Origin of the sequence: Aromatoleum sp., from assembly GCF_036675785.1 — a bacterium.
Taxonomy (GTDB): domain Bacteria; phylum Pseudomonadota; class Gammaproteobacteria; order Burkholderiales; family Rhodocyclaceae; genus Aromatoleum.
Map to the genome: position 1 here is coordinate 1 of NZ_JAKFEF010000052.1, position 41,415 is coordinate 41,415.

Here is a 41,415-nt window from a genome sequence, read left to right on the forward strand (position 1 = left end):
GCATTCGTAGCCGGACACCGCGCCTTGCGACGACAGCACGTCCATGCTCTGCGCGCGCGAGATCCGCGGCAGCAGTTCCATCGCGAACGCGGTGATGCGCTTGTCCATCAGCAGCTTCACGCGCTCGGCATCGGACCACGGCTGCAGCAGGCCGATCAGCACCGAGCCTTCGCGCATCGACGCAATCCGGTCGGCCGACGGCGGCTGCACGCACAGCACGACGTCCGACGAACTGAAGATCTCCGCGGCGCTCGCCGCGAACCTGACGTCGGCGAACGCTTCGTCCCCGTAGTGGGCCGGCGCGCCTGCGCCGGTCTGCAACTGCACTTTCGCGCCGAGCGCGGCGAATCGCTTCGCGACGTCCGGCACCAGCGCGAGCCGCCGCTCGCCTGGTGTCGTCTCGGCGGGTACTCCGATCAAGAGAGACATCCGCAGCTCCTTTCTTCATTCGTATGCGGACGCGACCCTCGAGAGGCGACAGCGTCCGGTCAAAAAAAACAGTTCGTCGGCGTCCGGCCGACGAACTGCGCAAGCCCTGCGGTCGCCGTTGAGGAGGGTGCGACCGTCGGGGCGGGGTGGAGGAGACAGGCGCCCCGCAGCGCCGTGGCCGACCGGAGGGGAGGAAGTCTCCGGGGCCGTGAATTCATCCTAACCCAGCCTTTTAGAAAAAACCAACAATTTTGTTTTTTTGATATAGTGGATTCACTCGCTGGCGTAATCGACGGTCGACGGCTCCTCGCCCGACTGCACGGCCGATCCGACAAACCGGCATTCCATCGCCCGCCCCGCGCGGCGCGAAGCTCGAAAACCAAAACTCGAAAGGGGACCACGATGACTCAACGCGAAGTACTGGTAGTGGGATGTGCACGCACGGCAATCGGCACGTACGGCGGCACGCTGAAGGATGTGCCCCTTTCCGACATCACGACGGTCGCGGTGCGCGCTGCGCTCGAACGCTCGGGCGTCGCACCGGCCGAAGTCGGGCAGGTCGTCATCGGCAACGTGATTCCGACCGAGCCGCGCGACGCGTATCTGAGCCGCGTCGCGTCGATCGACGCGGGCATCCCCAAGGAGACGCCGACCTTCAACGTCAACCGCCTGTGCGGCTCGGGCCTGCAGGCGATCGTCTGCGCGGCGCAGACGATCCTCCTCGGCGACACCGAGGTCGCGGTCGGCGGCGGCGGCGAGTCGATGAGCCGCGGCCCTTACGTGCTGCCGGCGCTGCGCTGGGGCGCGCGGATGGGCGACAACGGCGCGGTCGACTACATGAACGGCATCCTGCACGACCCGTGGAAGAAGATTCACATGGGCATCACGGCCGAGAACGTCGCCGAGCGCTATGGCATCACGCGCGCGATGCAGGACGAGCTCGCTCTGGAAAGCCAGCAGCGTGCCGCCCGCGCGATCGCCGAAGGCCGCTTCAAGGAGCAGATCGTCCCGGTCGAGATCAAGACGCGCAAGGGCACGACGCTGTTCGACACCGACGAGCACGTGCGCGGCGACGTCACTTTCGAGGCGCTGGCGCAGATGAAGCCCGTCTTCCGCAAGGACGGCGGCACCGTGACCGCCGGCAACGCCTCCGGCCTCAACGACGGCGCGGCCGCAGTCGTGCTGGCCGAAGCGAAGCGCGCCGCCGCGCTGGGCCTGAAGCCCCTCGCCCGCCTCGTCGGCTACGCGCACGCGGGCGTCGAGCCCGAATACATGGGCATCGGTCCGATCCCCGCAGTACGCGCCGTCCTCGAACGCACCGGCCTCAAGGCCGACCAGATCGACGTCATCGAAGCGAACGAGGCGTTCGCGGCGCAGGCGTGCGCGGTGACCCGTGAACTGGGGCTGGACCCGGCAAAGGTGAACCCGAACGGCTCGGGCATTTCGCTCGGCCATCCGGTCGGCGCGACCGGCGCGATCATCACGACGAAGGCGATCCACGAGCTGCACCGCACCGGCGGGCGCTACGCGCTGGTGACGATGTGCATCGGCGGCGGCCAGGGCATCGCGGCGATCTTCGAGCGCGTCTGAACACAAGCGACAACAACAGCGAGGAGGCAAGAAACATGGAAATCAGGACGGTCGGCGTCATCGGCGCCGGAACGATGGGCAACGGCATCGCGCAGGTCTGCGCGGTCGCCGGTTACGACGTGGTGATGGTCGATCTTTCGGCCGAAGCGGTCGACCGCGGCGTCAAGACGATTACCACGAGCCTCGACCGGCTCGTGAAGAAAGAAAAGCTCGCCGCGAGCGAGCGCGACACCGCCCTCGCCCGCGTCCGCGCGACGACGCAGCAGGCGGACCTCGCCCGCGTCGACCTCGTCATCGAGGCGGCGACCGAGAACGAAGGGCTTAAGCTCAAGATCCTCGCCGAGATCGACGCGCTGCTCAAACCCGAAGCGATCATCGCGACGAACACGTCGTCGCTGTCGATCACGAAGCTCGCCGCGGCGACAAAACGCCCCGAGCGCTTCATCGGCACGCATTTCTTCAACCCGGTCCCGGTCATGGCGATGCTCGAACTGATCCGCGGCCTGCAGACGACCGACGACACGCTCGCCGCGGTCGAGGCGTTCGCGGCGCGCATCGGCAAGACGACGATCGTCGCGAAGAACAGCCCCGGCTTCGCGGTGAACCGCATCCTGTGCCCAATGATCAACGAGGCGGTGTTCGCGCTGCAGGAAGGCCTCGCATCCGCGGCCGACATCGACGAAGGCATGAAGCTCGGCTGCAACCATCCGATCGGCCCGCTCGCGCTCGCCGACCTGATCGGGCTCGACACGATGCTCGCGGTCATGGAGATGTTCTACGCCGGCTTCAACGACCCGAAGTACCGCCCCGCACCGCTGCTGCGCGAGATGGTCGACGCCGGCTTCCTCGGTCGCAAGAGCGGCCGCGGCTTCTTCGACTACCGCTGAGGAGTTCGTCATGGATTTCTCCCTCTCCCCCCAGCTCGCCGCGCTGCGCGACCGCGTGCGCGCCTTCGTCGCCGACGAAATCATCCCGATGGAAAAGGACGCGCGCCAGACCGCGCACGGTCCGACCGAGGAACTGCGCCGCGAGCTGATCGCGAAGGCGAAGAAGGCCGAGCTGCTGTCCGCGCACGTGTCGCCCGAATACGGCGGGCTCGGCCTCGACCACCGCAGCAAGGCGGTGTTCTTCGAGGAAGCCGGCTATTCGATGCTGGGCCCGGTCGCGCTGAACATCTTCGCGCCCGACGAAGGGAACATGCACCTGATGGAAGTCGTCGCGACGCGCGAGCAGAAGGAGCGCTGGCTACGCCCGCTCGCGGCCGGCGAGACGCGCTCGTGCTTCTGCATGACCGAGCCCGACCCGGGCGCGGGATCCGACCCGTCGATGCTGCAGACGATTGCGGTGCGTGATGGCGACGACTTCGTCATCAATGGGCGCAAGTGGTTCATCACCGGGGCGGAAGGCGCCGCGTTCGCGATCATCATGGCGAAGCTCGAGGACGGCCGGGCGACGATGTTCCTGTCGGACATGGACCGCCCGGGCATCACCGTCGAACGCTCGATGGACACGCTCGACCACTGCTTCCCCGGCGGCCACGGCGTCGTGCGCTTCGACAACCTGCGCGTGCCGGCGACCGACATCCTCGGCGAGCTCGGCGAGGGCTTCAAGTACGCTCAGGTGCGGCTCTCCCCTGCCCGGCTCACGCACTGCATGCGCTGGCTCGGCGCCGCGCGGCGCGCGCACGACATCGCGACCGACTACGCCCGCCGCCGCCAGGCGTTCGGCAAGCCGCTCGGCAGCCACGAAGGCGTCGGCTTCATGCTCGCCGACAACGAGATGGACCTGCACGCGGCGCGGCTCGCGATCTGGCACACCGCGTGGGTGCTCGACCAGGGCGAGCTCGGCATCCACGAGTCCAGCATGGCGAAGGTCATCGCGTCGGAAGCCGCGTGGCGCGTCGTCGACCGCTGCGTGCAGATTCTCGGGGGCCAGGGCGTGACCGGCGAGACGGTCGTCGCGCGCATCTTCGCCGACATGCGCGCATTCCGCATCTACGACGGCCCGTCCGAAGTGCATCGCTGGAGCATCGCGAAGCGCGTGATGAAGGGCCTCGCCGGCCCGCAGGCGGCGAAATGACGCGCGCGCATCAACAAGGAGAACCGGTCATGAACGACACGATGCGTAGCGCGCTCGAACGCTTCGTCGCGACCGCTGCCCAGGCGGACGCGGTCGCGATCGCCGAGGCGACGCTGCTCTCCGGCGGGGCGATCCAGGAGAACTGGCTCGTCCGCGCCGAAATTTCCGGAGGCCGGCATGCCGGCGTGCTCGACGCGGTCGTGCGCACCGACTCGCCGTCCGGTGTCGCGGTGAGTCACGGGCGCGCGCAGGAGTTCGCGCTGCTGAAGGCGGCCTTCGGCGCCGGCGTCACGGTGCCCGAGCCGCTGTGGCTGTGCGAGGACCGCGAAGTTATCGGCCGGCCGTTCTTCGTGATGCGCCGCATCGCCGGCACTGCCGCGGGCCACATGCTCGTCAAGGACGAGCGCCTCGGCGGCGACCGCGTGAAGCTCGCCGAGCGCCTCGGCGCCGAGCTCGCGCGCATTCACTCGATCCGCCCTCCGCGCGCCGACCTCGGCTTTATGCCGACTTACGATGACGCGCCGGCGCTGCATTCGGTCGCGCGCTTTCGCGACTATCTCGACGCGCACCACACGCCGCATCCGGCGCTCGAATGGGGCTTGCGCTGGCTCGAGCGCCACGCCCCGGAGCGTGGGGACTATGCGCTCGTCCACGGCGACTTCCGCACCGGCAACTACATGGTCGACGAGCATGGCCTCACCGGAGTGCTCGACTGGGAGTTCGCACACTGGGGCGACCCGATGGAGGATATCGGCTGGTTCTGCGCGCGTTGCTGGCGCTTTGGCGCGATCGCGAGGGAAGCCGGCGGCATCGGGGCCCGCGAGGACTTCTACCGCGGCTACGAGAACGTCTCCGGCCGCCCGCTCGACCGCGCCCGCGTGCGTTACTGGGAAGTGATGGCGCACCTGAACTGGGCGATCATCGCGATCCAGCAGGCCGAGCGCCACGTCTCGGGCGAGGAGACGTCGCTGCTGCTCGCGCTGACCGGCCACATCGTGCCGGAGCTCGAATACGAAATTCTCACGATGACGGAGAACTGAGATGCGCGACCAACCCACCGGCGAAGGACTGCTCGAAACGGCGCGCGCGGTATTGCGCGACGACCTCATCCCGACCCTGCCATCCGACAAGCGTCACGCCGCGCTGATGATCGCGAACGCGCTGTCGATCGCGGCACGCCAGTTGAAGCACGGCGACGCTGGCGAGCGCGCCGAACTCGCGGCGCTCGAACGGCTGCTGTCCGAGCCGTTCCCCGCGCGGACCGACGATGCACCGGCGCTGCGCAATGCGCTCGTCGCGGCGAACCGCAGCCTTTCGCAATGGATTCGCGCCGGCCGGTCCGACGACGGAAACCTGCGCGACAGCGTCCGTGCCCACCTCGACGCCGTGATCCGGCGCAAGGTCGCCGAAAGCAATCCGAAATACCTCGGAGCGAAGGCATGACCGAAGGGATCACCTGTTCTCCGGGTCTGCCCGGCACCCGATGCCGCCGCCGCATCTACCTGATGCGCCATGCCGACGTCAGCTACTTCGACGCCGACGGCCGACCGCTCGACCCGCGAACGGTGCCGCTCACCGCCGAAGGCCGAAGCCAGGCGCACGCGGCCGGACGCATGCTGGCCGAGGTGCCGTTCGACCTCGCGATCTGCTCCGGCTTGACCCGCACCGTCGAAACCGCCTGCCTCGTGCTCGGCGAGCGCGACCTGCCGCTGCTCGAAGAGCGGCGGCTGCGCGAGGTGCGCGGCGGCCGGCTCGCGGAGGTGCCGACGGAAGCGCTCGAGCGGACGGTCGCGTTCGCCTACGACGGCGCGGCCGACCCCGACGGCGGCTTCATCGGCGGCGAACGCTGGACGGATTTCGACGCGCGGGTCAGCGACGCGTGGCGGGAGCTGGTCGCCCGCGACGACTGGCTGAACCTGCTCGTCGTCGCCCACGACGGCGTCAACCGTGTCCTGATGTCGCAGGTGGTCGGCATCGGTCTCGCCGGGCTCAAAGCGTTCGAGCAGGATCCGGCTTGCGTGAACATCATCGAACTCGACATCGGCCACGGTAAGATCGAGCGGGCATATCTGCGCGCGGTGAACATCGCCGCGTACGACCTCGTCCGCGACGGCAAGCATTTGATGGTGATGGAGAAGATTCATCGCAATTACGCGGCAGGCCGGACGGCGGCCGAGGCACGGACGATGCAGGACTCGGACGTGCGGGAGACTGTGCGGGGATGATGCACGACGCAGACTATTGAACCGGCAATCCGATCCAACCGTTCGGCGCAAGCCTGTCGAAGGGGGGTGGCAGGGCTTCGACAAGCTCAACCCGAATGGTATTCGGTTGCCGCGTTAATCAAGAACAACGATCAAGGAGACACCATGAACGGCCCCGAATCGAACACCCTCGACGCTCCCCTGCTCCACTGGCGGGACGGTGCGATCGCCCACCTCCGCTTCAACCGGCCGCAGTCACTGAACGCCGTCGACAGCGCCATGGCGTCCGCCTTCCTCGCCGCATGCAAGAGCATCGCCGCCGACCCGGGCGTCCGGGTCGTCGTGATCTCCGGGGAGGGCCGCGCGTTCATGGCGGGCGGCGATATCGCGCAGTTCCGCGACGACGCGGCGTCGATCCCGGAAACCCTGATCGGTCCGCTGCACCAGGCCGTCCGCATCCTGACGATGCTTCCCGTGCCGGTCGTCGCCAGCCTGCAAGGCGCCGTCGCCGGCGCGGGGATGAGCCTCGCGCTCGCGTGCGACCTCGCCGTCGCGGCCGACAACACGCGCTTCAACTTCGCGTATGTCAATCTCGGCACGAGCTGCGACCTCGGCGCATCGTGGTCGCTGCCGCGTCTCGTCGGCCTGCGCCGTGCGCTCGAGATCGCGCTGCTGTCCGATCCGATCGACGCCGCCGAGGCGCTGCATCTTGGACTCGTGAATCGCGTCGTCCCGGCCGAAGCGCTCGCGGATGAAACCCTCAAGCTTGCCCGCCGCCTCGCCGCCACGGCGCCCACCGGTCAGGCGATGCTGAAGCGGCTGATGCGCGATTCCTTCTCGCATGACCTGCCCGAGCAGCTCGTCGCCGAGCAGCTCGCGTTTGCCAAGTGTGCGGCGACGAAGGACTTCGGCGAGGCGGTGTCCGCGTTTCTCGAAAAGCGCCGGCCGGTCTTCACCGGCAAATGACCTGCGCTTTCGGCGGTTGCGCACCCGTCGTGCGCCCGCCACGAAAAAGAACCGAATCCCAATGGAGAGCAAAACCCCATGAACCCCGTGCTCCTCGTCGAGACCCGAGACAAAGTCGGTCTGATCCGTTTCAACCGTCCGGAAGTGCATAACGCGATCAACGAAGACGTGATGAACGCGCTGAGCGAGGCGCTCGACGCGTTCGAAGTCGACCCGAACGTCGCCTGCGTCGTGCTGACCGGCTCGGAGAAAGTTTTCGCCGCCGGCGCCGACATCGCCGCGATGCGGAACCTCGAATTCGTCGACGCCTACACCACGAACTTCGTCACCCGCAACTGGGACCGGCTGAAGACCTTCCGCAAGCCGGTGATCGCCGCGGTGAATGGCGTCGCGCTCGGTGGCGGCTGCGAGGTCGCGATGATGTGCGACATCATCTTCGCCGCCGACAACGCGCGCTTCGGCCAGCCCGAAGTCAAGCTCGCGACGATTCCCGGCGCCGGCGGCACCCAGCGCCTTCCGCGCGCGATCGGCCGGACGAAAGCGATGGACATGGTCCTGACCGGCCGCCTGATGGACGCGCAGGAAGCCGAACGCAGCGGTCTCGTCGCGCGCATCTTCCCGCCCGGGCAGGTGCTCGAAGAAGCCCTCGCGACCGCCGCGACGCTCGCCGAATACTCGCTGCCGGTGCTGCTGATGCTGAAGGAATCGGTGAATCGGGCCTACGAGGCGCCGCTGAACGAAGGCCTGCTGTTCGAACGCCGCATGCTGCACGCGACCTTCGCGCTCGAGGACCAGAAGGAAGGCATGGCCGCTTTCGTCGAGAAGCGCAAACCGGAATTCCGGCACCGTTAGGCGGCGAGCGGTTGCCTCAGCCGGCGAGGTACTCCTCGGTCGATTTGACGATCGCACAGGCGAATGCGAACGCCGCCACCCTCCTCTTCCGCCCCCCTGGCGTCTCCGGTCGTTTCCGTGGCGTCCATCACGGATTTCCCGGCTACCGCAAGACGCAAGTGGGCAATTTTGCTTACGGCTGCAGGTTTCATTCGCGCCCGTGTTCAACCATGATGAGTATCGCTGCGGACGCGTGATGCGGCCGGCTGCGATTCACCGCACCGCGCTCCCGGCTTGCAGCCGCAGAACCCCCCAACGGAAGAAGGAACGCATGCGATGAACACTCGGCTCCGTATCTCGACTTTCCTTGCCTCGGTCCTGCTTGCCGCCGCCGGTAGCGCCGTCGCTCAGAATCCCGCCGCGGAGGCGTCGCTCGCGCCGACGCAAGGGAACAAGGCCGCCGGAACAGTCCGCTTCACGCAAGCCGACGACGGCGTACGCGTCGAAGCGCGCCTCACCGGGCTCACCCCGGGCGGGCACGGCTTCCACCTGCACGAAAAAGGGGACTGTTCCGCTCCGGACGCGACGAGCGCCGGCGGGCACTTCAATCCGACGAAGAAAGCGCACGGCCATCCCGACGAGGGCGAACATCACCTGGGCGACCTGCCGATGCTCGATGCGGACGCCAAAGGGGAAGCCTCGGTGACGACGGTGGTGAAGGGTGTGTCGATCAGCGATGGCGACACCGGCATCGTGGGGCGGGCAATGATCGTGCACGCCGCCCCCGACGACTACAAGACGCAACCGACGGGCAACTCCGGCGCCCGCGTCGCGTGCGGCGTCATTCAGGCGAAATAGCACCCGGAATTCCGCGCCCGGCGCTCACTGCAAGTCCAGGACGCCCTCCTGAATTTTCGGCCCCCGCCTGCAAGCGGCGCGCCGGCTTCGCGGTCTGCCGCAGCGGCGATCGTTCAAGGCTTGCCGATGTCGCCGCAGAAGATGTCGAGGTTTCCGTCTGCCGGCCCCGTTCGAACCACGACTGCATGGGGGCGGGACTGGAGCGTCGCGAGCGGCACCGGGACCGTGTTCGACACTTTGAATGGCGGGCCGGCGCTCGCGGCCATCGAAAAAACGCTGAAGGATTCGGCAAGCACGCGGTCCGTCAGCGTGTAGGCCGGAGTCGGACTCAAGGCGCCGCAGGAGCCTTCGTGAATATAGGTGTAAAGGTGCACCGGACGGGTCGAATGGTCCGGGACACCGCTCACCTCCACCCGGACGTCGGTTTCGTCGCGTCGGGGAGTGAGCATCGCCCGGCCGATTTCGCCGGTATTCACCCGCGTCGCGGTCATCCGGACCGGTATGCTCTCGCCGCCGGCCCCGTCCGCGCCCTTCCAGTCAGCGCCGGCGCACCCCGCGAGCACGCCGACTATCGCCAAGGCCAGGATTCCCGAACTTCCCATCGCCGTTCTCCAACCACGCTCGCTGGAGATGAGACAGCGAGGCGGCGAATTCAGCACGAACGCCGCGCGAATTCGACCGCCTCACCGGGGAGACGCTACGCCTCGACCGGCTCGCGAATCAGGTGATCGAAGGCCGACAACGAAGCCTTCGCGCCTTCGCCCATCGCGATGACGATCTGCTTGTACGGCACCGTCGTGCAGTCGCCGGCCGCGAAGACGCCCGGCACCGACGTGCGGCCGTGCGCATCGACGACGATCTCGCCGAATTTCGTGCGCTCGACCGTGTCCTTCATGAAATCGGTGTTCGGCAGCAAACCGATCTGCACGAAGATGCCTTCGAGCTCCACACGGTACGACTCGCCCGACTTGCGGTCCTTGTAGATCAGCCCGTTCACCTTCACATCGCCGGTCACTTCCGTCGTCTGTGCATTCGTGACGACCGTGACGTTCGGCAGGCTCGAAAGCTTCTTCTGCAGCACCGCGTCCGCGCGCAGCGAATCGGCGAATTCGAGCAGCGTCACGTGCGCGACGACGCCGGCGAGGTCGATCGCCGCTTCGACGCCGGAGTTGCCACCGCCGATGACCGCGACGCGCTTGCCCTTGAAGAGCGGACCGTCGCAGTGCGGGCAGTACGCGACGCCCTTGCCGCGATATTCCTTCTCACCCGGGACGTTCATCTCGCGCCAGCGCGCGCCGGTCGCAATGATCACCGACCGGGCCTTCAGCGACGTCCCGTTTTCGAGCCTGACCTCGATCCGCTCGCCCGGGATCACGGCGGCAGCGCGCTGCAGGTTCATGATATCGACGCCGTACTCCCTGACGTGCTCCTCGAGCGCCATCGCGAGCTTCGGGCCGTCGGTCGCCTTCACCGAAATGAAGTTCTCGATCGCGAGCGTATCCATGACCTGCCCGCCGAAGCGCTCGGCGACGATGCCGGTGCGGATGCCCTTGCGCGCGGCATAGATCGCCGCCGCCGCGCCCGCCGGTCCGCCGCCGACGACGAGCACATCGAACTCGTCCTTCGCGGCGATCTTTTCGGCCGCGCGCGCGCCCGCCGCCGAGTCGATCTTCGCGACGATCTCGGCAAGCTCCATCCGCCCCTGGCCGAAGTGCTCGCCGTTGAGGAACACCGTCGGCACGGCCATCACCTGGCGCTCGTTCACCTCGTCCTGGAACAGCGCGCCGTCGATCATCGTGTGGCGGATGTTCGGATTGATGACCGACATCAGGTTCAAGGCCTGCACGACGTCCGGGCAGTTGTGGCACGACAGCGAAATGTAGGTCTCGAACTCGAACGTGCCTTCAATCGCGCGGATCTGCTCGATCAACTCCTGATCCACCTTCGGCGGATGGCCGCCGACCTGGAGCAGCGCGAGGATCAGCGACGGGAACTCGTGTCCCATCGGCAGGCCCGCGAAGCGGACGCGCGCGTCCTCACCCTTGCGCTTCAGCGCGAACGAGGGTTTGCGCACGGCTTCGCCGGAAGCGTCGGTGACGGTGATCAGGTTCGACTGCTCCGCGACGTCGCCAAGCAGCGCCTTCATTTCACGCGACTTTTCGCCGTCGTCGAGCGCGGCGACGATTTCGATCGGCTGCGTGATTCGTTCCAGGTAGGTTTTCAACTGGTTCTTGATGTTGGCGTCGAGCATGGCGATTCCTCCATAGAAAGGGGTCGAGGGTGGTGGATGGGTGGTCGCCCGGCGGCCGGAGATTCCCGGCCGCCGCTCAGGCGCGGCCCGGAAAACCCGGGCCGGAAGGACTTAGATCTTCCCGACGAGATCCAGCGACGGCGCGAGGGTCGCGTCGCCTTCCTTCCACTTCGCCGGGCAGACTTCGCCCGGGTGCGACGCGACGTACTGCGCGGCCTTCACCTTGCGCAGCAGCTCCGAAGCGTCACGGCCGACGCCCCCGGCATTGATCTCGATGATCTGGATGCGACCGTCGGGGTCGATGACGAAGGTGCCGCGGTCGGCCAGGCCCTCTTCTTCGATCAGCACGTCGAAGTTGCGCGAGATCGCCATCGTCGGGTCGCCGATCATCGGGTATTGGATCTTGCCGATCGTCTCCGAGCTGTCATGCCACGCCTTGTGCGTGAAGTGCGTGTCGGTCGACACGCTGTAAATCTCGACGCCCAGCTTCTGGAATTCCGCATAGTTGTCGGCGAGGTCGCCCAGCTCGGTCGGGCAGACGAAGGTGAAGTCCGCCGGGTAGAAGAACACGACCGACCATTTGCCCTTGAGCGTCTCGTCGGTGACGGGGACGAACTTTCCCTGATGGAACGCGGTCGCTTTGAAGGGCTTGATCTGGCTGTTGATCCGGGACATTGCTTGCTCCTTGTCGTGTTGGAAACGTGTGTGAGATCGCTCTCGACGCTTCTACTTTAACGGCCCGGTCGTAATAGCTCCAATTGAACGTTGAAATACGATTAATAGCTTTGTTCGATGGTGAGACAATGAAAGATTGGAGAGGCGTCGCTCTCGGCGCTGTGGAACCCATGTCCCTTCTCCCGAATTTCCGCGCGATCCTGCTCTTCGCGGCGTTGCTGCTGACGCTGTCGCCGGCCCACGCGACGGCCGCCGCGCAATGGCAGGGCGCGGCCTTCAAGGGCGATCGCGCGATGCTGGAAAAGCTCGCCGCGGCGGGCGCGAAAACGGTGCGCGTCTATGACGAGGACGACGCGTGGGTGCTCGACGAGGCCGCGCGGCTCGGCCTCAAGGTCGTCATGGGTCTGTGGATAGACCATCCACGGCACGGGCGGCTCGACTTCGAAGACGCCGCGGTGCGGCGCGCGCAGGAAGAATCGATCGTCGCATTCGTCCGGCGTTACAGCGACCACCCCGCGCTTCTCGCCTGGGGCGTCGGCAACGAGGTCGAAACCGCCCTCCCCGACCCGCTCCCGGTATGGCGGGAAATCGACCGGCTCGCCGCCGTCGTCAAGGCGATCGACCCCGCGCATCCGACGCTGATGGTCGTCGCGGACGCGGGTGTCGAACGCCTCGCGCCGCTCGCGACCTGCTGCGCGAACGTCGATATCCTCGGTATCAACGTCTACGCCGGCGCGGTGTTCGACCTGCCCCGGCGTCTCGCGGCGATGGGCATCACGAAGCCGGTCGTCGTCGCGGAACTCGGGCCGCTCGGACAGTGGCAGGCCGGACGCAAGCCGTGGGGCGCACCGGTGGAACTCACTAGCAGCGAGAAGGCGAAGTTCTACCGCGACGCGCTCGCGTTCCTGCGCGCGCAGCCGCAGATCGCCGGCGTGTTCCCGTTCCTGTGGGGTTCGAAGCAGGAGCAGACCGAGACTTGGCACGGCCTTCTTCTCGCCGACGGCAGTGCGACCGCGATGACGGACGCGGTGGCCGCGGCGTGGGGCGCGCCCGTCGCCGAGCCTGCGCCACTGATCCGCGGAATCGGCATCGCCGCCGACGTCTTCGCCCCGGGTCAGGAGATTTCGGCCGGCGTCGACGCCGCCGCGTTCGACGGCTCGCCGCTCGCGACCGAATGGAAAGTCGTCGCCGAAGCGACCGACCTGCGCCTGGGCGGCGACGCGGAAGCGGCACCGGCCCGAATCCCGGTGCATGTAAAGCACACCGACCCCGCGACCGTGCGTTTCATCGCACCAAACCGGCCGGGCGCGTACCGCCTCTTCATGACGATCCGCGACCGCAACGGCAAAGCGGCGACCGCGAACCTGCCGTTCCTGGTGCGCTGAGACCGGCACTCCCGCGACAGCGCGAAGACCGGTCCACGGCCGCGATCGGGATCGCTACGGCGCCTCCGTCCCCACCGTGCGACGCCGAATTTCGGTCGGCGGGACAGCCTGTATCGGTTCGCGCCCGGTGCCACTCCCTCTACTCCGCCGACTCCAGGTCGCCGATCACGGCCGACAAAAAGCGCGCCGCCTCGCCGCCGGTGACGACGCGGTGATCGAAGGTTAGGCTCAGCGGCAGGATCTTATGCACGGCCGGCGCGCCGCCGACCGCGACGACCTGCTCATGCACCCGCCCCGCGCCGAGGATCGCGACGGTCGGGGGCATCACGATCGGGCTCGCATATTTGCCGCCGATCATGCCGAAATTCGACAGCGTGATGGTGTTGCCGCGCAGCTCGTCCGCCGGAATCCTGCGCGCGACGACGTCGGCGCGCATGCGGTCGAGGCCTTGGCGCAGGTCCGCGGGTTCCCGGTTCGCCACGTCGCGCAGCACCGGCACGAAGAGCCCGTCGGGCAGGTCGACCGCGATGCCGACGTGGACCTTCTCGAGCACTCGGCGCCCCATCGTGTGACTTTCGTACCACGCATTGAGCCCGGGCGACGCGCGGCATCCGGCGACGAGCGCGCGGACCAGCCGGATCGTCACGTCGCTGTCCGTCGGCCACGCGTGGATGTCGGCGTCGTCGATGACCGTCGCGGCGGCCACTTCGCTCTGCGCGAGCGCCATGTTCTGCGCCATCGCGCGCCGGACGCCGCGAAGGATCTCGGGCGGGCCGACTTCGGCGAGGATCTTCGCGACCCGCTGCACGTCGGACCCGAGGATCACCCCATCCGGACCCGACGGCGTCACCATCTCGAGTTCGACGTTCAGCTGGCGGGCGAGCGCGCGGACCGCCGGCGTCGCCTTGATCGCCGCGCCGCCGTGTCCGACCGCCGCGGGCGGCTCCTGCTTCAGCTGGTTGCCAATCTGCATTTCCCCGACGACGGTGCCCGAGTCGCCTTCGTCCGCGGCGCCGACGAAACCGATCAGCGGTGCGCCGACCTGCACGATCTGGCCCGGCTCGCCGAAGAGCTTCTCGATGCGCCCGGCCTGTGGGGACGGGATCTCGACGATGGCTTTCGCGGTCTCGACCGACACGACGGGCTGGTCGGCCTGGACCTCGTCACCCGCTTTCACGTGCCACTCGACGATTTCCGCTTCCTGCAGGCCTTCGCCCAGGTCGGGCAGTTTGAATATTCTCATGCTCCCTCCAGCGTCTTGCGGACTGCCGCAACGATGCGCTGCACGCTGGGCAGGTACTGGTATTCGAGGCGGGACAGCGGCATCACCGTGTCGTATCCCGTCACTCGCTGCACCGGGGCGAGCAGCGAGTACAGCCCCTGCTCGGCGAGATTCGCCGCGATCTCCGCGCCGAAACCGCCCGTCCGTGCGGCCTCATGCACGATCACGCAGCGGCCCGTCCTCGTGACCGAGTCGAGGATCGTCGCCATGTCGAGCGGCTTCAGCGTCGCGACGTCGATGATCTCGGCCGCGACGCCTTCCTGCGCGAGCGCATCGGCCGCCGCCTGCGTCTCGTGCAGCGCCGCGCCCCAGCTGACGAGGGTCACGTCGGTGCCGCTGCGCAGCGTGAAGCACACGTCGAGCGGCAACGCCTCGCCGTCGTCGGCGACTTCCTGCTTGAAGAGGCGATACAGCCGTGTCGGTTCGAGAAAGACGACCGGATCCGGGTCCCGGATCGCGGCAAGCAGCAGGCCGTATGCGCGCGACGGCGATGACGGCACGACGACGCGCAGTCCCGGCATGTGCGCGAACATCGCTTCGGGGCTTTCCGAGTGATGCTCGGGCGCGTGGATGCCCCCGCCGGACGGCGACCGCAGCACCAGCGGGCACGACAGTCGGCCGCGCGTGCGATACCTCAGGCGAGACGCGTGGTTGATGATGTGGTCGATCGTCGGATAGATGAAGCCCGAGAACTGGATTTCCGCGACCGGCTTGAGTCCGGCCGCGGCCATGCCGACTGCGGTGCCGGCGATCGCGGTTTCGGCGAGCGGCGTGTCGATCACGCGCGCCGCCCCGAAGCGCTGCTGCAGGCCGACGGTCGCGCGGAATACGCCGCCATTGACGCCGATGTCCTCGCCGAGGAGCACGACCGACGGGTCCTGCGCCATCTCGTGCGCGAGCGCGCGATTGACCGCTTCGACGAGATTGAGCTCAGCCATGGCCGCCTCCGTCGGGCGCGAACGCGAGCGCGGTGTCGCGCTGCTCCTGCAGCGCGGCCGGCAGCGTCCGATAGAGGTGGTCGAACATCGCCTTCGGCGTCGGAGGCGGAATCGCGAGGTAGGCCTGCACCGCCTGCTCGACGGCCTCGGCGCATTCCTTCGCGAGCCGCTCTTCCTTTTCCTGTTCCCACGCGCCGAGCCGCACGAGATGCGCCCGCAGCCGGCGGATCGGCTCGAACGACCATTGCTCCTGAACGACGGCCGGGTCCCGGTAACGGGTCGCGTCATCGGCGGTCGTATGATCGCCGAGGCGATAGCTGATCGCTTCGATCAGCGTCGGTCCGCCGCCGCCCCGTGCTTTCTCGATCGCGCGTCGCGCGGCATCGTGCACCGCGACGATGTCGTTGCCGTCGACCTGCAGCCCTTCGATGCCGGCGGCGATGGCCTTCTGCGCGAGCGTGCCGCTCGCCGACTGCATCGGGCGCGGCACCGAGATCGCCCACTGGTTGTTGTTCACGACGATCACCAGCGGCGCCTGCCACACCGCACCGAAGTTCATCGCTTCATAGAAGTCACCTTTCGACGTCCCGCCGTCGCCGAGAAAACATACCGCGACGCGCGCTTCGCCGCGCAGCTTGAACGCGTACGCGGCGCCGGCGGCATGGCAGACCTGGGTCGCGATCGGCACGCACACCGGCAGGTCTTCGCGCGGCCAGGCGAAGTCGCTGCCGCGCTCGTCGCCACCCCAGTACAGCAGGCTCTCGGTCATCGCGACGCCGCGCACGAACTGGGCGGCGTGATCCCGGTACGACGGGACGAGCAGGTCTTCGTTGCGCATCGCGCTCGCGACGCCGACACCGATCGCCTCCTGCCCGAGCGCGGACGCGAACGTCCCGATCTTGCCGGTGCGCTGCAGCGCGATCGCCTTCGTGTCGAAAGTCCGCGTCAGTTGCATGGCGCGGTAGAGCGGCACCAGAACCTCCGGGTCGCGCGCGAACTCGGGCAAAGGTGTTACGACCTCCCCTTGCGGATCGAGAAACCGCGTGTAGTCGACCTGGAACCGTGCGACGGTAGCCATGACGATCTCCTTCTTCTGCCTCAGTCTAGACCATGCCGTCGGGCTTTCGATCCGGGCGCGGCAAGGGTACGCCGCGTCGCATCGGGCGCATGAACAGGGAGGCGCCGAGGCGGTGGTGTTGTCTATGATCAGACGAGCGGCAGTCCAACTTCGTTCGAGGAGAATCGCCCATGCAGCCGAGAGAAATCATCGTGAACCAGGTTCGTGCGGCGCTGGAGCGCGACGCGCGCATCGATCCGGCCAACTTTCCGGTCGACATCCTCGTCGATGGCAACGCCCTGACCTTGAGCGGCGAAGTCCCGAGCATCGCGTGCAAGCGTGCCGCGGTCAGCGCCGTCAGCGACCTCGACGGGGTCGACAAGACGGTCGATCGGCTCCGGCTCGCTTCGGCGGTCGAGATCGGCGACGGTGCGATCCGCGACGCCGCGTGCGACTCGTTGACGCGCGACGTGGACTTCCTCAACTGCTCGCTGCGCGCGCTGAATTCCGGGCGCATGGAGGTCCTCCGCTTGGCGGGCGGCGACTCCAGCGGTGAAATCGACATGACGGTGAAGGACGGCGTCATCACCCTCGACGGTCACGTGATCAGCCTGTCGCACAAGCGGCTCGCGGGCGTGCTCGCCTGGTGGGCGCGCGGCTGCCGCGACGTCGTGAATCAGCTCGAAGTACGCCCCGCGGAAGACGACAACGACGAGGAAGTGATCGAGGCCCTGCGGCTCGTCCTCGAGACCGATCCGCTCGTGCCGGCGGCCCAGATCGCGATCGACTGCCACGATTTCATCGTCACGCTGCGCGGCGTCGTCGCAACGGAGGAGGAACGCAAGCGCGCCGAACTCGACGCGTGGTATCTGCACGGCGTCAAACGCGTCAACAACGAACTCGAAGTCCGCGCGACGTCCTGACGGGGGTTCGTGCAGGAATCGGCACCGATAGGCATCGCGTGCGGCACATGGCGCGAGCGTCGCGCCGTGGCGCTTCAGCGCGCGTGGGTGCGGCGCGGGTAGACGACGAACGCGCCGCGGATTTTTTGGGGAGACCCGGAGATGACCGATGACCTCTCGACCCGATCCTGCACCCCTTGCCGCGGCGGGAGCCCGCCGCTCACGCACGCCGAAGCCACGCGTTATCTCGCCCAGGTGCCGGATTGGACGCTTGTCGAAGACGGGGCGCGCATCGAACGGCGCTTCAGTTTCGGAAACTTCCGGGACGCGATGAATTTCGTCGTTGCCGTCGGCGAGCTTGCGGAGACGCAGGGCCACCATCCCGATGTCGCATTCGGCTGGGGCTGGGCGAGCATCTCGTGGCAGACGAAGAAAATCGGCGGCCTGCACGACAACGACTTCGTCATGGCAGCGAAGACGGATCGTCTGGTCGCCGGATGAGCGAAGCGGCGCCCGCCCTCGTCTGGCATGGCGCCGCTTCCGGTTTTTTCGGGGCTGTTGCGCCCCTTTCGATCTTGCTGCCGGCGGTCAGGCCGCCTTCCGGCGGTCCGGAAAGTCGATGATCATGCTGCGCGTCCTGCGCTCGACGAACTGCCGCACGTTGTTCCCACGCGATTGCTCGAAGCCGGTGTCGACATTGCCGCCGGCCGTCTGCCACGCCATCGCGGCCTCGATCTGCCGGTCCCACGCGAGTCCCCAGGTTTCGGGCATGTCGAGCGGCGGAATGAACTCGCACTCCAGCTTGTGAACAGCCAGTTGTCCTGCCGAGTTTTGCATTTATCCCTCTCCTGCTGATTGAATTCGTCGCCACACCGCGATGCGTGGCCGATGTTCCGGCATCGACCGGTAGCTGTAGAAAAACTACCGAGACAGCGAATTATCGTCCCCGCGGGCCGCCTCTGCCGATACCTCTCAACCGGTAAAGTGCCTCCCGTCTTTCTGGGAAAAAGTGCTGTCCGGATGCCCGGGGCGTTAACGGGAGAGATGAGGCTCGCTAGCTGCCGCCGTCCCGCGACTGTCCGGTTTCGACCATGCCGCGGACGCTTTCGGCGAGCCGCTTCTCCTTCTCGCTGTCGCCGGCGCTCTCGTCCATCGACGACGGCGGGCGGACGATTCCGCGCTGCACCGCCGGCCGCTCGCGAATCTGGTTTCGCCAGCGCGTCAGGTGCGGCAGATCGTCAATCTCGACGCCCGACCAGTTGTGGGTGCGCACCCACGCCCAGTTCGCGATGTCGGCGATCGAATACTCGCCCGCGAGAAACTCGTTGTGCGCGAGGTGGCCGTCGAGCACGCGGAACAGTCGCCGGCACTCGCCCTGATAGCGGTCGATCGCCGGCTGGATCTTCTCGGGAAAGTAGCGGTAGAAGATGTTCGCCTGCCCCATCATCGGACCGATGCCGCCCATCTGAAACATCAGCCACTGCAGCACCCGCGAGCGGCCTTTCGCATCCTCCGGCATCAGGCGGCCGGTCTTCTCGGCGAGGTAAATCAGGATCGCCCCGGACTCGAATACCGCGAAATTGTCCTCGGCACGGTCGATGATCACGGGGATCCGCCCGTTCGGGTTGATTTGCAGGAACCAGGGCTCCTTTTGCTCGCGCTGCGCGAGATCGAGAACGCGCATCGTGTAGTCGAGCGACAGCTCTTCGAGCGCGATCGAGATCTTGTGCCCGTTGGGCGTGGCGGCCGTGTAGAGATCGATCATTTTCTTCCTTCCGGTCTCAGAAACTCAAAACCCGGCGTGTCCCGCCGGTGTCAATGAAGCACGCCACCTTGCGCCCTTTCGCGCAGGAAATCGACGACCTGATCGGGCGGGAGCGGGCGGCTGATCAGATAGCCTTGCAGTTCGTTGCATTTGAAGAGCCGAAGGAACTTCGCCTGCTCCTCCTCTTCGACGCCTTCGGCGATCACTTTCAGGTCGAGCGAGTGCGCGAGCGAGATGATCGTCGACACGATCGTCATGCTTTCCGGGCTCTGGTTCATCGTTTCGATGAACGACTTGTCGATCTTCAGCGCGCTCACCGGCAACTTGGCGAGGTAGCCGAGCGACGAATAGCCGGTGCCGAAGTCGTCGATCGCGATGTCGCCGCCGAGGCGGCGGATCTCGTCGAGGCGCGCGATGTTCTCCTCGAGCTCGGTCATGATCATGCTTTCGGTGATTTCGAGGTCGACGAGGGCTGAATCGCCGTCGGCTTCCTCCAGCGCAGCCCGCACCGAGTCGACAAAGTTCTCCTGCTGCAACTGGATCGCCGACACATTCACGGCGATGCGCGGCGCCTCGATTCCCGCCGACCGCCAGTGCCTCGAATCGGCGAGCGCCTGCCGGATCGCCCATAGCCCGATCTGCAGAATCATCCCGGTTTCCTCGAGGACCGGAATAAACCTGTCGGGCTGCACGAGCCCCGTCTCCGGATCGTTCCAGCGCATCAGCGCCTCGAGGCCGGTCACATGTCCGTTGGTTCCCGAAACCTTCGGCTGGTAATACAGCACGAATTCGTCCCGTTCCATCGCCTGCCGCAGCCGGTTTTCCAGCATCAGCGTTTCAGCGACGCGGGCGTTCATCTCGGGCCCGTAGAAGAGATAGTTCAGCCCGGAGCCTCGCGCCTTGCGCAATGCGGCCTCGGCGTTGCCCAGGAGCGTCTCGGCGTCCTCGCCCGCATTGCCGAATACCGCGACGCCCGCGGACGCTGCGATGCGCAGTTCCTGCTGCTCGACTGCGATCGGCCTGCCGAGAACGTCCGCGACGATCTGCTCGATGAGGTGCGCGAGGTCGATCGCCTCCCGCCGGTCGTGGATGATGCCGGCAAAATGATCGACGCCGATCCGCGCGAAGTCCATCGGGTTCGGCCAGTTATCCAGGAAGCGCTGGCCGATCTCGCGCAGCACCAAGTCGCCGATCTGCCGCCCGAAGGTCTCATTGATGTGGCGGAAACGGTGAATGTTCCAGACGACGACCCCCACCATTTCGCCAGCGTGTTGGCGTGCGCGGGCGATCGCCTGGGTCAGATGCTCGTGCAGGTGCGCACGGTTCGGCAATCCGGTGAGCATGTCGTGATAGGCAAGAAACGCGAGGCGGTCCTTCTTCGCGATGTATTCGAGGGCGAAGGACACGTCGCCCGCGAGCTCGCGCAACAACTGCAGCTCTTCGCCGGCGAAGAAGTCGGGTTCGAGCGCATACAGGACAAGCACCGCGACGACATCGTTTTCGGTGAAGAGCGGCAGCGCGATCTTCGACCGATGCCCGCGCTCGACCGCGCCCGGCAGATGGACGATCTCGTCGCCCATCGACGCGATGTCGTTGATGAACACCGGCGCGCGCTCCGATACGGCCTGCGCGACGAGACTGCGCGCGCCACCGTCTTCCACGGACAGTCGAAACTCGCGCGCGAACCGGTCGTCGATTCCCGCCCACGCTGCTGGCAGGATCTGCGCGGTTTCCGCGTCGACTTCACCGATCCACGCGATCCCGAACTCACCCGCCTGGACGGCAATACGGCACGCCTCCTGAAACAACGACTCGCGATCGTGGACGCGGACGATCGTCGAGTTGATGCCGCTGAGCACCGCATAGACCCGCGTCAGCCGGCGAATCCGCTGCTGCTGCGCGTTGCGCTCGAGGAATTGTCCGATCTGGCGGCCGAGCGACGCGAGCGTCTCGATCAGCGGGACTTCGAAAGCGGCGCCGTCGCGTCCGAAGACCTCGATCACGCCCGCGACTTCGCCCCGCACGACGATCGGAAACGCGCCGCCCGATTTCAGGGCAGCTCGGACGGTGTCTTCGGACCACCGGCATCCGGGCTCGGGGCGGATGTCTTCGCACCACACCGGCTTGCGGCTCGCCCACGCCCTCCCCGAAAGTCCGCGGCCCGGCTCGAGGATCAGGCGTCGCACGTTCTCCGTCCACGCCCCGCACTGCACCGGCGGTCGACACCATGCATCCAGGCATCGCAACGCCCGCCCCGCCTCATCGACCGTCCACAGCGCGCCGGCCGAAAAATCGAGCTCCGCGCCGATCGCCTGCAACACCTGCAACGCCACCTCGTTGAAGCTCACCGCGTCGCCGAGGATGCGGGCGACCGCGTACTGCACGCGGAGGTGACGCTGGGCGCGCTCGCGCTCGGCGATTTCCGCCTCGAGAAGGCGCGCGTGCTCGGTCGCCTGGCGGTAGAGCGAGCCGTTCTCGTAGATGCGTCCGACCTGTGCGGCGAGTATCCGCAGCAGCTTCTCGTCCTCGTCGCTGAAGCCGTCCGCGCCCTCCCTGTTTCCAAGACAGACCCAGCCGTAGACCTTCGTGAGCGAAGTCAGCGGCGCCACGAGGAAGGAACGCAGGCGCGGGTAAGCGTCCGGGAGACCGGGCACGCCGACGCTCTCCGTCGAGACCCGCCGCACCACGCGCTTCGCGCGGTAAACCTCTCCGGGAATGCCGGCCTGGAGGTCGAGCGGACCCAGCGCGGATGCGACCTCGGGCGGAATCCCGCAATGAACGGCATACGCGATCACCTCGCTGTCCGTCGCCCGCGCGACCACCGTTCCCGTTTCCGCCGCGAGCAGGAGTCGCGCGTTGCTGCAGACGTGCGACAGGAGCTGCTCGAGATCCGTCTGGGACGCGAGTTGCAGATTCAGTTCGATCAGCGCTTCGAGCTTGTCGCGCGCGATCTGCAGTTCCGCGACCTGCTCGGCGAGCTTGCCGGTCATCAACTGCAGGTGCTGCCGGTCGAACTCGGGTTGCGGCAATCCGCTTCCCGGCTTTTCGTGCGGCACGCCGAGCGCCCTGGTGACGACACGGATCACTTCCTCCGGGTCGGAAGGCTTGCCGAGGATGTCGATCACGCCGCATGCCTTCGCAAGTTGCTGCGCTTCTTCCTCGAGGTAATAGGCGGTGTAGAAGACGACCCGCGTGTCGGCGATCGCGGGCTCCGCACGCAACTGGCGCACGAATTCGTAGCCGTCGAGCGTCGGCATCAGAATGTCGCAGATCACGAGGTCCGGCGCTTCGCTGCGCACGATTTCGAGCGCGGCGGCCCCATCGGCCGCCTCGATCACTCGATGCCCGAGCGCTTTGAGAATCGTCGCGAGCAATTCCCGGTTGGCGGGAATATCGTCGACTACCGCAATGACGGCCATACGCGATCCTTGTTGTCATCCCCCGTTATTCCGGCTCGCGCGCAGGGCCGCCGGGAGAAACTGTTCTATGGCTGCGACGAAATTTTCGGGCTCGATCGGCTTAGAGAAATAGCCGTCGAATCCGGCCCGAAGCGCGTCTTCGCGGTCCCCGAGCATCGAGAACGCGGTGACGGCGAGCAAGGGCACGCCGCGCAAGTCGTCGTCCTGCTTCAGCTCACGCACCACCCCGTAGCCATCGACGTCCGGCATCTGTAAATCGCAAATGATGAGGTCGGGCCGCTCCTGCCGCGCGAGGTCGAGCGCTTCCCGCCCGTTGGACGCGCTCAGCGTCGGGTAGCCGTGGGCGCCGAGCAGGTACCGCATCAATTCGAGGCTCGGCGGATGATCCTCCGCGATCAGTATCCGTGCAGGCATCACTTCATCTCCGGCACGACGAGGGTGAAGGTCGCACCGGCGCCGAAGGTGCTTTGACAGCCGAGTTCGCCGCCGAGCAAGCCGGCGAGCTTGCGGCTCAGGTGCAGGCCGAGCCCGGTCCCCTCCGCGGCGGACGTGCGCGCCGCCTGCCCCTGTACGAAAGGGTCAAACAGCGTCGCCAGTTCCGCTTCCTGGATTCCCGGTCCGGTGTCGCGCACCGAGAACGTGAGGTGCTTCGCGTGCCCCGACTCGTCCACGCTCAGCGTCAGCCGAACGCCCCCAATCTGGGTGAATTTCACCGCGTTGCTCGTCAGGTTGATGATGATCTGACTGAGTGCGCGGCGATCGGTTTCAAACGGCACCGGCTCGTCCGGCAGAGAGACCCAGAACTCGAGCCCTTTCGCGACCGCCTGCGGCCGAAGCGACGCGGCGATTTCGGAGACGACGCCCCGGCAGTCAAATCGCTCCGGGTTCAGGTCGATCTTGCCGGCCTCGATCTTCGCGAGGTTGAGCAGGTCGTTGATCAACGCGAGCAGATGCCTGGCGTTGTTCCGCACGATTTCGAGCTGGTGGACCTGGTCGTCGTTGAGCTCGCCGGGCAGCTTCATCAGCAAGGTTCCGGTGAATCCGATCACGGCGTTCAACGGTGTGCGCAGCTCGTGGCTCATGCTCGCCAGAAAGCGGTCCTTCGCGCGGCTCGCCAGCTCCAGTTCGAGGTTCTTTTCCTGCAGCGCCTTCTCGAAGCGCTTGCGCTCGCTGACGTCGCGGATCGCGCTCATCACCACCGGCGTCTCTTCGGTTTTCAGCGGGCTCAGACTGATCTCGACGGGAAATTCCGTGCCGTCCTTGCGCAATCCGAAGAGGTCGAGGCCGGCCCCCATCGCGCGCGGGCGCGGCGCCGAGAAATAATTGCTGCGGTGCCCCTTGTGCGCCATGCGGAATCGTTCGGGAAGCAGGTCGTCGACCGGGCGCGCCCGCAGCTCCCCGGATCGATAGCCGAACAGTTGCTCGGCCTGCGTGTTGGCGATGAGAATGTGGCCGGTCGGATTGACGAAGACGATGCCGTCCGGCATCGAGTCGAGCAGTTCGCCGAACCTCGCTTCGAGAAGCTTGCTGTCGCGCCGGACCTTCAGTTCCGTGACGTCCTTTTCCGAGAAAAGCACGCGAACGCCCTCGGCCGCGGAGCCCGACGCGAGCTTGCCGGAAATCGTGACATAGATCAGCGTGCCGTCCTTCCTGCGGCGCAATGCTTCGAAGGTCGTATGGCGCTCGGCGAGCGTCTCCGCGACGAAGCGGCGCTGCTCGTCCGCGACCGTCTCGACGGCGATCAGTTGCCCCAGATCGGCGCCGATCGCCTCTTCGCCCGGATAGCCGAACATCTCGGTGGCGCCGGCGTTCCATCCGCGCACGATTCCGGCTTCATCGACCATTGCGATCGCATCCGGAGCGTCGGCGATCCAGCGGTAATCGACCTCGTCAGTCATATGAACTCTCCGTCGCTAGTCTCCGGCTCTTTTACTCTTCCCGGAGGGAACGAGCAAAGGCGGGCGCAGGCGGGTAACCCCGGGACACTTTAGCCTAACACACCCCAAAATGGGCAGTTATTCACGACGGTGGACGCCCGACAGCGCTCCCGGACGCGTGCACGAAGCTACGCTTCGAGTTCCCGCACGCGGTCTATCGCTTCCTCGATACGGTCGACGGCGATCACGCGCATCTCGCCGACCGCGTGCCGCGGCGCGTTCGCCTTCGGGATCACCGCGACGGTGAAGCCGAGCTTCGCCGCCTCCTTGAGCCGCTCCTGCCCTCGCGGAGCCGGGCGGATTTCGCCGGCGAGGCCGATTTCGCCGAATACGACGAGCTGACGCGGCAGCGGGTGGTTGCGCAGCGACGACACGATGGCGAGCACGACCGCGAGGTCCGCGGCCGGCTCGGCGATCTTCACGCCACCGACGGCATTAACGAAGACGTCCTGGTCGAAACACCCGACGCCCGCGTGCCGGTGCAGCACCGCGAGCAGCATCGCCAGGCGGTTCTGCTCGAGGCCGACCGAAAGGCGCCGGGGGTTCGGGTTCTGCGCGCCGTCGACCAGCGCCTGGATTTCGACCAGCAGCGGACGCGTGCCTTCCTGCGTTACGAGCACACAGCTGCCGGCGACCTGTTGACTGTGCTGCGAAAGGAAGATCGCCGACGGATTGCTGACGCCCCGCAAGCCGCGCTCGGTCATCGCGAACACGCCCAGTTCATTCACTGCGCCGAAACGGTTCTTGAACGCGCGCACTAGCCGGAAGCTCGAGTGCGTGTCGCCTTCGAAATACAGGACCGTGTCGACCATGTGCTCGAGCACGCGCGGTCCCGCGAGGGTGCCGTCTTTCGTCACGTGCCCGACCATGATGAGGCTCGTGCCGCTCTGCTTCGCGAAGCGGGTGAGCTGCGCGGCGCACTCGCGCACCTGCGCGACCGATCCGGGCGCCGACTGCAGCACCTCCGAGTAAACAGTCTGGATCGAGTCGATGACGGCGATGCGTGGACGTTCTTCCTTCAGCGTCGCCAGGATCCGTTCGAGGTTGATCTCGGGCAGCAGCTGCAGCCCGCCCGGATCGAGCTGAAGCCGCTGCGCACGCAACGCTACCTGCTCGCCCGACTCCTCGCCGCTGACGTAAATCGCCTTGTGATGCAGCGCGAGCAGCGAAAGCGCCTGCAGCAACAGCGTCGATTTCCCGATTCCGGGGTCGCCGCCGATCAGGACGACGCCGCCCGCGACCAGCCCGCCGCCGAGAACGCGGTCGAATTCCTCGATCCCGGTCGGCGTTCGGGGCTCCTCGCGCGGCTCGAGTTCGGCGAGCGTCTGGAGCTTTCCGGTGTTGCCCGCGAGCGCAGCGAAACGTGCGGCGTTCGCCCCTGCCGGTTCCACGACCGCCTCGACGAGCGTGTTCCACGCCTTGCATTGCGGACATTGCCCCTGCCAGCGCGGCGACTCGGCGCCGCACTCGGTGCAGCTATGCACCGACCTGACTTTCGCCATTACGCGTCTTCCGCCGGGGACGTCGCCATCGCGACGAGTTCGGCCACCGCGTGCTCCGCGAACGTCGTGATCAGGCGCGACCGGAACTTGTCTTTCGGAATGATCACTTCGAGCGGCGTATATTGCCTCGGCTCCAGCGGGATCGCGGCGAGCCGCCCCTCGCGCAGGTCGCGCTGGATCGCCGCGCGGGATGCGACCGCGTAACCGTCGGTCTCGGCCGCGAGATGCTTGACGGTCGCGAGGCTGCCGAGCTCGGCGGCGACGTTGAGCTCCTCGATCCCGATGCCGGCGGCCTCGAAGAATTCTTCGGTGAGTTCGCGGATCGCGTTGCCCGGGTCGCGGTTCAGGAACGGATGCGCGACGAGGTCCTGCGCCGTGAGCTTCTTCTTCTTCGCCAGAGGATGCCCGGGCCGGCAAATCACGAGCAATTCGTCGCGCGCCGCCGTGAAGCGTTCGATCGCGGGCTGCTCGGAGACGATCTCGATCAGCCCGATGTCCAGCTCCCGCGCAACGACCCGGCTCTCGGTGAGCTGCGAATTTCCGACGACGACCCGCGGGACCACGCGCGGATATTTCTGCTTGAAGCGTTCGAGCAGCTGCGGCAGCCAGTAGGCTGCAATCGTCGTGCTGGTGCCAATCGAGAGCACGCCGCCGAGGTCGTCGGTCAGCTCGGAAATCCGCGACTCCAGCTCGTCCGACAGGTCGAGAATCCGCTCGGCGTATGCGAGGACGACCTCGCCCGCCGGTGTCAGCCCGACGTGCCCGTGCCCGCGTTCGAGGAGCCGCGTGTTGAAGTGCTCCTCGAGCTGCTTGATCTGGAAGGTAACGGCCGGCTGGGTCATGAAGAGATGCTCCGCCGCGCGCGTGAAAGAGCCGTGCTTGGCCACCGCGTGAAAGACCTGCAGTCTGCGCTCTGCCATCGTCACTCCATAAGTGTTGTTTATTCTGGGCGATTAGACCACAGGTGGAGGCGCTACAGTGCCCCGGCGATCCCGCGATTCCTGTCGATCCGACAGGCGGCAAGGGTAATCGGAACAAAGTACAGCCTTCGTGATATAAACCGCCCTTTGGTCCATGTGACGGCGCCCCTTTCCGATGCCGCTCGGCTTCTACATCATCATGGCGTCGCAGTTCTTCTCTGCGCTCGCCGACAACGCCCTGCTGATCATCGCGATCGCGCTCCTCCGCGACATGGCGGCACCGGAACAATTCGAACCGCTGCTGAAGCTGTTCTTCACCGTCTCCTACGTCGCGATGGCGGCATTCGTCGGCGCGTTCGCCGACTCGATGCCGAAGTGGCGGGTGATGCTGATCGCGAACACGATCAAGATCGGCGGCTGCCTGATGTTGTTCCTCGGCGCGCACCCGCTGTTCGCCTATGCGGTGATCGGATTCGGCGCGTCAGCGTATTCGCCGGCGAAGTACGGCATCCTCACCGAATACCTTCCGCACCGCCTTCTCGTCGTCGCCAACGGCTGGATCGAGGGCTTGACGGTCGGCGCGATCATCCTCGGCACCGTTCTCGGCGGCGTACTGATCCGCCCGGATATGACGGTGTGGCTCGCCGGACTCGACCTGCCGCTGATCGACGGGCCGTTCCAGGCGACGGTTGGCATCGTCGGCCTCTTCTACATCGTCGGCGGGATCATCAACCTGTACATCCCGGACACCGGCGTCGATCACAAGCCGCTGAAGAACAGCCCGATCTACCTCATCCACGACTTCAACCACTGCCTGAAGCTGCTGTGGCGCGACAAGCTGGGCCAGATCTCGCTCGCGGTGACGACGCTGTTCTGGGGTGCCGGCGCGACGCTGCAATTCATCGTGATCAAGTGGGCCGAGCACAATCTCGGCTTCAACCTCTCCCAGGCGTCGATGATGCAGGGCGTCGTCGCGATCGGCATCGCGCTGGGGGCGATGATGGCGGCGCGGATGATCAGTCTGCGAAGGTCGGTCGGCGTCATTCCGATCGGCATCGCAATGGGGCTCGTCGTGATGGTGATGGTCGGCGTGACCCACGTCCCGGTTGCGATGGGATTGATGGTGCTGGTCGGCGCGCTGGCCGGCTTCTTCGTCGTGCCGATGAACGCGCTGCTGCAGCATCGCGGGCACATCCTCATGGGCGCCGGCCATTCGATCGCGGTGCAGAACTTCAACGAAAACCTCTCGATCCTCGTGATGACCGGGCTCTACGCGGTGCTGATCATGTCCGGGCTGTCGATCCACGCCGTGATCGCCCTGTTCGGTCTGTTCGTCGCCGGCACGATGTACCTCGTGAAGCTGCGGCACGAACAGAACCAGCGCGAATTCGACTCCGTCACGCTTCTCGAAGACCACCCGCACTGAGCCACGGCCGCCCCTCCCGGCCCGAGCCATCCGTCCCGAGGGCGGAGAGTGATCGCTTCGGGCCGCGAAGCGCCGTCGCGGCCCCGCCGCTGCGCCCGGCCTGCCCGCCGTTGGACCGTCCTGTGCTGATTTGGTAAACTTTTCAAGCACTTTCCTTTGTTTCGCCGTTTGCGGCCCTCATATTTCCAGGACCAGGGACAGGCCACCTCCATGACGGATCGCTCGATCATCGACGGCTCGGGAAAGGCGGTGTCTACCCGATGGCATACGCTGTCCCACGCCCAGATCGAGCACGCACTGCAGACCGGTCCGGATGGCCTGCAGGCAGCCGAAGCCGGCCGTCGTATCGCCCGCTACGGGCGGAATCAGCTGGCCCCGCCGAAGCGGCGCGGACCGCTCTTGCGGCTGGTGCTGCAGTTCCACAACATCCTGCTTTACGTGATGCTCGGTGCGGCGGCGATCACGGCGTTTCTCGGTCACTGGGTCGACACCGGCGTGCTCATCGCCGCGGTCGTGATCAACGCGATCATCGGTTTCATCCAGGAAGGCAAAGCTGAAGCCGCGCTCGATGCGATCCGCGCGATGCTCTCGCCGCACGCCACGGTGATCCGCGACGGCGAGCGCCGCGAGATCGACGCCGCCGAACTGGTGCGAGGCGACCGGGTGCTGCTCGCTTCCGGCGACCGGGTGCCGGCAGACCTGCGCCTCGTTTCCGTCAAGACGCTGCGGGTGGAAGAAGCCGCACTGACGGGTGAATCCCAACCCGTCGAGAAGAGCAGCGACGCGGTCGCCGCCGACGCCCCGCTCGGCGACCGCTATGGCATGGCCTACTCGGGCACCCTCGTCGTCCATGGCCAGGCCACCGGTGTCGTCGTCGCGACCGGAGTGGCGACGGAACTGGGCAAGATCAACCAGATGCTGGCTGGCGTCCAGAGCCTCACGACGCCCTTGCTACGGCAGATCGACCGGTTCGGGCGGGTGCTGGCGCTGGCTACGCTCGGCATGTCGGCCGCGACCTTCGTGCTCGGCACCGTGTTGCGCGATCACGCGCCCGCGGAGATGTTCCTGATGGTCGTCGCGTTGGCCGCCTCGGCGATTCCCGAAGGACTGCCGGCGATCATGACGGTGACCCTCGCGCTCGGCGTGCAGCGGATGGCCCGGCGCAACGCGATCATCCGGCGCCTGCCAGCGGTGGAAACGCTGGGTTCGGTAACGGTGATCTGTTCCGACAAGACCGGCACGCTGACGCGCAACGAAATGACGGTGCAGCGCGTCGTCTGCGCCGGACACGTTTTCGATGTCGGAGGCGTCGGCTACGCCCCGGTGGGCGACTTGAGTATCGACGGGCGGATCATCGATCCCGAGCATTTTCCGGCGCTCTCGATGGCGATCCGCACCGGCGTGCTGTGCAACGATGCCCGCCTGCGCGAAGACCATGGCCTGTGGCATGTGGAAGGCGACCCGACCGAAGGCGCTTTGCTCGTGCTGGGCAACAAGGTCGGCTTCACGCCGCATGCCGGCGAAGCGGCGTGGCCGCGGATCGACTCCATCCCATTCGAGTCGCAGCACCGTTTCATGGCGACGTACCACCGCGACGGCGACGGCGAGCCGTGGATCTTCGTCAAGGGGGCGCCCGAGCGCATTCTCGACATATGCGTCGCGCAGTTGAACCACGATGGTGAGTACCCGCTCGACGTCGATTACTGGCGGCGAATGGCGACCGATACGGCCGCGCAGGGCCTGCGCCTGCTCGCGCTCGCCTGCAAGCGCACCGCGCCCGACGTTGAGCGCCTCGCCTTTTCCGACGTCGAATCGGGCTACACGCTGCTGGCCCTGGTCGGCATCATCGACCCACCGCGCGAAGAGGCCATCGCGGCGGTCGGCGAATGTCATCGCGCGGGCATCCGCGTGAAGATGATCACCGGCGACCACGCGGAGACCGCGCGCGCGATCGGCGCGCAGCTCGCGATCGGCCTCGGCAAGCCGGCGGTCACCGGGGCGGAAGTGGCCATCATGGACGAGGCCGCGCTGCGCCGCGTCGCGATGGAAGTCGACGTATTCGCGCGCGCGAGCCCCGAGCACAAGCTGCGCCTGGTGCAGGCGCTGCAGGACGATGGACAGGTCGTCGCGATGACCGGCGACGGCGTGAATGATGCCCCGGCCTTGAAGCGCGCCGACGTCGGCGTGGCGATGGGCATGAAGGGCACCGAGGCGGCCAAGGAAGCTTCCGACATAGTGCTCGCCGACGACAACTTCGCCACCATCGCCTCCGCGGTGCGCGAAGGCCGCGCCGTCTACGACAACCTGAAGAAATTCGTGCTCTTCATGCTGCCGACCAACGGCGGCGAAGCGCTGGTCGTCATCGCGGCGATCCTCTTCGAACTGACCCTGCCGCTGACGCCGGCCCAGGTGCTGTGGATCAACATGGTCACGTCGAGCACGCTGGGCCTCGCGCTCGCGTTCGAGCCGGCCGAGCGCGGCATCATGAACCGCCGTCCCCGCGCGCCCGGCGAAGCGCTGTTGTCGGGTTTCTTCGTCTGGCGGGTGCTGATGGTGTCGGTACTGATGATGACCGGCGCGCTCGGACTTTTCCTGTGGGAGTTGAACGCCGGCAACGGTATCGAGACGGCGCGCACGATGGCCGTCAACGCCGTGGTTGTCGCCGAAATGTTCTACCTCGTCAACAGCCGCTCCATCCTCGGGTCCGTCTGCAGTCGCGACGGACTGACCGGCAACCGCTACGTGCTGCTCGCGATCGCCGCCTGCATCCCGCTGCAGATCGCCTTTACCCACGCGCCGGGCATGCAGGCGCTGTTCGGCTCGGCCGGCCTGTCGGCGCTCGAGTGGGGCAAGGTCATCGGTGCCGGACTGCTGGTGTTCTGCGTGGCGGAACTGGAGAAATTCGTGATCCGCCGTACGGGCCTCGCTTCACGCCTCGCCCCCGCCTGAACAACGTCGCCGATAACGATTAGCGATGAATGCCTGTCGCCGAACCGCCCTGCCCGAGCGCCTCCTGCTCGCGACGGACCGCCGCGCACCCTGCGATCGCGCACTCGACCGCGCGGCGCAGCTCGCCTGCGAAGCGGAGACCGGATTCGTGGCGCCGAACGTCCTCGATCCTGCCGTAGCTGAACCCGCGCCGCTCCCGGTCAGCGCTGCCCGAGCTCGCACATGACGCGGCGGGCGAAACACAGGTCTTCCCAGACTTTCGCCTTGTCCGCCTGATTGCGCAGCAGGTAAGCGGGATGGTAGGTGACGACGACCGGCGTTTCACCGCGATGGAAGATCTTGCCGCGCGAAGCGCCGATGCTCACTTCGGCGTTCAGCAGCGCAAGCGCCGCGGGTCGTCCGAGTGCGACGAGCAGCCGCGGCCGGACGAGTTCGATCTGCCGCGCGAGATACGGAGAGCACGTCGAAATCTCGCCGCTTTCGGGCGTGCGGTTGTGCGGCGGCCGACACTTGACCGCATTCGCGATATACACGTTCTCGCCGCGCGCGAGCCCGATCGCGGCGAGCATCGCATCGAGCAGTTTTCCGGCAGCGCCGACGAAAGGCTCGCCCCGCTGGTCTTCTTCCGCACCGGGCCCCTCCCCGACGAGCATCCAATCCGCGCGCCGGTCGCCGACCCCGGGCACCGCCTGCTTGCGCCGCTCGCACAAGCGACAGGCAGTGCATCCGCGAATGTCCGCTTCGAGCGCGTCCCAGTCGAGCTGCGAAATGCGTTCAGCCCTCCCGGACGAGTCGGCGCCACCGTGCGGGATCGCTGCCGGCGCCGCGACCGGCGCAGCGGCGAAAAACCGGGAAATGCGTTCGGCACCGGAGGGCAGGCCGGTGACGGTACGGGGCGTCGCCGCCGGGGAAGCGGCCGGAACTCCCCGAGCGGAAACTCCGCTCGCGTCGCCCCCGGACAGCCTATGCGCGATCGGTGCGGGCCCGCCTTCAGCAGGAAGCGAAGGCGCGACGGACTCGACGCCTGCGCGATCGGCCGACTCGTCGCAAGAATCGGCGTCATCCGTCGCGCGCAGGCGCCACAGAGGAGCGAGACCCATTTCCCGCAGGACCGCGCCGCGGCGTACGCTCACAGCTCCCGCCTCATCACGATCGCGTCCTCGCGCCCGCCGTCACGCGCCGGATAGTAGCCCTTGCGCCGTCCGATCGGCTCGAATCCGTGGCGACGGTACAGGGCGATCGCCGCGTCGTTCGACGGGCGCACTTCGAGAAAGAATTGGGAGGCACCACGGGCGCGCGCTTCGTCGAAAAGCTGCCGCAGCAGACGGCCGCCGGCGCCCGCCCGCTGGGCACGCTGCGCGACGCTGATGTTGAGCAGATGCGCTTCGTCGACGACGGTCAGCATCACCGCATACGCGACCGGCTGCGCCGCGTCGCGAAGCACCCAGGCGCCGTACCCCGCGACGAGAGAATCGACGAAGTTGCCGCGCGTCCACGGAAACGCGTGCAGTTCCGCCTCGTTCTCGACGACCCAGTCGAGATCGAGTTCGGTCATCGGAGCGAAGACGGCCGAGCCTGCCATCAGGCCCGGCCTCCGCGTGCGAGCCGCTCCGCCGTCGTCAGTGCGACCTTGTCGCGAACGTAGAGCGGGACGGCCGCTTCGGGTGCGACGACTTCGCCGGCAAGGTAACGGGATGCGGCAAGCCGCGCGACATCGGCTGCACGAGGCACCGCTACCGCGTTTTGCGCGCTCAGGCGGGCAAGCAGGGATGCGGGAAGGTCTGCTGCGTAAACCCGCAGCGCCGAGCCGATCCCGAACCACGACCCGTCGGGCGGCAACGCGAGTTGCGCGGGCGGCGTGCACATCGGCCGGCGGCATTCCGTGACCTCCGCGCCGTTAACCCCGCCGCTAACCCGGTAGGCGGCCGAATAGACTTCCCCCATCCGCGCGTCGGTCGCAACGAAAACGGCGTCGCCCTCTCCCTGCAGCGCAAGCGCCGCGAGGCTCGACACCGGAACGACCCCGAGGTCGGCTCCGATCGCAAGGCCCTGCACCGTCCCGCACGCCAGCCGGAGTCCCGTGAATGCACCGGGCCCGGCTCCGAAAGCGATCGCGTCCAGACTGTCCAGTTCCAGACCGGCATACGCCAGTAGCGACCGCACCGTCGGCAGCAGATGCTCGGAGTGGTTCGCATGCCCTTCGAGCCGGCGCTCCATGACGTCTCCATCGACCAGCAGGGCGACGCTTGCGTGCTCGCACGACGTCTCGATTGCAAGAATTTTCATAAGCGCGGTATTTTACCGGCACGGATATCGAAAGGAAAAAGAGCGCAGGTCCGGGATGGACCGCGCTCATCGAGGGTGATCGGAACAGGGGGAAAACGGATATGGAAGACTGTTCGTCCGATCCGCCTGATTACTTTTCCGCAGGGTTGGCCGAGTCGTATGCGCCGCGCAGCGCCTGGCGCAGTTCCCGGTTCAACGCATCGCGTTCTTCCGGCGACAATCTCTGCCGTTCTCGCTTTACCATTGGAATATCCGCGCCGCTCGTCAGTGCGCGCCGCAGTTCGGCGCGACGCTGGTCCATCGCGGAAGGATAGACGAGCACCGCTTCGTCGGCGACGAGGACCGGCGTTTCGGCGAATGCGGGGAGCACCGGAGACAGCGCTGCGAGCAGCAGGCCGATCCGTACCCCATGCGACGACGCTTGCGTCCTGCCCGTACAGGAAAAAGCCGGGCTGCCTGACACCGAAAGGCTCTGGGCTGGTCGGCGATGTTTCATGATGGTCTTGCGCCTCTTCGCAGCAGGAACTGTAAATACCATGAAAATACTAGGAAATACCCCGAACAGGGGAGTGGAAGCAAAGGTTTTTAGCAAGGCGGTAAGGAAACGTTGCATATTTCACAGCGACTTACGAAGCGTTACTCGGCGCCCTCAAACCGGCATCCGAACCGCTAGCTCGCTAAATCTCCACTGGGATAGGATGCGGCTCATGAATACAAAAATCCGATATAGAGTGTTACTGGTGGACGACGACGCCCGCTTGCGCGACCTGTTGTCGAGATACCTGCAGGAGCAGGGATTTACCGTGAAGGCCGTGATCGACGCGCCGTCGATGGACCGGGCGTTGCACCGCGAGCATTTCGACCTGATGGTGCTGGACCTCATGCTCCCCGGCGAGGACGGGCTCGCGATCTGCCGCCGCCTTCGCGCCGACAACAACGCGATGCCGATCATCATGCTCACGGCCAAGGGCGACGACGTCGACCGCATCATCGGCCTCGAGATGGGAGCGGACGACTACCTCGCCAAGCCGTTCAACCCCCGCGAACTGGTCGCGCGCATCCACGCGGTCATGCGCCGCCAGCCCCCCACCCTTCCCGGCGCGCCGACCGCCGAGGACGAAATCGTCAGCTTCGGGCGCGTGCGCGTAAATCTCGGCGTGCGGTCCCTGACGCGGGACGATGAAGAAATTTCGCTGACCACCGGCGAGTTCTCGCTGCTCAAAGTGCTGCTGCAGCATCCGCGCCAGCCGCTGTCGCGGGACAAGCTGATGGAACTCGCGCGCGGACGCGAATACGGCGTTTTCGACCGTGCGATCGATGTTCAGGTGAGCCGCCTGCGCAAGCTGGTCGAAGACGATCCGGCCAAGCCGCGGTACATCCAGACTGTTTGGGGATTCGGATACGTCTTCGTACCTGATGACGCAAAAGCCACCACCGAGAGCTGATTTCCAGCCCTCCCCGGCGGGCTTGTCGGAACGAGCGCCGCGACGCCTCGCGGAGCGGGTGTTGCCGCGCACGCTGATCGGGCAGACTTTTCTGCTGATCGCGCTGCTGCTGACTCTCGCGCTCACGGCGTGGTCGCAGATCTTCCGTCATTTCGAAGATCCGGTGCGTGCGCGCGACCTCGCGCAAATGGCCGCGAGCGTCGTCAACCTCACGCGGACCGCGCTGATCAACGCCGACTCCGAACGGCGTACGGAACTGCTGATCGACCTGGCGGCTCTCGAAGGGATCCGCATCTACCCCGCCGAGGCTTCGGACGAAATCCTGCCGCTGGCCGACACGCGGGAAATGCGACTGCTGACCGAGGAGATCCGCCGCCAGCTCGGCGCCCACACCCGCTTTGCGGCGCGCTGGAAGACACTCGACGGCTTCTGGATCAGCTTTCGTCTCGATCCCGAAGACACCGAGGATTTCTGGGTCATGCTGCCGTCCGAGCGCCTGAAGCAGACACGCGCGATCGAGTGGCTGACCTGGGGCGGGGGCGCCCTGCTCGCCGCGCTGCTCGGCGCCTATCTGATCGTGTCCCGGATCAGCGTACCGCTGCGCAACCTCGCCCGCGCCGCACGCGTCGTCGGGAGTGGACGCACGCCGCCGCATCTGCCCGAACACGGCCCGCAGGAGATCGCGACCGTCGCGAAGGCGTTCAACCAGATGGCGGGCGATCTCGCGCGGACGGATGCGGACCGCGCGTTGATCCTCGCCGGCGTGTCCCACGATCTGCGCACGCCGCTCGCCCGACTGCGCCTCGGCGTCGAAATGTCAGGTGCGCCGGAAACGGACATCGCCGCGATGGTCACGGATGTCGAGGAGATGGATCGCATCATCGGCCAGTTCCTCGATTTCGGACGCGGCGAGCCGCAGGAGCCGATGCAGTCGCTCGACCTAGTGGCGCTCGTGACCGATCTCGTCGAACCTTACCGGCTCCGCGGGATCGATCTGCGTACCGATCTCCCCGACCGCCTGATCCTTGCAGTGCGCGGTCTGTCGCTGCGCCGCGCGCTTGCTAATCTGATCGACAATGCGATCCGTTACGCGGGCGACAGCAAGCCGATCGACCTCACGCTCACCGCGGGAAATAATGAAGTGATGATCGAAGTGGCCGATCGCGGCCCCGGAATTCCCGAGAGCGAAATGGACCGGATGCGCCATCCCTTCACCCGTCTCGAGAATGCGCGCTCCAACACGAAAGGCGCGGGGCTCGGACTCGCGATCGTCGAGCGGATCATCCGCTCGCACGAAGGCCGGCTCGACCTGATCCCGCGTACGGGAGGCGGCCTGCGCACCGTGCTGCACTTGCCGGTAAACAAATCCCGCAGCGCCGCCGCGCGTGCGGCCGGGTCGAAAGAGACCGGAATCGCCTCGTGAGCGAAATGCCCGCGCCGGCGCGCATATCCTGCAAGGCTACACCCGGGATCGATTTCCGCAGCGCCGCCTCCGGAGCGGTTGCCTGACACGACTGGACCGCCGACGGCTGCCCCGCTGAAACAACTCGGTATAATCCCGCCGCATGAAAATCCTATTCGACCTCCTTCCCGTCATCCTTTTCTTCGTGGCGTACAAGCTCGCGGGCGGAAACCCGGAGGCCGCGCGGGAGCTGGCCGCGGCCTGGCTCGGCAGCGGCGTCAGCGTCGCGCAGGCGCCCATCCTGCTTGCGACCGTCGTCGCGATTGTCGCGACCATCGGCCAGATTGCGTGGGTCTGGGCCCGCCATCGCAAAGTCGATACGACGTTATGGATCAGCCTCGCGATCATCCTTGTGTTCGGGGGCGCGACACTGGTGTTCCAGAATCCCACTTTCATCAAGTGGAAGCCGACCGCGCTTTACTGGCTATTCGGCTGCGTGCTCTCGCTTTCCGTGCTGCTCTTCCGCCGCAACCTGATCCGCAAGATGCTCGAAGCCCAGGTCAAGCTTCCGGACCCTGTGTGGACGCGCCTGAATTTCGCGTGGGCCGCGTTTTTCATCGCGATGGGCGCCCTCAATCTTTACGTCGCATATAACTTCTCCGAAGAAACCTGGGTCGACTTCAAGCTTTTCGGCGGCATGGGCTTGATGCTCGCGTTCGTTCTCGCCCAGGGGTTTTACCTGTCGCGCCATATCGAAGAGGAAACCACTTGATGCTTTACGCCCTGATCTGCGAGGACGCGCCCGGTTCGCTCGACGCACGAATGAACGCGCGCCCGGCACACCTTGCACGCCTGGAAGCCCTGCGCGACGAGGGACGCCTGATCGTCGCCGGGCCGATGCCCGCGATCGACTCTCCCGATCCGGGGCCCGCCGGCTTCTTCGGCAGCCTCGTCATCGCCGAGTTCGCCTCCCAAGGCGACGCCGAGCGCTGGCTCGCCGAGGATCCTTACGTGAAAGCCGGCGTCTTTGCCCGCGTCAGCGTCCGGCCCTACAAGAAGGTGCTGCCATGACGACCGTCGAGGATATCCGCCAGCGCCTGCTGGCGCTCCAGCCCGAGTCCCTCGAGATCGAGGACGAGAGTGCGCTCCACGCCGGCCACGCCGGTGCGCGTGGAGGCGGCGGGCATTACCGGCTGACGATCGTGGCCGAGTGTTTCGAAGGCAAGAACACGGTGGCTCGCCATCGACTCATTTACGGCGCGCTTGGTGAGATGATGCGGACACGCGTCCACGCCCTCGCGATTCGCGCACTGACGGCCGATGAGGCAAAAACTCAACCAACCAGGAAGGATTCTTGATGAAACGTTTTCCCAGCCGCCTCGCCCTCGGTCTGATGGCCGGCCTGATCGCCCATGCCGCCGGCGCCGCCGCGCCCGCTGCGACTGTCAACGGCACCGCGATTCCCGCGACCCGCGTCGACGTGATGCTGAACGAGCAACGTGCCCAGGGCGCGCCGGACAGCCCGCAATTGCGCGACGCGGTGCGCGAAGAACTCGTGCGGCGCGAAGTGCTCGCCCAGGAAGCCTCCAAGAAGGGCCTCGACAAGAAGGCGGAAACCCAGGCGCAGATGGACCTCGCGCGCCAGGCGGTCCTGATTCGCGCATACATCCAGGACTACGTGAAAGCCAACCCGATCGGCGAGCCCGAGCTCCGCAAAGAGTACGAAGGCATCAAGAGCCAGATGGGCTCGAAGGAATACAAGCCCCGCCACGTGCTCGTCGAGACCGAGGACGAGGCGAAGGGGATCATCGCGAAGCTGCGTGCGGGTGAGAAGTTCGAAACGCTGGCGAAACAGTCGAAAGACCCTGGCTCGAAGGACGAAGGCGGCGAACTCGGCTGGAGCAACCCCGGGATGTTCGTCAAGCCGTTCTCGGACGCGATGGTCAAGCTCGAAAAGGGTCAGTACACGATGACCCCGGTCAAGAGCGACTTCGGTTACCACGTGATCCGGCTCGACGACGTTCGCGAGATGAAGGCTCCCGCGTTCGAGGAAGTGAAGCCGCAACTCGAACAGCGCCTGCAGCAGCAGAAGGTCGAGAAGCATATCGCCGATCTGCGCGCGAAGGCGAAAGTCCAGTAAGCGTACCGACGCAAGAAAGGCCGGCCTGCTCGCGCAGGTCGGCCTTTTTTTGGCGGAGATCGGGCGGGGAGCCCGCCCGAAAATCCGGTTTAGAACTGGGCCTCGTCGAGTTCGAGCGCGCCCGGAGCACCATGGACGACGGCGTAGCCGAGGGCCGACGCGAGTGGCAGGACATGGTCCGCGTAGAAGCGCGCCGTCACGAGCTTGGTCCGATAGAACTCGTCGTCGGAACCTCGGGCGATCTGCGCCTGCGACACGAGCGCAGCCCGGGCCATCTGCCATCCTCCAGCAACGATGCCGAAGAGCTTCAGGAACGGCACCGAGCCGACTGACGCGGCCTTGATGTCGTCGTTGTAAGTCGCGAGGATGTACTCGACCGCAGACTCGAGCGCCGAGATGCCGGACTTCAGCGACTCACGAATCGCGGCGAAGGTCTCGCCCTGCTGATCCGCGAGCCGGAATTCGACATCACGCATTTCCGCAATGACTGCCTTCACGGTGACGCCGCTCTCGCGCGCGATCTTGCGGCCGATCAGGTCGTTCGCCTGGATCGCCGTCGTGCCTTCGTAGATCGTCGTGATGCGCGCGTCGCGGAAGTGCTGGGCGGCGCCGGTTTCCTCGATGAAGCCCATTCCGCCGTGGACCTGCACGCCGGTCGACGCGATGTCGATCGAGTTCTCGGTGAACCATCCCTTGACGACCGGGATCATCAGATCCACAAAAGCCTGCTTCTGCGCGCGCACGGCCGGGTCGGCGTGCAGATGCGCAACGTCGGTCGCCGCGCCGACGACGTAGGCCAGCGCCCGCATCGCCTCGGTCGTCGACTTCATCGACATCAGCATCCGCCGCACGTCGGGGTGATGAATGATCGAAACCTTCGGCCCGCCGCGGACGCCCGCTTCCGTGCCCTGGACGCGGTCCTTCGCATACGTCAACGCGTGCTGGTAGGCCCGCTCCGACAACGCGAGACCTTCCATCCCGACCGCGAAACGTGCCTCGTTCATCATGATGAACATGTATTCGAGGCCGCGGTTCTCTTCGCCGACGAGGGTGCCGATCGCGCCGCCGTTATCGCCGAAGGCGAGCACGCAGGTCGGGCTCGCGTGGATGCCGAGCTTGTGCTCGATCGACACGCAGTGCACGTCGTTGCGCGCGCCGGGCGTGCCGTCCGCGTTGAGCAGGAACTTCGGCACGACGAACAGCGAGATGCCCTTCACCCCTTCGGGCGCATCCGGCAGCCGCGCGAGCACGAGATGGACGATGTTGTCCGTCATGTCGTGTTCGCCGTACGTGATGAAGATCTTCTGGCCGAAGATGCGATACGTTCCGTCCGCCTGTGGTTCGGCGCGGGTGCGCACCGCTGCGAGATCTGAGCCGGCCTGGGGCTCGGTCAGATTCATCGTCCCGGTCCATTCGCCGCTGATCATTTTCGGCAGGTACGCTGCCTTCTGCTCGTCGCTGCCGCGAAGGGTCACCGCCTCGATCGCGCCGCTGGTGAGCATCGGGCACAGCGAAAAGGCCATGTTTGCGGAGTTCCACATTTCCATGACCGCGGTCGCGACGAGCTTCGGCAGGCCCTGACCACCGAATTCCGGATCGCAGGCGAGCGACGTCCACCCGGACTCGGAGAACTGCCGGTACGCTTCCTTCCAGCCCGGCGCGGTCGTGACCTTGCCGTGATCCCACTTCGCACCTTCCTGGTCGCCGATCCGGTTGAGCGGCGCGAGCACTCCGCTTGCGAACTTGTTCGCCTCGTCGAGAATCGCATCGACGAGATCGGTGGAAACCTCTTCGCAGCCCGGAAGTCTCCCGACTTCTTCCAGGCCGGCCAGTTCACGCATGACGAACTGCAGGTCGCGAATCGGTGCAGCGTATTGGCTCATCTTCGAATTGCTCCAGTGCATGTTGTAGTTCGCGGCTCTTGCAGCCGCTCTGATTACTTGTCGATCAGGTATCGGCGATCGTCGAACGCCGATACCCAGTCGGGTCGATATACCACCATCAAGGTGATCGCCGCCCCGCTCATCCACGCTTCCGAAAACCCGAGCAACAGGAGGTAGGGAAGGTAGTCGCTCACGAGAAAGGCGGCCGGATAGGCTCCCATCAGCGCGAGCAGCGCCGCCGCGACGACGCCCTGCAGCATCACGGTCACTGCCGAGCCGACGAATGCGACGACGAAAATGAAGACGAAAAAGTGTGCCGGCAGGTACCGTTCGATGCCCGACAACCACAGCCGCGCGATCTGGATCGGCACGACCGCCATCAGCAAAAAATCGAGCGGCCACGCCTGCCAGTCGAGCGAACCGTTTACCGTGATCCCGATGAGCGCGAGCCCCAGCGCCACGGTCGCCAGCGCGGGGCCGAACATCAGCGTCGCGGCCATCGCACCGAGAAAGTGGAGATTCAGCCCGGGTTTCACACCGGCCTTCAGGGTCCACAGCAAGGTCAGGCAGACGACCAATCCGAGCAGCAGGTGGAGTTGCGTCGAAACCGCGAGACGCGTCCACGGAGCCTCGCGGAAAAGCCGGTAGAGCACGGCGGCCGCGACGACCAGCGAAGCCCACTGCCAGGACATGGGGATCAACGAGGCAGGGATATCCAAGCTCGTCTTCCCCGGTCCGGCCCGGCTTCGCCCAGCGTCAGCCTACCGCACCCGTCAGTTCCGGCACGACCTCGAACAGATCCCCGACCAGCCCGTAGTCGGCGACCTGGAAGATCGGCGCTTCCGGGTCCTTGTTGATCGCGACGATGACCTTCGAGTCCTTCATGCCCGCCAG

General features: G+C 66.4%; 39 protein-coding genes and 2 pseudogenes. 20 read left to right on the plus strand and 21 right to left on the minus strand.

Annotated features, from left to right (window positions below):
• Window positions 1-429, minus strand: a pseudogene (locus V6M37_RS10980) (NAD(P)(+) transhydrogenase (Re/Si-specific) subunit alpha); the annotation flags it as partial.
• A 402-nt stretch (window positions 430-831) separates the two neighbouring features.
• Here V6M37_RS10980 and V6M37_RS10985 point away from each other — a divergent pair.
• The 9 genes from V6M37_RS10985 (at window position 832) to V6M37_RS11025 (ending at window position 8,957) form a co-directional block, all read left to right on the plus strand.
• Window positions 832-2,019: an acetyl-CoA C-acyltransferase family protein gene (locus V6M37_RS10985; protein ID WP_332673179.1), complete on the plus strand. Its 1,188-nt coding sequence runs from the start codon at window positions 832-834 to the stop codon at window positions 2,017-2,019.
• A gap of 35 nt (window positions 2,020-2,054) precedes the next feature.
• Complete coding sequence (locus tag V6M37_RS10990) at window positions 2,055-2,906, plus strand: 3-hydroxybutyryl-CoA dehydrogenase (RefSeq protein ID WP_332673180.1); 852 nt, start codon at window positions 2,055-2,057, stop codon at window positions 2,904-2,906.
• Window positions 2,907-2,916: 10 nt separating this feature from the next.
• Complete coding sequence (locus tag V6M37_RS10995; RefSeq protein WP_332673182.1) at window positions 2,917-4,098, plus strand: acyl-CoA dehydrogenase family protein; 1,182 nt, start codon at window positions 2,917-2,919, stop codon at window positions 4,096-4,098.
• 29 nt (window positions 4,099-4,127) lie between these two features.
• Window positions 4,128-5,138: a phosphotransferase family protein gene (locus V6M37_RS11000; RefSeq protein WP_332673184.1), complete on the plus strand. Its 1,011-nt coding sequence runs from the start codon at window positions 4,128-4,130 to the stop codon at window positions 5,136-5,138.
• 1 nt (window position 5,139) lies between these two features.
• Window positions 5,140-5,541, plus strand: a complete 402-nt coding sequence (locus V6M37_RS11005) for a DUF6285 domain-containing protein (RefSeq protein ID WP_332673186.1) — start codon at window positions 5,140-5,142, stop codon at window positions 5,539-5,541.
• On the plus strand, window positions 5,538-6,323 hold the full coding sequence (locus V6M37_RS11010; RefSeq protein WP_332673188.1) for a histidine phosphatase family protein: 786 nt from the start codon (window positions 5,538-5,540) through the stop codon (window positions 6,321-6,323). The genes V6M37_RS11005 and V6M37_RS11010 overlap by 4 nt, the downstream gene beginning before the upstream one ends.
• A 144-nt stretch (window positions 6,324-6,467) precedes the next feature.
• Window positions 6,468-7,268: an enoyl-CoA hydratase/isomerase family protein gene (locus V6M37_RS11015; protein WP_332673191.1), complete on the plus strand. Its 801-nt coding sequence runs from the start codon at window positions 6,468-6,470 to the stop codon at window positions 7,266-7,268.
• A 78-nt stretch (window positions 7,269-7,346) separates the two neighbouring features.
• Window positions 7,347-8,120, plus strand: coding sequence for an enoyl-CoA hydratase (locus V6M37_RS11020; RefSeq protein ID WP_332673193.1), 774 nt, complete (start codon window positions 7,347-7,349; stop codon window positions 8,118-8,120).
• A 273-nt stretch (window positions 8,121-8,393) separates the two neighbouring features.
• Entirely contained in the window at window positions 8,394-8,957 is a 564-nt protein-coding gene (locus V6M37_RS11025; RefSeq protein ID WP_332673196.1) for a superoxide dismutase family protein, read from the plus strand.
• A gap of 113 nt (window positions 8,958-9,070) precedes the next feature.
• Here V6M37_RS11025 and V6M37_RS11030 read toward each other — a convergent pair whose 3' ends face one another.
• The 3 genes from V6M37_RS11030 to ahpC form a co-directional block, all read right to left on the minus strand.
• A complete protein-coding gene (locus V6M37_RS11030; protein ID WP_332673198.1) occupies window positions 9,071-9,559 on the minus strand; it encodes a hypothetical protein in 489 nt (162 codons plus the stop codon).
• Between the two features lie 95 nt (window positions 9,560-9,654).
• On the minus strand, window positions 9,655-11,208 hold the full coding sequence (ahpF, locus tag V6M37_RS11035; protein WP_332673201.1) for an alkyl hydroperoxide reductase subunit F: 1,554 nt from the start codon (window positions 11,206-11,208) through the stop codon (window positions 9,655-9,657).
• Between the two features lie 111 nt (window positions 11,209-11,319).
• Window positions 11,320-11,883, minus strand: coding sequence for an alkyl hydroperoxide reductase subunit C (ahpC, locus tag V6M37_RS11040; RefSeq protein WP_332673203.1), 564 nt, complete (start codon window positions 11,881-11,883; stop codon window positions 11,320-11,322).
• 170 nt (window positions 11,884-12,053) lie between these two features.
• On the opposite strand from ahpC, the gene V6M37_RS11045 reads away from it, so the two are divergent.
• Complete coding sequence (locus tag V6M37_RS11045) at window positions 12,054-13,268, plus strand: glycoside hydrolase family 2 TIM barrel-domain containing protein (protein ID WP_332673205.1); 1,215 nt, start codon at window positions 12,054-12,056, stop codon at window positions 13,266-13,268.
• Window positions 13,269-13,407: 139 nt separating this feature from the next.
• On the opposite strand, the gene V6M37_RS11050 is transcribed toward V6M37_RS11045, so the two are convergent.
• Genes V6M37_RS11050 through pdhA form a run of 3 tightly spaced genes read right to left on the minus strand, consistent with a single transcriptional unit; the run spans window position 13,408 to window position 16,566 of the window.
• Entirely contained in the window at window positions 13,408-14,511 is a 1,104-nt protein-coding gene (locus V6M37_RS11050) for a dihydrolipoamide acetyltransferase family protein (protein WP_332673207.1), read from the minus strand.
• Window positions 14,508-15,488 (minus strand): alpha-ketoacid dehydrogenase subunit beta, encoded by a 981-nt coding sequence (locus V6M37_RS11055; protein WP_332673209.1) that lies wholly within the window; start codon window positions 15,486-15,488, stop codon window positions 14,508-14,510. The genes V6M37_RS11050 and V6M37_RS11055 overlap by 4 nt, the downstream gene beginning before the upstream one ends.
• Window positions 15,481-16,566, minus strand: a complete 1,086-nt coding sequence (pdhA, locus tag V6M37_RS11060; protein ID WP_332673211.1) for a pyruvate dehydrogenase (acetyl-transferring) E1 component subunit alpha — start codon at window positions 16,564-16,566, stop codon at window positions 15,481-15,483. Before pdhA ends, V6M37_RS11055 begins: the two co-directional genes overlap by 8 nt.
• Before the next feature lie 170 nt (window positions 16,567-16,736).
• Between pdhA and V6M37_RS11065 the strand changes: the two genes are divergently transcribed.
• Both V6M37_RS11065 and V6M37_RS11070 read left to right on the plus strand, forming a co-directional pair.
• A complete protein-coding gene (locus V6M37_RS11065; RefSeq protein WP_332673214.1) occupies window positions 16,737-17,468 on the plus strand; it encodes a BON domain-containing protein in 732 nt (243 codons plus the stop codon).
• Window positions 17,469-17,609: 141 nt separating this feature from the next.
• Window positions 17,610-17,948 (plus strand): 4a-hydroxytetrahydrobiopterin dehydratase, encoded by a 339-nt coding sequence (locus tag V6M37_RS11070; protein ID WP_332673216.1) that lies wholly within the window; start codon window positions 17,610-17,612, stop codon window positions 17,946-17,948.
• Between the two features lie 87 nt (window positions 17,949-18,035).
• Here the strand turns inward: V6M37_RS11070 and V6M37_RS11075 are convergent, their stop codons facing one another.
• From V6M37_RS11075 to V6M37_RS11105, 7 genes are all read right to left on the minus strand, one after another.
• The gene (locus tag V6M37_RS11075) at window positions 18,036-18,284 is read right to left on the minus strand and encodes a hypothetical protein (RefSeq protein WP_332673218.1); all 249 of its coding nucleotides are present in this window, start codon (window positions 18,282-18,284) and stop codon (window positions 18,036-18,038) included.
• A gap of 217 nt (window positions 18,285-18,501) precedes the next feature.
• The gene (locus tag V6M37_RS11080) at window positions 18,502-19,212 is read right to left on the minus strand and encodes a glutathione S-transferase family protein (protein WP_332673220.1); all 711 of its coding nucleotides are present in this window, start codon (window positions 19,210-19,212) and stop codon (window positions 18,502-18,504) included.
• Between the two features lie 50 nt (window positions 19,213-19,262).
• A complete protein-coding gene (locus V6M37_RS11085) occupies window positions 19,263-22,631 on the minus strand; it encodes an EAL domain-containing protein (RefSeq protein ID WP_332673222.1) in 3,369 nt (1,122 codons plus the stop codon).
• Window positions 22,632-22,646: 15 nt separating this feature from the next.
• Window positions 22,647-23,045, minus strand: a complete 399-nt coding sequence (locus V6M37_RS11090) for a response regulator (protein ID WP_332673225.1) — start codon at window positions 23,043-23,045, stop codon at window positions 22,647-22,649.
• A complete protein-coding gene (locus tag V6M37_RS11095) occupies window positions 23,045-24,529 on the minus strand; it encodes a PAS domain-containing sensor histidine kinase (protein ID WP_332673227.1) in 1,485 nt (494 codons plus the stop codon). Before V6M37_RS11095 ends, V6M37_RS11090 begins: the two co-directional genes overlap by 1 nt.
• Before the next feature lie 167 nt (window positions 24,530-24,696).
• Window positions 24,697-26,070: a DNA repair protein RadA gene (gene radA / locus V6M37_RS11100; RefSeq protein WP_332673229.1), complete on the minus strand. Its 1,374-nt coding sequence runs from the start codon at window positions 26,068-26,070 to the stop codon at window positions 24,697-24,699.
• On the minus strand, window positions 26,070-26,990 hold the full coding sequence (locus V6M37_RS11105; protein ID WP_332673231.1) for a LysR family transcriptional regulator: 921 nt from the start codon (window positions 26,988-26,990) through the stop codon (window positions 26,070-26,072). Before V6M37_RS11105 ends, radA begins: the two co-directional genes overlap by 1 nt.
• Before the next feature lie 175 nt (window positions 26,991-27,165).
• Between V6M37_RS11105 and lplT the strand changes: the two genes are divergently transcribed.
• The gene (gene lplT, locus V6M37_RS11110) at window positions 27,166-28,416 is read left to right on the plus strand and encodes a lysophospholipid transporter LplT (RefSeq protein ID WP_332673233.1); all 1,251 of its coding nucleotides are present in this window, start codon (window positions 27,166-27,168) and stop codon (window positions 28,414-28,416) included.
• Window positions 28,417-28,626: 210 nt separating this feature from the next.
• Window positions 28,627-31,365 carry a cation-transporting P-type ATPase gene (locus V6M37_RS11115; RefSeq protein WP_332673234.1) on the plus strand — a complete coding sequence of 913 codons (2,739 nt, stop codon included), beginning with the start codon at window positions 28,627-28,629 and terminating at the stop codon, window positions 31,363-31,365.
• Window positions 31,366-31,565: 200 nt separating this feature from the next.
• On the opposite strand, the gene V6M37_RS11120 is transcribed toward V6M37_RS11115, so the two are convergent.
• The 4 genes from V6M37_RS11120 to V6M37_RS11135 form a co-directional block, all read right to left on the minus strand.
• Window positions 31,566-32,498, minus strand: coding sequence for a uracil-DNA glycosylase (locus tag V6M37_RS11120; protein ID WP_332673235.1), 933 nt, complete (start codon window positions 32,496-32,498; stop codon window positions 31,566-31,568).
• Window positions 32,495-32,947 carry a ribosomal protein S18-alanine N-acetyltransferase gene (rimI, locus tag V6M37_RS11125; RefSeq protein ID WP_332673236.1) on the minus strand — a complete coding sequence of 151 codons (453 nt, stop codon included), beginning with the start codon at window positions 32,945-32,947 and terminating at the stop codon, window positions 32,495-32,497. The genes V6M37_RS11120 and rimI overlap by 4 nt, the downstream gene beginning before the upstream one ends.
• Window positions 32,947-33,651: a tRNA (adenosine(37)-N6)-threonylcarbamoyltransferase complex dimerization subunit type 1 TsaB gene (tsaB, locus tag V6M37_RS11130; protein ID WP_332673239.1), complete on the minus strand. Its 705-nt coding sequence runs from the start codon at window positions 33,649-33,651 to the stop codon at window positions 32,947-32,949. The genes rimI and tsaB overlap by 1 nt, the downstream gene beginning before the upstream one ends.
• Before the next feature lie 130 nt (window positions 33,652-33,781).
• Complete coding sequence (locus V6M37_RS11135) at window positions 33,782-34,264, minus strand: hypothetical protein (protein ID WP_332673241.1); 483 nt, start codon at window positions 34,262-34,264, stop codon at window positions 33,782-33,784.
• A gap of 127 nt (window positions 34,265-34,391) precedes the next feature.
• Between V6M37_RS11135 and ompR the strand changes: the two genes are divergently transcribed.
• The 6 genes from ompR (at window position 34,392) to V6M37_RS11165 (ending at window position 38,638) form a co-directional block, all read left to right on the plus strand.
• Window positions 34,392-35,096, plus strand: coding sequence for an osmolarity response regulator transcription factor OmpR (gene ompR, locus V6M37_RS11140; RefSeq protein ID WP_332673243.1), 705 nt, complete (start codon window positions 34,392-34,394; stop codon window positions 35,094-35,096).
• The gene (locus tag V6M37_RS11145) at window positions 35,068-36,519 is read left to right on the plus strand and encodes an ATP-binding protein (protein ID WP_332673246.1); all 1,452 of its coding nucleotides are present in this window, start codon (window positions 35,068-35,070) and stop codon (window positions 36,517-36,519) included. Before ompR ends, V6M37_RS11145 begins: the two co-directional genes overlap by 29 nt.
• A 142-nt stretch (window positions 36,520-36,661) precedes the next feature.
• A complete protein-coding gene (locus tag V6M37_RS11150; protein ID WP_332673247.1) occupies window positions 36,662-37,270 on the plus strand; it encodes a septation protein A in 609 nt (202 codons plus the stop codon).
• On the plus strand, window positions 37,270-37,569 hold the full coding sequence (locus tag V6M37_RS11155; RefSeq protein WP_332673248.1) for a YciI family protein: 300 nt from the start codon (window positions 37,270-37,272) through the stop codon (window positions 37,567-37,569). Before V6M37_RS11150 ends, V6M37_RS11155 begins: the two co-directional genes overlap by 1 nt.
• Window positions 37,566-37,856 (plus strand): BolA family protein, encoded by a 291-nt coding sequence (locus V6M37_RS11160; RefSeq protein WP_332673249.1) that lies wholly within the window; start codon window positions 37,566-37,568, stop codon window positions 37,854-37,856. Before V6M37_RS11155 ends, V6M37_RS11160 begins: the two co-directional genes overlap by 4 nt.
• Window positions 37,856-38,638, plus strand: a complete 783-nt coding sequence (locus tag V6M37_RS11165) for a peptidylprolyl isomerase (protein ID WP_332673251.1) — start codon at window positions 37,856-37,858, stop codon at window positions 38,636-38,638. Before V6M37_RS11160 ends, V6M37_RS11165 begins: the two co-directional genes overlap by 1 nt.
• A gap of 89 nt (window positions 38,639-38,727) precedes the next feature.
• Here V6M37_RS11165 and V6M37_RS11170 read toward each other — a convergent pair whose 3' ends face one another.
• The 3 genes and pseudogenes from V6M37_RS11170 to V6M37_RS11180 form a co-directional block, all read right to left on the minus strand.
• Window positions 38,728-40,521 carry an acyl-CoA dehydrogenase gene (locus V6M37_RS11170; protein WP_332673253.1) on the minus strand — a complete coding sequence of 598 codons (1,794 nt, stop codon included), beginning with the start codon at window positions 40,519-40,521 and terminating at the stop codon, window positions 38,728-38,730.
• A gap of 53 nt (window positions 40,522-40,574) precedes the next feature.
• Window positions 40,575-41,240, minus strand: coding sequence for an energy-coupling factor ABC transporter permease (locus V6M37_RS11175; RefSeq protein ID WP_332673255.1), 666 nt, complete (start codon window positions 41,238-41,240; stop codon window positions 40,575-40,577).
• A 37-nt stretch (window positions 41,241-41,277) separates the two neighbouring features.
• Window positions 41,278-41,415, minus strand: a pseudogene (locus V6M37_RS11180) (electron transfer flavoprotein subunit alpha/FixB family protein); the annotation flags it as partial.

Bases quoted from the DNA above. Each gene is read 5' to 3' on its own strand.
- V6M37_RS10995 (WP_332673182.1), top strand. From the start codon at position 2,917: ATGGATTTCTCCCTCTCCCCCCAGCTCGCCGCGCTGCGCGACCGCGTG.
- V6M37_RS11010 (WP_332673188.1), top strand. From the start codon at position 5,538: ATGACCGAAGGGATCACCTGTTCTCCGGGTCTGCCCGGCACCCGATGC.
- V6M37_RS11095 (WP_332673227.1), bottom strand. From the start codon at position 24,529: ATGACTGACGAGGTCGATTACCGCTGGATCGCCGACGCTCCGGATGCG.
- V6M37_RS11015 (WP_332673191.1), top strand. From the start codon at position 6,468: ATGAACGGCCCCGAATCGAACACCCTCGACGCTCCCCTGCTCCACTGG.
- V6M37_RS11115 (WP_332673234.1), top strand. From the start codon at position 28,627: ATGACGGATCGCTCGATCATCGACGGCTCGGGAAAGGCGGTGTCTACC.
- V6M37_RS11145 (WP_332673246.1), top strand. From the start codon at position 35,068: ATGACGCAAAAGCCACCACCGAGAGCTGATTTCCAGCCCTCCCCGGCG.
- V6M37_RS11055 (WP_332673209.1), bottom strand. From the start codon at position 15,488: ATGGCTGAGCTCAATCTCGTCGAAGCGGTCAATCGCGCGCTCGCGCAC.
- radA (WP_332673229.1), bottom strand. From the start codon at position 26,070: ATGGCGAAAGTCAGGTCGGTGCATAGCTGCACCGAGTGCGGCGCCGAG.
- V6M37_RS11085 (WP_332673222.1), bottom strand. From the start codon at position 22,631: ATGGCCGTCATTGCGGTAGTCGACGATATTCCCGCCAACCGGGAATTG.
- V6M37_RS11160 (WP_332673249.1), top strand. From the start codon at position 37,566: ATGACGACCGTCGAGGATATCCGCCAGCGCCTGCTGGCGCTCCAGCCC.
- V6M37_RS11000 (WP_332673184.1), top strand. From the start codon at position 4,128: ATGAACGACACGATGCGTAGCGCGCTCGAACGCTTCGTCGCGACCGCT.
- V6M37_RS11020 (WP_332673193.1), top strand. From the start codon at position 7,347: ATGAACCCCGTGCTCCTCGTCGAGACCCGAGACAAAGTCGGTCTGATC.
- V6M37_RS11080 (WP_332673220.1), bottom strand. From the start codon at position 19,212: ATGATCGATCTCTACACGGCCGCCACGCCCAACGGGCACAAGATCTCG.
- V6M37_RS11105 (WP_332673231.1), bottom strand. From the start codon at position 26,990: ATGGCAGAGCGCAGACTGCAGGTCTTTCACGCGGTGGCCAAGCACGGC.
- V6M37_RS11045 (WP_332673205.1), top strand. From the start codon at position 12,054: ATGTCCCTTCTCCCGAATTTCCGCGCGATCCTGCTCTTCGCGGCGTTG.
- tsaB (WP_332673239.1), bottom strand. From the start codon at position 33,651: ATGAAAATTCTTGCAATCGAGACGTCGTGCGAGCACGCAAGCGTCGCC.
- lplT (WP_332673233.1), top strand. From the start codon at position 27,166: ATGCCGCTCGGCTTCTACATCATCATGGCGTCGCAGTTCTTCTCTGCG.
- V6M37_RS11075 (WP_332673218.1), bottom strand. From the start codon at position 18,284: ATGCAAAACTCGGCAGGACAACTGGCTGTTCACAAGCTGGAGTGCGAG.
- V6M37_RS11135 (WP_332673241.1), bottom strand. From the start codon at position 34,264: ATGCAACGTTTCCTTACCGCCTTGCTAAAAACCTTTGCTTCCACTCCC.
- V6M37_RS11030 (WP_332673198.1), bottom strand. From the start codon at position 9,559: ATGGGAAGTTCGGGAATCCTGGCCTTGGCGATAGTCGGCGTGCTCGCG.
- V6M37_RS11150 (WP_332673247.1), top strand. From the start codon at position 36,662: ATGAAAATCCTATTCGACCTCCTTCCCGTCATCCTTTTCTTCGTGGCG.
- V6M37_RS11070 (WP_332673216.1), top strand. From the start codon at position 17,610: ATGACCGATGACCTCTCGACCCGATCCTGCACCCCTTGCCGCGGCGGG.
- ahpF (WP_332673201.1), bottom strand. From the start codon at position 11,208: ATGCTCGACGCCAACATCAAGAACCAGTTGAAAACCTACCTGGAACGA.
- pdhA (WP_332673211.1), bottom strand. From the start codon at position 16,566: ATGGCTACCGTCGCACGGTTCCAGGTCGACTACACGCGGTTTCTCGAT.
- V6M37_RS11005 (WP_332673186.1), top strand. From the start codon at position 5,140: ATGCGCGACCAACCCACCGGCGAAGGACTGCTCGAAACGGCGCGCGCG.
- V6M37_RS11170 (WP_332673253.1), bottom strand. From the start codon at position 40,521: ATGAGCCAATACGCTGCACCGATTCGCGACCTGCAGTTCGTCATGCGT.
- ahpC (WP_332673203.1), bottom strand. From the start codon at position 11,883: ATGTCCCGGATCAACAGCCAGATCAAGCCCTTCAAAGCGACCGCGTTC.
- V6M37_RS10985 (WP_332673179.1), top strand. From the start codon at position 832: ATGACTCAACGCGAAGTACTGGTAGTGGGATGTGCACGCACGGCAATC.
- V6M37_RS11090 (WP_332673225.1), bottom strand. From the start codon at position 23,045: ATGCCTGCACGGATACTGATCGCGGAGGATCATCCGCCGAGCCTCGAA.
- V6M37_RS11050 (WP_332673207.1), bottom strand. From the start codon at position 14,511: ATGAGAATATTCAAACTGCCCGACCTGGGCGAAGGCCTGCAGGAAGCG.
- V6M37_RS10990 (WP_332673180.1), top strand. From the start codon at position 2,055: ATGGAAATCAGGACGGTCGGCGTCATCGGCGCCGGAACGATGGGCAAC.
- rimI (WP_332673236.1), bottom strand. From the start codon at position 32,947: ATGGCAGGCTCGGCCGTCTTCGCTCCGATGACCGAACTCGATCTCGAC.
- V6M37_RS11065 (WP_332673214.1), top strand. From the start codon at position 16,737: ATGCAGCCGAGAGAAATCATCGTGAACCAGGTTCGTGCGGCGCTGGAG.
- V6M37_RS11165 (WP_332673251.1), top strand. From the start codon at position 37,856: ATGAAACGTTTTCCCAGCCGCCTCGCCCTCGGTCTGATGGCCGGCCTG.
- V6M37_RS11155 (WP_332673248.1), top strand. From the start codon at position 37,270: ATGCTTTACGCCCTGATCTGCGAGGACGCGCCCGGTTCGCTCGACGCA.